We start from the raw sequence: 42438 nt of genomic DNA, 5'->3' as shown, positions 1-42438 counted from the left end.
TTGCAAGGGTCCGACACCCCGGATCAGGTTTCGGGCCAGGAAAAAAAGGAGGGCGGTGTTGAGGGCATGGGCCAGCCAGACCGAGAGATGAAATCCAAACGGCCGATCGCCCCAAAGCCAATGGTCCAAATAATATGAAACTGCAGTCAACGGACGAAAATGCAGATAGGCCGATATCGGGGAATGGGGCGGAGGTTGGGCCGGTAAAAATAAATCGGTCCAACGGTCGGGCGACTTTAGATGCGGTATGATCGATTCATCGTCCCAGCCGAACCCGTTCTGAAGGACGTTAAAGTTGAACGCCAGAGCCAGCAGAACGGGGACCAGCCAAGACCATCGATGGAATTTTTTCCAGGACATTTTTCCCACAAAGGTTCTTTAATGACCCGGAGGCTTCAGAACGTGGGGGGGCATAATTTCGCGGACCGCCGCGCAAACCTCCTCGACCGTAATCCGATTCAAGCAATCCACGTTGTAAGGGCAGGGAGGGATATGACCGAACCGGGAACAGGGACTGCACGGCGGCGGATGATGGAGCGTACGATGACGTTTACCGCGAGGCGCCCACTGAGACGGTGGTGTCGGGCCGAACAAGGCAATGGACGGTGCGCCGAAAGCCGCGGCCAGGTGCAGCGCCACGCTGTCGCCGCCGATCACCAATCCCGCGACTGCGACGAGCCGCGCCGTTTCAGGCAGGGTGGTCCGTCCGGAAAAATTCCGGACCGGCAAGGCGTCGGCGATCGGCGCGGTCGTCTGAACATCCGCGGGTCCCCCGATCAACCCGACTGAATAGCCGTTATTGACGAGCCATTCCGCCAGTTGTCGGAATTTTTCCAACCCCCACCGTTTTTCGGGATAGCTTGCTCCCGGTGCGAGCAACACGCTTTTAGGGGCTCGCTCGCGTTGCTCGCCGGGCGGATGATCCATGGACGCGGTTCCGACCGTCAGAAACGGCTGCTCCGGATCAAAACGAGCGGGCTCTCCGGTGAGGGCCGCCATCAGATTCAGAAAATTCTCCGCTTCATAACGGTTTTGGTCGTACGGGACCGGAACACTGAACAACCTTCGCCGTTCGTTTGTCGCAAAGCCGACGCGTCTTCCGGCGCGAACCAGCCGCGCCGTCACGGCGGAGAGACGGTGCCATTGTTCGGTGTCGATCACCGCGTCGTATCGGCGGCCCAACGCGCGCAAAAAATTCCCGATGCGGTCGTAACAGAGCACTTCCGAAACAAGGTTCGTTGTCAGACCAAAGATTTCGGCGTTCCGCCGTTCGGCCAGGACATGGATGGTCGCGGAAGGAAATCGGGCCTTGAGCGCGCGGAGCATGGGGATCAACAGGATCGCATCTCCCATTCCGCCGGGACGGATCACAAGGATCGTCCGGATCGTCGAGAAAGGTTCCCCGACCGGCCTGCCCGTCACGAGACCGAGCAGCCGGACCAGCGCGCCTCCGGCCAAACGATCGATCGTTTTAAGGACGTTCCGCTGGAGGATCATCGGGGTGAATCGCTTTGTAAAAGGTCCGGTCGCATTTTTATTGCACTGTATTGATAGCTGACCCATCCTTTTCCCGAGTTTTGATTGGATTGAATATCTACAACGTTGGCTCCATGCTCCTTAAGAAAACGGACGACTTCATCCATTCTGATGCCGTGCATCTGCAATCGGGGTTGATTTATACTTATCGAGTGGAGCATCAGCGCTTTCAATCCTCCGGCTCGGAGCGTATCCAAAATGGAGGCCGGTATCATGCGGATGATCAGCCCTTTTAACGTCGTCGCCGGATGACTCGGCAGCTGAAAGATGAGCAACCCTTGCGGCGACAGCACCCTCAAAAACTCGCTTAGATAATTTTTCGTATAATCGGGCCCGATGTGTTGCAACGTGATGTTGGTGTAAATCAAATCAAATTCATTATTCGGGAAACGCTTCAAATCGACCGTGTCGTTAAGGATATAACGGCAACGAACGCCGTGCGTGTTATATTCTCGGGCCCGGTCGATCATCGGCGCGGCGATATCGACTCCCCAAACTTCGTTGAAATATTCGGCCAGCGGCTGGGTCAGCCTTCCGACACCGCAACCGAAGTCCAGAGCCTTGTTCCGCGGAAGCCGGATGCCAAGCGATCCGACATGATTCATGAGGGCATCGATCTCTTTTCGGCCCGTCTCGAAAAATTCATCCGGCGACCACCGATTACCTTTTTTATCGGGCTCGGTCAGGATGGCCCAAAGCGGATCCGTTTTACTCAAGTCATCCCAGTGCTTCTTAAGTTCCTTGATATCCATCGGTCTTCCGCGAGTCCATGGCAAATTCTCAAGACGGGTCCAATCATCTCAGGTGCCGTTGATAAACCTCCGAGAACCGCTCGGCCAAAGACGCCCAGGAATCGGCTTCCGCCATCTTCCGACCGTTGCGCGTCATGGCCTCCATCTCAGACCGGGATAATGACATGAACCGCTCGATCCCCTCGCGAAGCGATTCGACATGGTCCGGCTTGACCAAAATTCCAATCGTGGAGGCTTCAAAGTAAGGCGTCATCGAACGGAGTTCCGTGCCGATCACCGGCTTTCCGAAGGCCAAAGCGGTATTCAAGGTCCCAACCGTCCCCTTGTAATGCGACTTGTACGGATAGATCACCGCATCCGCAGCGGAATAGTAATAGGCAATCCGGTTCTGGGGAATATAGTCGAGATGCGCAACGATCTTGTCTTCGCAACCGCGGGAGCGGATCAGGGCCCGGACGGCCTCTTCGGTGATATCGAAAGGCATGCCAGCGAGAAGGAGTTTGCATGGGCCCTTGACCCGACCCATCGCCTCGATCAGCAACTCCACGCCTTTATCTTTTCTCAGGATGCCGAAATACAACAACACAATCCCGTCGTCGCGCAGCCCCAGCGCACGACGCGCTTCCTCTTTTGGATAAGGTTTTTCGGCCACCATGATCCCGTGAGGAATCGGGTAGAGCGGGGGGATCCCGGTCTCCAGACCCAACTGAGCCTCCAGTTCACCGGGCCGCCAGAGGCCGTCCGCCATGATCGCTCTTGCGTAACGTGCAAGAAGAATTCTGTTCATGCGGTGATGAAGTTTGCCGTACAAGCGATAAAAAGAATTTGTATAGTCTTCCGCCGTATAATTCGCCGCAATCACCACAAAATAGAGCGGCGGCATTCGGATTTGCAAGAGCCGCAGGGCCGTCCACAGCATACCATATGTCGTGACGGGATCATAATCGAAGAATTGGATCGCGTCATACCGCTCCTTGTGAACCATCCCGAGGAGGCGAAATAATACTCTGATATTGTCCCAGATCATTGAGGCTCCTCGAAGGAGCCCTTCCAGCACAGCCCCCCGTTTCCGGAAAGCCAACAACCGGCTCGGCCCCGTGTTCATGACCCTAAATTGCGGTGCGGCCGAAAGATAAGGCCGGGGATCCATCTCGGTCGTGACCAGCGTGATTCGATGACCGGATGAGGCCAAGGCCTGGCAGGCCCGGGTCGTATAACAGGCAAAATGGCCTTCCCGTTGGGCAAAGGGCTCAAAGGCGAGTATGTTCATGAAAGAACCTTTTGATCATCAAAACGCCGGTCATGGAAATTCGGGGCACAGGGTTGTTCGAAATCCGACGGGCCGTCGATGTCGGATACCAGCTCCCATTTTTGTCTTCTTAGGCCAGGGCTTTTCTCAGGATATTTGCGAATCCCTCTGCGAATGCCGCCGCCCTTTTTTCCATCTCGACAATCGCTTTTCTTTCGGTTTCGACATCGGGCCCCGCATCGCGATCCGTCCAAATAGACCACATCTTGTCCGCGAGGTCTTCGGGGTCCCGGGGATCAAAATAGATTCCTCCCGGCGGATTCTGCTCGCGGTGCGCGGGGATCGCCGAAAGCAGGGTCGGTTTCCCGAGCGATCTGGCTTCCTCCACCGAGGTACTCCAACCCTCGAACAGCGACGGGTTTAAAACCGATATGGATTGACGCATGAACAGGTAAAGATGCCGCACCGGAACCAGACCCTTCAAAAAAATCTGATCCGCGACCCCCCGTTTCGAGATTTCCTTTTTGATAAAATCAAAATGATCGGGATGCCGGTAATCCTGTTCCTTTCCCGTGCACACGACACAGACCTTCCGGCCGCGGTCCTTTAATGTTTCCAAGGCCCGGATGACCGCGTAATGGTTTTTGTGCTTCCAGAACTGGTTCGGTAGATGAAAAAATTTTTCCGGGATGTCGTATGGATGCAATTCCTTATACGGAGTTGCTTCGTAGATCTCCAAGGGGATCTGAGCGCAAAACCTCAGTACATCCACGCGGTCGACGTAGGCGGGGAGAAACGCCTCGAAATCCCTTTTCACGGATTCGCTGTTCAGGATCAGCCGTTTTGCGGATTGGGCCAGCATCCGAAAGACGAAGTTTCGCATCAGCCGTTCCCTGGCGGAGAACATTTTCGGCATTCGCGCGTGTTGAAAATCGGCGATCCAATTCACTACGGGGACGGAGAATCGGGCTCCGAAAAATCCGGAAAAGAACACCACGTCCACGCGATGCTTCCTAAACACCTTTTCAGTCCGAGAATCCCTTTGAGCGACCATCGTTAAAAGTTGCCGCGCCGCCCAGCTGGGGGTCCATTTGTCAAAGCACGGGTCCACCACAATCTCGGAAACGTAGGAGCGAAAGGGATCAATTTCTCCTTGTGAAACCTTCTGTCCAACGAACAGGATCGGTTGAAGGAGGTTTCGGCGCGCGGAGGCCATTGTCGAAAAAAGGTGCCTCTGATATTGGCTTCCGCCCGTCCAGCCTTCAAACCCGATGAGCGTAAATGCGACCCTCATTTCAGATTGTGCGTCTCCTTAAACCACGCGACGTATTCTTTCACGCCTTCTCGCCAAGGATGCTGCGGCTTCCATCCGAGGGATTCAGCCCGTTTCGTGTCGGCTTGGTAGTACCTCGGATCTCCTTTTCTGGCGATTCCGTTGAACTGGACGGCGCACGTGCTATGAAAAGCGTTGCGGACCTCTTCGGCAATCTCTCTCACGGTAATGCCCGTTCCGGATCCGCCATTGAAGGAAGGACAGCCGGCGGAAACGGTCTCCGAAGCGGCCAGAATCAAGCGGACGGCATCGTCGATATGCAGCAGGTCTCGAATTTCGTTCCCCGTGCCGTACAAAGCAATTTGTTCCGGGGCTTCCGAAAGCCTGGAACAGAGGTCCCATAAGAGCTGCTTTGTGAGCCCGTTCCCGTAGATGGAGAAAAAACGGATAATGGAACCGTTGATTCCAAAATGAGAACTGTAGGATTTTAAAAGATGTTCCGCGATCATTTTATGCGTTCCGTAGGGCGAGATTGGGTTCAAAGCGGTGTCCTCTGAAATCTTTCCCTTGGGAACCGATCCATAGACGGCGGTGCTTGACGGATAAACGATTTTTGCGCGGATCGATCTGAGCCGTACGAATTCCAGGAGATCCATCGTGCTGGCCACGGTTTTTTGGAAGTCCTCGAATGGCGAATTGAATGAAAAGCCGACGGAACTGCTTCCCGCGCAATGGACGATGAGATCCGGATTTCCGTCGCAGGCGGCCAGAGAGTCGAGGTTTACCGTCCGATGATGCCATTCTTCGATGCCCCAACTTTTCCAAAGGGCCGGGGCCCAATCGCCGTGTCCGATACCGACGACGGTCCACCGCCGTTTGGCATATTCTCGGGCCACATGGCGTCCGAGGAAACCGTGAGCGCCTGTGACCCAGACGAGTTTATTCGGCATCGCGCTTCCTCGCAACGAAGGTATAAAGCCGGCCCGGCAGGCGAAACTGTGAACCCAGAAGAGTCAGCAGGGTTCGGGGAATGAGGTGTGGCCAAGGGAATTTAATTTTTTTCGCGAGGCGTTTTTTGAAGTCGTCCAGTGTTTCTGGAAAAAGATTGATATTGGATTGAAACGGGTTCAGGGTTTTCTGAATTTCAAGGCCCGCCGTTGTGATTGAGCCAAGATATTCCTTGAGCAGATAAGCGTTCTCGCCGCCGTACAACCGATGAAGCGGATGGGCCTTCAGGAAGTCTTCCAGATCCGCGCGCTTTGAGATGACATGCTCCCTCGTTGCGATAAAGATCCCGCCGGGCTTAAGCACGCGGGCGACTTCGCGACAGAGCCTTTGAAGGTCGGCGGCATGATGCAACACCTGCCGGCCGAGGACGAGATCAAACGTGTGATCACCCCAGGGAAGTTTCTCCCCCCTATCTTCTTTGATCTCGATCATGAGCCCCGCTTCTTGGAACAGGGCCCGGATCGCTTCGGTTCCCACGGTCGGGCTGGGGTCGGGTTCAAGCGCCGTGGTGATCCAGCCTTCTTTCGTCAGCGCATAGGAAGATATCCCTCTGCCCGCTCCGAGGTCCAGGGCCTTGCCGGGCGGGCGTGGAAGGACTTCCCGAACCGCCTTCCATTCGGAACAGTGATAATAACGCTCCGCCGCTTCCAGCAAGGGATCATCGTAAAAACAGGCCCGAACAAGGTCGACTTGATCCGGCTGTTGTTTCAGCCATAGAACCGCCTCCTCCCAGGTCATGGTGTTAGCGGTCTTCAACGGGGACTTCTCCTATCTTCTTGGCGGGGTTTCCTGCAACGATCGTGTAGGGTGGAACATCATTCGTTACGACACTCCCCGCCCCCACAACGGCCCCTTCTCCCACGGCCACGCCTTTTAATATGATCGAGTGAGCGCCCACCCAAGCCTTATCCTCAATGCGGACCGGGGATCGTTTGACATGGGTCCAGTCTTTCATTCCGCGAATCCAATCCCGGACATCATTTTTTCGCTCTTCGAATTTCAATGAATGTGAGTCGTGGTCGGCGATCAACACATTGAACCCGACCAAAACATCATCGCCGATTTGGATCGATGTGGCGGCGTCGATAATCGTGCCCCCGCCCACGTGGGTTCGTGATCCGATATGGATGCGGGCATCGTCCTTTTCAAAGATCAGCGAGCAGGAAAGATGACTGAATTGGCCCACAAACAATGAGCACTTGACCGGTACGCGGACGAGGAGCTTTGCGCCGTTCAGTACGGTGTGTTCCCCGATTCGAAGTTCTCCGCGAAGCGATGTTCTCCAGCGGTTCTCAAGCAAGGGGCGCACAAGCTTATGCCCCAGCAGTTTGTTGAGTATAAAAACGAGATCCGAAGCGTCCATATGAAAGTCGAAACCCTTCCCAGCGATCCGAGACGATCGGATCACGCCACGGAGCGATGTTTGCCGCCGTTTTGTATAATGTTCATCAGCGCGGGAACCTTGTTGGAATAGGAGTACGTCTTCGCTTTTTGGAGCGCCTTCTCGACAACCGCAACACGTTCCCCCTCACGGCTCAGATAATAGTTAATTTTTGAAATAAGGTCGTCGGGATCATGAAAATAGGCGATTTCGTCGTCATTGAAATAGTCTTTCATGTTCCTGTGAAACGCGGACAGCTGTAGGGCTCCTCCGCAGGCGGGAATCTCAAAGCATCTGGCGTTGACCCCCTTTTTCACTCTGTCGTACCCATCCAGGGTGAGATTCAGCGCGATCTTGCTGCTGGAGAAGAGCTTTCTCATCGTGTGATGATCGGCCCAGCCCTTGAATCGTTTCCTCAATGCCGAACTTCGTCCGGCCTGTTCGATGCCGTACCCGTAAAACGCGAAGCGTTCGAACCGTTCCGCAACCTTCTCAAGAATCGGGATGCGCCCCGAATGCGGCTTGCCGATTCCGCCGACAAAACAGACGTCGTAAGCGTACTTCTTTTCAAATTCATGGTGGAAGAATTTTTCGTTGAATGACGTTTCGATGTAATGGATATTCGGATTTTCTACCCCGCGTTTCCGGAATTCATCGACGATATCTCCGGGACACCAAATGTGGGAATAATGGTCCAAGGTCCGGAGGATTCTCTTCGGAACCATGTCCGGAAAAACGCCGAACCATTCTGTGACGACGACCCCTTTCTTTTTCATGCGATCAATCGATGCCATGGAAAGAAAATCGTTGATCTCCGTGAAAATGAGATCGATGTTCTCGTTCGAGACCCTGTTTTCAATCGATCGAGACAGGCAATACCGGTCCACGAGAGAAAGTCCCGTCACGAACAAGAGACCGGAAAGCCAGAAATACAGCTTTGGGAACCGATAAGCTACGGACAGGGGAATAAAAAAGCGGCTCCGTCCATCCAGAAGCGTTTGGAGGCCGTGATTCCTAAAACCGCTCCACCATCCCTCGAACGCGTGGTCATTTTGTATATAATCCTCGACGCCTCCGATCGTTCCTCGTAAAAAGGGCCGTTTGCATTTTGTAAGGATTAATACTTTCATTCCGGCTTGTTATTGTAGAAATCCCTGATCTTGCCGCAGACGTATTCGATTTGATCTTCCGTTATCTCCGCGGATATCGGCAGAGAGAGGATTTCTCTCGCCGCGTCATGTGTCATGGGAAGCGAGTCGGGGCGATAATCGAGAGAACGATAGGCCGGCTGCTCGTGCAAGGGGACGGGATAATGGATGCCGGTCTGGATCCCGTTGTCCTTAAGGTGCGTCTGCAGCTTGTCCCTCAAGCCGGTCCGGATCACATAGAGATGATACACATGAGAGGTATTCTCGCGTTCCGATGGAATGGAAACATTCTTAATCGTCGATAAACCAAGAGTGTATGCTCGGGCCGCGCCGCGCCTGGCTTCCGTCCATCGTTCAAGATGCCTTAACTTAACATTTAAAATCGCGGCCTGAAGTCCGTCAAGCCTGGAATTGTAGCCTTCCACGGCGTGGATATATTTTTCGGATCTTCCATGATCCCGGAGTTCCGCAATCTTCCGGTAAATCTCCCGGTTGTTTGTAACCACGGCGCCCGCATCTCCGTAGGCTCCGAGGTTCTTCCCGGGGTAGAAGCTGAAGCACCCCGCGTCGCCCAACGCGCCCGCTTTTCGGCCTTTGTACGTGGCGCCATGGGCCTGCGCCGCGTCCTCAATCACCTTGAGGTTGCGCCGACGCGCGATTTCCAAGATCGGATCCAAGTCGGCCGGGCGGCCGTAGAGATGGACGGGAATGATGGCCTTCGTGCGATCCGTGATCGCCTTTTCGATCAGGGCGGAGTCCATACAGTAATTGTCGTCGATATCCACGAATACGACCTTCGCCCCTGTCCGGGTAACGGCCTCCGCCGTGGCAATGAACGTGTGGGAAACCGTAATAACTTCATCGCCCGGGCCGATCCCGCAGGCCAGGAGGGCCAGCATGAGCGCATCCGTTCCGTTTCCAACTCCGACGCAATACCTTGCATCGCAAAAACGCGCGAACGCCTCTTCAAACAGGTTGACATGCTTTCCGAGAATGAAGGCGGAATCCGAAATAACCGACTGGATGGCCGCATCGATCTCCGGCTTAATGCTGAAATACTGGGTCTTTAAATCGGCCAAGGGAATCCTCATTTCATCACTCCCTTGTTCATGAAATGGGACAGCAAAGACCTTATATCTGGAAATAGATGGTCGGGATGGTACGGAGCGAGCATCTCCTCGGCCCGTATGCCGGATGAGAGGGCCATGGTTTCAAAGCCGACGCTTCTTCCGGCTTTGATGTCCGCCTCGCTGTCTCCGATCACGATTCCGTTTTGGCCTTCCAGGTTCGTCTTGAATAGGTACTCCTTCTTCCGCCATGCCGGTTCAATGCCCTCCGTCGTATCGCAGATTATTTTCTTGAAATAGCGGTTTATACGGAGCCGCTCTAGTTGTTCCGAAAGGGTTTTGGCATTCTTTCGAAGCGTAACCAGCACCGGTTCGGCCGGATGGGCGATCCACTCCAGAAATTCATCCGTCCCCGTCATCAAACGATCCAGGTTTAAATACACGGGGGCTTCGATGCGCTCCGCAAATCGCTCTCTATAGATGTTCCAATCCAGGGAACAGCGGCTTTCGGACAGCATCTTTTTGTTTGGGACGCCATTTCTCTTCATTCCCCAAAAAACGTCCAAGTCGAGAGGAACCGCCCCGTGTTCCTTCACGATACAACTATAAACGGCGTGATATTTATGTTTGACATCCAAAAGCGTTCCGTCCAGATCGATGGCGATCACCATTTATTTCTCCGCGACGGCGATGAGGCTCGAGCAGTCATGAGGCCTGCTCCTTCCGATGCCGTACAGGAGAGGATAGAGCCCGCTGTCGACCCGTTCCATCTGCTTATGGGAGAGGGGTTTGAAAAAGATCCCGTCGATCGATTTCAATTTTAACGGGGTCTCCCTGAACTCCTCTCTCAAACGTTCCGTGTCGTAAATTCTCCTGTGTCCCTTCTTCAGGTCTTCCGCCGTCAACGCGTAGAGATCGTTCACGAGGCCCATTTTCATTCCCAGTTTTTTGTGGAATCCCGTTGCGTTGGGCACGGTGACGATCAATACGCCCTCGTCCGCGAGCCATCCCGCCACCGTTCCTAGAAACTGTTTCGGATCGTCGACATGCTCGAGCACGTTGGCGGCGGTGATGGTGTCAAAATGTCCCTGCGGAATAAAATCATCAAACAAGGAACATACGTATTTGACGTTCTTTGAAGGGTTTTTCGTCATGGCGGCGTGAATTTTCTTCTGCGAACCGTCCACGCCGATGACGTCATGAAAGACTTCCCCGAGTCTTTCCGTCAGCAAACCGATTCCGCAGCCGAGGTCGAGCGCGCGCCGGCCCTGAACGTGCTTCGCGATCTCTTGAAACTTGTAATCGATCAGCACCCTTTCAAATCCGGTTTCCTCGGTGTAGTCCAAATAGATCCTGTCGAGATCAGACTCCATGCTCATGCTTCAACCATTGGGCGGTTTTCTGCAGCCCTTTTTCAAGATCGAACGTTGTTCTAAACCCAAAATCGTTATTCAGCCGGCTCGTATCAAACACGAAGTCGACTTTGTCCTTTTGTCTTGCGAGAAAACGGGGCGGTTCATCGATTGCGAATTGTTTCATGATTTGGGATGCGATTTGAAGAACGCTGAAAGATTGTCCCGTGGCGACGTTAAAGGTGCCGCTCTGTCGGGTTTCCACGAACCGTTTTATCGATGCGACGGCGTCGTCTATAAAAAGCAGATCTCTCAGGTCCGAGCCGTCCCCGTAAATCGTGGGGCGCTTGCCGTCGGCGACGTCCCGCATCATGGCGGTCACAAGTTTCGGGCTGTTGTCGGCCGGGCCGTAAATCTGAGTAAACCGCAAGACGGCCATGGGCATATCCCGTTTTGCGCAATAGTCTGAAAAAAGCAGTTCGCCCGCCAATTTGGTTATTCCGTAATTCGTCACGGGCCGCGTAAGACAATGTTCGTCAACGGGCGATTTCGTTACGGGTCCATAAACATCGACCGAACTGGCAAAACAAATTCCCTCGAGGTGCTGCCCCGCCCGATCGAGCCATTCTAACAGGTAACAGGGCCCGATGATGTTGGTTTTTAGCAAGGAAGTAAGATCATCGCGGGTTTCCGGGGAATAAGGGGTGGCCGCCGCCAGGTAGATCACAAGTTGAACCTCCGGGATCCGGTCGAGAAGCGTTTCCAAGCCTTCACGTTGCGTGACATCGATTTGGAAATACGGACCGGATATTAAACGGGACGAAGGCGGCCTTCGGCCGACCCTGACAAGGTCGTGACCATCCCCGGCCAGGGTTTCGCAGAGCCTTTGGCCTAAGAAGCCGCTGCTTCCTATGATCAAAACCTTGGCCTTATCCATCGTTTTTCAGCGAGCCGAGGGTTTCTTTGAATGCTCTTTTTGCATTCTCGATTTCATCGATTGTGGTTAGCAGCGGTTCTTTGTCCATACCTCGAATCCAAAGCAGTCCTTCCGGAAGGGGGTTCAGAATTCTTGGTATTTCCGGGAGGGGTTCTCCAAAGGCCAGTTTGAGATAAATGTACGGCATGTTCAGGCCCGCCTTTGTAAAAAAATAATGGGTGGTGAAGAATTTCCCGATGTTGATTTCCGTGGGATTGGGGATCCCGTCCGCATCATACGTCAGATCGACACTGAAGATGCCGTTCGGCTTCCCATCAATCGCGAAGACGGCTCTCTGGGCGGTTTCATCCAGCCGCGGGTCGGATACGGTCATTCCCGTTCCCGTGATCCCCGTAACCCCCGACTGGGTCCTGTCGGCAAATTCCCAATAAAGTCGTTTCCGGCCTTGAGCAACAATCAACTCGCCATTCTTGTAGAGGGACATCCAAGTGACGGTTTCTCGGGACAGCTTTTCCGCGGCGGTATATCTTCCCCATCCTTGGCGCAACGTGATCCATTCTCGCGCGAGATCAAAGGTCGGTGAAGCCAGGGACCCCTTGCCCGCCGCTCCCTCGATTTCTCTCAGCCATATCTTGAGCCCGAATTGCTCGAAAGCCATCTTCAAATCTTCGACGGTATTGACGAGAATGGTCTTGGGAACCTTCAATCCCGCTTTTTCCCAGTATCGATAGGACTCCGCCTTGTTTCGGAGGACATCGATCGTTTTCTGGTTCGGCAAGAAGGTCCGTACGCCCAGTTCATCGCGATGCTTCGATACGATTCCCACTTCGATATCCGGTTGGCAGTGGATAAAATCGACGTTTTTTTCCTTCAGGGTCTTTTTAAGGAAAGGGATATAGGATGGATCCGTTGCTTTGGGGATCAGGATCTTTTCATCCGTTTCCGAACGCAAGAGGTTGTACTCGTTGCAGTCGCAGCCGATCATGTACATCGGTTCCGGGGCGTCGCGAAGGGATCGTACGAAACCGAGCGCCGGCGCGCCGCCGGAAGCGGTAACCAAGATTCTTTTCATCTCTTACGGGTCCTCAAAACACGCCCTTTCAAGCACCATGGAGCCGCGTGGACGGATCTGCGCTCAGGATGCGGAGAGATAGTTGACCTCGGCGACCGATCCGCCGTCGGCCAGCGAGTCGCTCAGCGCTTGAAGGACGCAAACCACCTCAAGCCCGTTTTGGCTGTCTGTCCTGGGCCGTGTTCCATTCCGGGTGCACTCCACGAAGTGGGAGATTTCTACGCTCAACGGCTCTGTGAGCCGAATGTTGGGAATGACGAGATCGCCGGCCCGGATCCTCGTACTGAAATCGGCGAAGTCGGATACGTCCGCCGTGAATTTTTTTTCAACCGACTTGTCGTAAATTTGAATATGTTTGTCGGGATCGGTGTCGTCATATACCAGCATCTTCTCCGATCCGACAATGACCAGCTGACGAACCTTTTGCGGGTCGATCCAGGACAGGTGAAGATGGGCGCTGCGGCCGTCGGGGTAATCCATCTTGCAGAAGGCCACATCGGAAATATTCTTTTGTTTTTGGATGAAACTCAATCCTTGGGCCGAAACCTTTTGAGGTCGCGAGGAAAGCAGGTAATTGATGATGGAGATATCATGGGGCGCGAGATTCCACATCACGTCCACGTCCTGTCTCACGTGGCCGAGGTTCAGTCGCCGGGAATACACGTAATACACATCGCCCAGCTCGCGTCCGTCCAGCCGGCGCTTGATTTCATGGACGATGTTGTTATAGAGAAACGTATGGCCGACCATCAGAACGACCGATTTTTCTTGCGCCAGCGCCGCGAGCTCGCGCGCTTCCGCGGGTGTTGCGGCCATGGGTTTTTCAATAAGGACGTGCCGCCCCGCCAGCAACGCCTTCCGGGCGTGTTCGTAATGCCGCCTTGCCGGGGTCGCAATGATGACGGCATCCGGGCCGGCCTCCAGCATCCGTTCATAGGTGTCAAACGCGGGAACATGCGGATAGTGCCCCGAAATTTTTTTTAAGGTCTCCGGATCCGAATCGCAGATCCCCGTAAATTCGATTTCGTCATTGAAGGAGACATTCCGAATCAGGTTCGCTCCCCACTTTCCGGCGCCCAACACGGCCACTTTTCGTTTTGGCTTCATCGAATCCGTTTCGCCTGTCGTTGTGTTACGTCCCCGCCGGGATCATCGGACCCTTTAAAAAGAGCCGGGTCCACAGAGCGAGATTGATAAAAGGCCATAGTCGATAGGCGTCGTCCCACGTCATTCCCTGTTTTGATTTCCGTTGAAACTCGCTCCGTATTTTTGTCCCCTCGAAGAATTCGGAATGAAGAAAATCTTCGCTGCTGATCATGTCCTCGATCCAGGACCGCAAGGGGCCGCGAAAGAGATCGACCATCGGAGCGTTGAACCCGATTTTGCGTTTTCGCCAGCGGATGGATTCCGGCAGAATCCCGCCCATCGCCCATTTCAGGATCAGCTTGGCGTGGCCCCGGCCGATAAGGCTTTCCGAAGGCAGTGAAAAAACATACGTGACCAGTCTCCAGTCCATGAACGGCATTCGTACCTCGACACCGTGGGCCATGCTCATTCGGTCGAAGTTGCGCAGGATCGCCGGGAGAATCGTTTTATGAAAATCGAAATATAAGTTGCGCCGAAGCGTTTCGTGGAACGGCGTTGGGTGTTCGGATTCGCCTTCGCGTCGGCGGCCCGCGACCGTATTGTTCCGAACGTGCTTTGGATATAGCCTTTGTAAGAAGGGGCTCGACCGGTAGATCGAGCCGAGAACCGCGGGGATCACGGGGTTCTGTGAGCCGCGGATCATGCCCAGCTGCATCGAAATGAGTCGAAGATACCGTCGGAGCCTGCGCGTTCGAAACGCGTCGGCCATGGCATAACCGACATAGTGGTTGTAACCCGCCATCATTTCATCGGCGCCGTGACCATCCAAAGTCACTTTCACCGCGTGCTCACGGGCCGCCTTGTAGACGTTATACGCCGGCGTGAGCAGGCCTCCGTAAAGGTCCTCCGAATGGTAGACAACCTTTTCCAGGCTTTGAAGGTACTCTTCCGGTTTCGTCTCAATATAAACGGGTTTGATTCCGGCGTGCCGGGCGATTTCATCGGCATAGGACTTTTCATCGAGGGGGGTTTCCGGAAAAATGTGTACAAACGCCCTCTGCCAATCCCCCGGCGTTCTCTCGAGTCCCACGCTCGATTCCGAAAAAATCTTCGACATGGCGCACGCGACCGAACTGGAGTCTAGTCCCCCGCTGAGGCAGGTGGCAATGGGAACGTCGCTGCGCATTCGCAGTCGCACCGCGTCCAGAAAAAGCGACCGGAACTCCTCGGCCTGTTCTTCCAGCGTGGAGGGCACCGGTCTCAGATGGTCGCGGGTGGACCACCAGTTCAATTTTCGGACGCCCGTCGGCTTGACGATGAGACTGTGGCCGGGCTCGAGGCGCTTGATCCCCTTCCAAAGGGTTTCCTCTCCTCCTTCCAGACTGAAGGGATCCTGGAGCTCCGCACGAATGTTTGGGCCGCTCACCTCGCGGCCCCGATCCGGAAACGCCAGAAGCGCTTTCATTTCGGAGCCGAAAAGAAAGCATTTTCCGTCGAACGCATAATAAAGGGGCTTGATGCCGAATCGGTCTCTTGAAAGAAACAAGACCCGCTCCGTTCGGTCATAGATTGCAAAGGCCCACATCCCATTGAATTTCGTGAGGCAGTCCGCTCCCCACTGCGCGTAGGCGGCGACCAAGACTTCCGTGTCCGTTTCGGAACGAAAGCGATGGCCTTTGGCCGTCAGGTCTCGCCGGATCTCCAGAAAGTTGTAGATCTCTCCGTTGAAGACGATCCAATATTTTCCGTCCCCGTAAGTCAGGGGCTGGACGCCGTTATCGGAAAGATCGAGAATGGAGAGTCTCCGGTGTCCCAGCCCGACGTTTCCGTCCCTATAAATACCGGAGCCGTCCGGACCCCGGTGGCGGATGACCTCCGTCATTTTTCTGATCGCCTCATTCGACACGGGCTTGTTGTCGACGTTGTATATCCCGGCTATGCCGCACATAATCTCTTTATAAACCGCATGGGAAGTGTAAGACTGACGAGGTACATCTTGACACTGCGCCGGATCGGCCTGGAGTAGACGGCTACGAGAAGGTTGGCGCCGTAAGCGGTGATCAGAGAGGCCGACGCGGCCCCGATCGCTCCGTAGGCGGGGATCAAAATCATATTGCATCCGACATTTAAAAGAACAGCCGCGATTTCAAAAAGCATGCCGTCTTTTAAATGACCTTCGGAGGTCAGCCACTGCTGTCTCGCGACACCAAAAAAAACCGCGGCGGCCATCCAGGCTTGCAGTGAAAGAACCGGCGCCGCGCCGCCATATTCGGGACCGAACAGAATCGAGACAACCGGGCGCGATAAAATCGAAACCAACAAAGCCAGCCCAATGGCGATCCAGATCATCAGATCGTACAGTCTTTGAATCCGTGCTTCATAAACGGTCTTGTCCAGCTTCTTGGACTCGACGATCACCGGGAACAGAGACGTGGAGATGATCATGGGAATAAAGTACCAAGCCTCGACCAGTTGAACCGCCGCGGAGAAATTCCCCACATCCCGGTTGGTGGCCAGTTCTCCCAGCATCACTTGATCAATCCGCATGTAGATCAGGATCACGATGCCCGACACGCTGAGCGGCCAACCGTCTCTAAGAAGCTGCCGCGCTCTGGCCGCATTCCAACGCCAATTTTTGAGTGTGCGCCCCCGCCACGCGTTTACCGCGATCAGCCCTGTCGCTCCAATGGCGATCTCGGCAAGACCGACACACGCAAAAGCGATCAACGGCGCCTTTAACATGACCAGAACGATTTTGCCGATATTGGCCAAGAAGAAGGCGGCGCTCTTGGCATAAACCGTATATTTGGACTGAATTTGCGATTGGAACCAAAAATCAATCGAGTCAAAAGCCTGGACGATCAAGCCGGCGGCGATAAGGCCCACCAGCCAGCGGGTCAAGCTGTCCGTCGGCCGCAACCAGGTCATCGTGCAGACCGAAATCAGGAAGGCCGACGTGCCCCCCATCAATTTGAGAAGGAAAGCGGTTCCGAGCGTTTCATCGGTGTGCTCGGGATCACGGAGGATGTCCCGGACAACGATCGGATCCAGCCCCAAGGCGGAAACGGCGGAGAACAGGGCAACGAACGCGACGGCGTAATTATAAATTCCGAATCGGTCCGGACCCAGGTAACGGGCCACCCAGGCCATGACCACCAGACCGACACCCATCCGGAGCACCTTGTCGGCCAGAAGCCAGCCGGTGTTGGACGCCACCTTTTGAAGGGTGTTCCGGCCTTCCAGCCTGGATCGGATTTTTTGGGGGAGATATGAAACCCACATCGGATTCATCCCGCCGCGAGGCCCTATCCGGCCTGAATCCCGATTATGCATATTTGCGAAGGTCCCGATGCATTAGTATAGTGAACAAACCCGGTCCCTTTTTACCCCGTAGACGGCCAGATGGTCCGCAACTTTTTCAGTCGGTTCTTCGGTGGTCACCAGCACACGGTCGAATTTCAGATCGGCCAGCGACTTGACCGGATCGATTCCATATCCTAAAAATGTTGTACCGGCCGTCGCGTCGTCGACGATCGTGAGAAGTTGAATCGAACGGTCCTGCAGCACCAACACCGCGATCTCGGCGATCACGGTGGCCTTGTAAAGCACGATCGAGCGGACGCCGGCTTTTTCCAGGTCGAGAAAAAACACCTCCAGTTTTCGGCGGGCGTCGGTAAAAAATTGATAGGATCGTTTGATGTAACGGTAGGTCAGCGCGCTTTTCTCCGCGATGCCTTTCGGGGTCAGGAGATAGTGAAGGCGTTTTCGTTCGGCTTGAATAATCTGAATGTAGCCTTCCCGCGCCAAACGCTTCAGGTAATTGTTCGTCATTCCCAGGGCGATCCCGAGTTTGTTGCTCAGATCGCGTTGGGTCAGGGGTTTGCCGGTGGCGACCTCATCCAGGATCTGGAGGGTATGCAGGGACTCGCGATTGAGCAAATCCTTGTCCTTATCGGGTATTTCTGTAGATAAAGAAGTTATGTTCATTATATGAACATAATATCGCAAAAAAAATATTTGTCAAGATGTCCCGAAAGAATCAAGACACCAGCGGTCTCGATGGCAGTCACCCGTAGATGTCCCATAACATGAACAGGGTCCACCCCACCACGGTGGCCAGCAGCGGGCGATCGGTCAAGAAAGACTCGGCTGCATGGCCGCCGTGGCCCCGGTGATGAATCAAGTAAAGATAGCGAAACATTCCGTATAAGACAAAGAAGACCGAATAGATTTGGAGCGGGCCGTTGTTAATCGTGTACAACGCATAGGATACGACGGTTGCGGCCAAGACCGCGCCGATCATCTGGTCCAAGAAAGTCACGGAATACTGCCGGAGCACTTTCCGATGGGCAACCGCCTGGTCACCCAAAAGAACCAACTCGTGTCGTCGCTTGGAAAATCCTAAAAATAAGGAGAGCAGCATGGTGCACAGGATGATCCAGGCCGATGGGACGACGGCAACCAGCGCCGCCCCGCCCAAAACCCTCAGGACAAATCCCGCGGCGATGAGAAGGACATCGACGATCACCCAATCTTTGAGACCGAAGGAATAGGCCAGGTGCAGGAGACTGAAAACGGCGGCGATCATCCCGAAGCGGACATCCAGCACAAAGGCCCCGATCAAGCCGGTCAAAATCAGTCCAAAGGCGACCACGCCGGCCAAGGCCGCCGGCAGCTGACCCGCAGCGATAGGGCGAAGCACTTTTCCCGGATGGTATTGATCCTCCTTGCGGTCCATGACGTCATTGAACAGGTAGGCCCCGCTGGAGAGGATACAGAAAAGAATGAAGCCCAACAATGTTTTTGAAACCAACTCGGCGGTAAAAAGGTGACCGGAAAAAAGGAGAGGCGCCAGAACAAAAAGGTTTTTGATCCAGTCCAATGGACGGAGTCCGGTCCACAATGCGACGGTCAACGAAGCCGGCTTTTTGACGGCCGGGATAACCTGTTCGGACGGATGAACGGTCATCGAAGGACTCCGGAATTGTTTTTTCATCTTAAGTAAGAGAGCGAGGTTTGTCAAGAAACGGCCTTGACTCGTTTGTTTCCCGCGCGTAGAATCATAAGGCTTCAGTTAGGAGCCACATGAGTCGAAGTAGCGCCTTCCTCCCGCTTATCTTAATCTGGACCGTCAGCTTCTCCGACATCGCGGGCTGCACCTCTTCGAAACCGGCTGTGTCAACCCACCCCGTTTGGACCAATTACGAGATGAACGTCAGCGTTTTTTCGATGGCGTTTGAAGGAAACGATGTATGGGTCGGCACGGAGCAGGGACTGATCAAATACGATCTTGTTCAGGACCAAATTGTGGGACGATATGACAGCAAGAACGGTCTTGTGTCGGACATTGTCACGACGGTCAAACTGGACTCTCAAGGGAACAAGTGGGTCGGAACGCATGGCGGAGGTCTGGCCGAGTTTGACGGAAAGACCTGGCGCCATTACAACGTTCCGGACCTGGCGGATCCCTATGTATATGACATCCTGTTCGACCAGGGCGGGCGCATGTGGGTGGCGAACTGGAAAGGGGTCAGCCTGTTTGACGGGAGAAAATGGAAGAGTTACACCAAGGCGGACGGGATTGTCGACGACTGGGTCTATGCCCTGGCCATGGATCATGACGGAGTGATCTGGCTGGGGACGGAAGGCGGGGTAACACGATACGACGGCCGGGGGTTTGTAAGTTATACGCATAAGGACGGCGTCGGCGCGGATCTTGAGACGATCGGTTCGTATGAAAAAATCCCCAACCCCAGCTTCCATCATCGCACCACGCCCGGAAAAGAAGCCGAGGGATACAATCCGAATTACATCCTGGCCGCGGCGGTCGATTCTCAAAACAATAAATGGTTTGGAACCTGGGGCGCGGGGCTGAGCCGGTTCGACGGCAAGCATTGGACGACCTACACGACGCGGGACGGATTGTCCGGTAATTTCATCTCGGACATTCTTATCGATAAGGCCGACGATCTTTATGCCGCGACCGAGGGCGGGGTGAGTCTGCTCAGCGGCGGCCGTTGGAGCCGTTTCACGTCTAAAGAAGGATTGGTGGATGACGGCGTATTTGCCGCGGTCATGGACGCGTTCGGATATAAATGGTTTGGAACACTCAAGGGGATCAGTAAACTGGAAGGTTATTCTCCGCAGTAATATTCCCATCCGGGCCTTTGCGGGTCATCACTCCGATCGTATTCATTTATTTATATAAACAAAGGACATACGACAGAATTGTGCCAGTTTTTTGCTTGACAGTTCCGGCCAAATTTTGTAGCCTAGGACACTCGTAGGGTCAGAACATTGTCATAACCTGTTAACACATTGGTAAATCAATGAGCAAACCCTTGACCGAATCATCCCTCAAACACGTTCTTTAATTAAGTAAAGAGGGCAGAAGAAGCGCTTCGTTGGCTCATCATCAAGAGGGGACATGAAGACCTCTCGGTACCTTATTGCGGTTGTCGTCGTCGGTGGAGGCCTGATCATCCTGGCCATGTCTGCTTTGGGAGGCACCATCATCGGATCGCGACATGACCTTTCCGCGTTGAACCGAAGGGGCTACGGCAGTCCGACCGGCCCGATGACCGGCGGATCGTTCAACGATTATGAGGAGACCTGCATCTATTGCCACACGCCCCATAACGCCGGCACCGTGTCGCCCCTCTGGAACCGTCACCTTCCGAATCCACAGGGTTACGAAATGTACTCCAGCCCCAATTTCGATTCGAGCGCGTCCGCTCCGGACGGCATCTCCCTCGGTTGCCTCTCGTGTCACGACGGATCCGTGGCGGTGGACGCCGTGCTGAATAAACCGAAGTTTCATGATTGGTATGATTCCGGAGTGCATTACCGCATGAGTCCGGAAGGGAGCGTGGGGTCGGATGCTTGCGGGAAGTGTCATAACAGGCAACGCGGGGCCTACGCCGCGTTGAGCGGCGCCCATGACGCGACCATCCGGTATCTGACCCGGAACCTTCGAGACGACCACCCGATTTCGATCCCGTATCCGACCTTCGGCAAAGACTCCGCCTTCAATCAACCGCTCATTGCGAAGGAAGACGGAGGCCGGACCTTTCCGAACGGCGTTCAGACGTTTGACGACGACAAGGTTCAATGCGCGTCGTGTCACGATCCGCATAATCCGGACGAGAAGAATATCGAGGGACGAGACCCGTTTCTGAGGACATCAAACCGATACAGCGCCTTATGCCTGACCTGTCATCAAAAGTAGCCGATGGACCGATGAAGAGGACGAGGATCAAGCGAAAACAGTTTCTTGGGCTGATGACCGTTTTATTGATAACGACCGCTTGCGCCACGCCCCCAAAACCCGTCGATATTATCTGGCCCTTGCCTCCGGAGGAGCCCCGGATCAAGTACGTCAAGAGCATCAGCAGTTCGGAGGACGTTCAGCCGAAAGGGGTATGGGAAACAATCGAAGAGTTCATCACCGGTTCCAAGTCGGTTGCGCGCATCGCCAAACCCTACGCCGTTCACATGGATCGCGAGGGGCGGTTGTTTGTGACCGACAGCGGGTGGCCGACCGTTCTGGTCTTTGACACCAAAAATCATCAATTCACCGTGATCGGTTTGGAAGGACCGGGGGTGCTGGCCAAACCGATGGGGGTGACGACCGACGCGGCCGGCCGGGTTTATGTGACGGACACGCTCGAGAACCGGGGCGTGGTGTACGATCATGATGGGAACTTCCTGTTCGGAATCGGTGAAAAGGGCCGTTTTGATCAGCCGGTCGGCATCGTCGTCAACGATGCCTTGAACCGCGTCTACATCGTCGATACGAAAAAGCACAACGTTTCCGTCTTCGATTCGAAGGAAGGGAAGTTTCTTTTTGATTTTGGCGGCCGCGGCGTCGAGGACGGCCAGTTCAACTGGCCCACGAATATCGCGATCGATAAAGACGGCAAGTTGTTCGTGATGGACACGTTTAATTTCCGGGTCCAGATCTTTGATCCGGATGGGAAGTTTCTGTCCAAGTTCGGAAGCGTCGGCACGGGGCTGGGCCAGTTTGCAAAGCCCAAAGGGATTGCGGTCGATTCGGAAGGGCATATCTATGTGGTGGACGCCGCCTTCAATAACGTCCAGATCTTCGATCCGCAGGGACAACTGCTTCTTTTTTTCGGCGGATTCGGGAGCCAGCCGGGTCGGTTCTGGCTGCCGGCCGGGATGAATATCGATCGGGACGACCTGATTTATGTGGCGGATCAGTACAACCACCGGATTGATATCTATCAATACCTGAGCGAGAAATACAAGGCCGCCCAGACGGCCGCCATGAAGAAGTGACCCGAAGGTCGGAGGCAAGTCCCGAGGTTATTGCCGTACCGCGATCGGTCAGGAGGCAAACGGGTTGTGCGCCGTTTAACTGTACGCAGTATCCGCGCGGCTCAGGTTCTGATCGGCATGCTCCTGATGGTGTCGATGGAACCGAAGGTTTGGGCCACGCATGATGTGAGGCTGTCGGAAGACGTGAGCCGGACAAAACACAATCTTTCCTCCAATCCCGATATCAATGAAACCGGCACGACCGAGATCTGCGTTTTCTGCCACACCCCGCACGGGGCCAATTTGGCCGCCTCGGGGCAGGCCCCTCTCTGGAACCGTCTGCTGCCGGATGATACCAGCTACACTGTTTACAGCTCTCCGAATTTCGATGCGCAGGACGTCACCGGGACGCGTCGGCCCAAGGGCGTCTCCCTGGCCTGTCTGTCCTGCCATGATGGAAGCATCGCATTCGACGCGATGATCAACGCGCCGGGTTCGGGCGGGTTTATTCCGGCCAATCTCGGTACGGGGCGGGGTCCGGGCACCAGCACGACGACGATTAATTTTTCCGGGGGCGGGATCGTGGGTCCCGACAAAACCTTCAATGAGGGGCTGCGGGATTCAAACGACGTGGAAACGACTGCTGAAAGTCCGTTCTCAGGAGGCCTGCACGACCTGGTGCACGGGGGCGGCGGCGGCGAGGGTGCCCAGCCCTTCCCGAATCTGGGCCTGGATCTTCGTGACGACCATCCCGTCGGGATTGAAATCCCGTGCCTGACCGACGCCCAGTTCAACCAGATCTGTCGGGATCTGACCACGGCCAAATTGGACGGCGGGACGGACGGAACCAGCGTGGCCTATATCAGCCGGACCGATCCCCATCAGCCCGTGATCTGGCCGCTCGAAAAGCGGGACCGGCTCCGGGCGTACCCTTCGACCGATCAGCCGGGGCGTTATTTTATCGAATGCGCCTCCTGTCACAACCCTCATGCCCCGCGTGTTTCCTTCCTGAGACTGCCGAGCGGGGTGCCGGGCTTGGTCGAGAAGGATCTGTCTCCGTCGGATACCTTCGGGAACCCCAACGGGAAAATGTGGGGACAGCGGCCCAATGCGGGGAGCGCCATCTGTTTGTCCTGTCATGGAAAATAATTATATGCCGAACCAGAATACATGCGAAACCGGATTCGCAACATACGAGAGGAGGAAAAGTCAATGCGGTTGAAATTGAAACGGAACGTCTTCATGCTCATGATCGGGGCGCTGATGGTCGCCTTCCCCTTGCCCGGCCGGGCGATGCATTTGGGGGGCGCAACGGGTCATTCGCCGGGCTATACAAGCGTGCCGGCCGAAGACATCTTGCACACGCTCCATAATCTCAGTTCCAGCAAGCAGGGAGACTTCAACCCGAACCTCCCGAATGCCGGAAGCAATTCAGCCGAGGTCTGCGTTTTCTGCCATACGCCGCACGGGGCGAATCTGAACGCGCCGGGTTCCGCGCCGCTCTGGAACCGGACGGTGGGCACGTCCGGATCGTACACGATTTACAACAGCCCCAATTTTGACGCTCAGAACTCCGGTCAGCCTCAGGGTGTTTCCCTGGCCTGCCTGTCCTGCCACGATGGAACGGTCGCGCTTGATTCCTTGATCAACATGAGCGGCTCCGGCGGATACCGGCCCGCCAACCTGACTCCGCCGGGAAGTACAACGGGGATCATCACGGCCAACACCGCTTTTTTGGATGTAGACAAGTCCATGTCCGATGCCGGCGACCGGACGGACACCGGGCCGAACTACGAGCTGATCACGGGCGGGGCGAGGCCGTTCCCGAACCTCACGACCAACCTGTCGGACGATCACCCGATCAGCATGGAAATCCCGACGACCGATCCGCAGTTTGATTCGGTGCTTGCGCTCTCCCAGCCTGATCCATCCGGAAGCGGCATGACCTTTTTGACCCGAACGGGGGTATTGAATGCGGATAAGCGGGACCGGATTCGGGCCTATCCGGGAGCGACCCGGACGCCGGGCACCGGAAAATATATCGAGTGCGCCTCCTGCCACAACCCGCACGCGCCCCGGCCGCTGTTCCTTCGTCTGCCGAGCCGTTATGACTCGGCCGTGGCCCTTGTCAGCGGAGGCGGAACGACGACCGTGAACGACCTGCTCGGGAACGGCGATGCCACCTTAATTGCGGATAATCCGAACGCGGGGAGTCTGGTCTGTCTGTCTTGCCACCAGAAATAGAAGGTGAAGAACCTCGCTTGGGCCGGTAAAGGCGGGGCGACCCTGCTTCGACCGATGGAAATTAAAAGACTTATTTCGCGGATGCTTCTCGCGATTGGGGTGTGAGGCATCCTGTTTTTATGCATGATGGAAGATAAAAAGTCAACTTGGAGGATCTGCGCGACAATAAAGGAGCGACGCGTCCCCGCGATTTTTTTACTGGCCATGCTCTGCTTTGCGGAGACCGGGGTTCAAGCGGGAGGGCCCGACGGTCCGCCGGCCGATCAGGGCGGACGGATGGATCTGTCGAAGCCCGTGGCTTCGGTGAACGGGGTCCAAATCCGGGCGCTTGATTTGAAAAAGGCCGTGGAGGAGCGGATTCCGGAGACCGGCCATCGGAATATCTCCGAGAAGCGGATGACGGAGATACGAAGCGAAGAGCTGGACCGGCTCATCGGCCAAGAAGTCCTGTTTCAGGAGGCCCGGCGCCTCAAGGTTAAAGTGACGCCGGAAACCGTCGTGGCCGAAATTCAGAAAATCGAGAGCCGTTTCCCGTCGCAGGAGCAATACCGGGAGGCGTTAAAGGTCCAGGGGCTGACTCCGGAGGATGTCCGGACCGGGGTCGAACGTTTCCTGGCCATCCAACAGCTGACCGACCAGGAAGTCCGTTCGAAGATCAGCGTGAGTGACGATCAGATGAAAACGTATTATGACGGCCATCGGGAACAGTTCAGACTTCCGCCCCAAATCCGGTTGCGGATTTTATTGGTCCGTGTGGATCCCGCCGGCCTTGCGGGTGATTGGGAAACCGGCCGTCGGAAGGCGCAGGAGTTGGCCGACCGCGCCCGAAAGGGGGAAGCGTTTGAAACATTGGTTCGGGAGTTTTCGGACGACGCGGAATTGAAACCGAAGGGGGGCGATACCGGTCTTCTTCATCAAGGGCGCTTGCCTTATGCCGAGCTTGAACGGGTGGCGTACGATCGTGCGGTGGGTTCCGTCGGCGATCCGATTCGGACCCTGTACGGATATGTCGTCTTCAAAGTCGAAGAGAAAAGGCCGGAGCAGCAGCTGGCCTATGAAGATCTCAACAAGGCGTTGCTGCGAAAGGAAATGCAGGAGTCCGCTACAGACGCAAAATTGAAAGCGTGGATGGACGGCCTCCGTGCAAAGGCCGAGATTAAAATCTACTGATCCGAATTTCGTCGGTTCATCCTGAATCCGTGTGGCGAGCGCAATCCCCGCCTGGGAGGGCGGTGTTGGCGAGTGAATCAAAATAGGGTCCTCTCCACTCGGATCGAAGAATACTCGGCTTAAAAGCCGGGATTCTTCAAGGGCACCTGTTCAGGAACCATCCTTCATCGGGGCGCGGGGCCATTGATGCAAAGGGGAATCGCGGGGCATGTCCACCGGTGTGTCCGGTCCGCTGTTTCGGGAAGGGGTTGTCCATGGGAAGAGTGCGGGAGCGTCGCGTCGCGGGTCCCGAAGCCGAACCGCCGCTGGTTGTGGATCCTGGCGGCCCTGTGGGTCGTTATGGAAGCTTCCACAGTCCATGCGCGCTTTCTCAATATCGGCGGCTCCCTGAACATCGATTACGACCGATCCACGACCTTTTCGGATACGGACGTGGGTAAAACGACCAGCAAAATGAGTTCGCTCAACCAACAATACGGCCTGGACTTTTTTGGAGACGCCTATCGTCTGGGCAGCTATCGCTTCGACTTTTCATGGCTGGATCAAAACATCCGTCTCGACCAGCCGGATCAGAAGAACCGTTTTAACGTGACGGAATACCGTCTTGCTATGAATCTGTTGCCGTTGTGGTCGCCCCTGGACCTCAACGCTCAACGCGTGGAGCGGCGGAGCGACCTGGATATCGGCGGTTCGGGTCTGACCACCAAAGACCATATCGACTCTTTGGGCGCAAACTGGGTCATGAACCTTCGCCAGATCCCCCGCCTGACGTTCAACTTCCAGCAATCCGATCTGAAATCGGATGCGGGAGACGAATTTCTAACCCGAACCTTCACCGCGTTGACGGACACGACCCTGGGAGCAACCCACCTGTCGGGCGGGTACCAATTCAGCGAAGCGGACACCAACACCTCGTCTCCCTCCACCTCGCACGGCCTCGACCTCGACACCAACACCCAATTGACGACCAGCCTAACCCTCACGGCGTACGGGCATTACGCCCAACGGCATATTCCGGAAAATGTGACCGCCATTCCGCTGGTGCCGGGCGGGCCGACCCCGGGTGTCGCTTTTTTTCAGGAGCGGAGTTACGGCGCCGCGATGATTTATCGGCCCCCGCTGTATTGGTGGGATGGAATGGCCAGTTATAATTATACCGAAACGCCGTATTTCAATGATTTTAAGAGCCAGGCCGTCCAAGGCGTGGCCAACCTGCGATACAACGAAAAGACGGATTCAAACTTTGACGGCCGATATCTGCACATTTCGGTCACCGATTCGACCATTAATTCCGAATCGGCCGACGCCACCTTGAACTACCGTCCGATCTTCGGACTGACCACCGGCCTGGCCGGAAGCGCGGGGCTGACGTCCACCGGCGCCACCGGCGCGGAGGATACCAACAATCTGTTTCAGCAATACCAGTATAACATGACGTACACACGGCCCTGGCAACTTCTGCAGTACCGGACTTCCTATCAGATCACCTACGGCCTTTCAAACACGCAACCGACCGGCGTCGATTCGCGAGATCTCGGCAACAACATCTCGCTGGGGGTGGACAACACCAACACCCAGATCATCCACGTCGGTTTCAACACGACCTACAGCAACATCCAACGCACGACCGAATCCGTCCGGAACAATCAAACCACCTATCTCCTCCAGCTCTTGGCCGACAGTTCGTATTTTAGGAATCTGATTTTGAACGGGGATAATCTGCTGCTCCGAGGCACGGCCAACTACTCCGACAGCACGGGCTTCGGAATCGCCGGAAAGGTTACCTCGGCCGACGCGCAGGCCAACTACTCGACCGCGATCGGCCTTCTGGTAAACACAACCTACCGGATTGAAAAATATCCGGCCGTGCTTCTTCTGGACCGACAGATTGTGACCGGCCAGGTTCAATATACAACGTATTTGATCTTCAACACCAACCTGCTTGTCTCGGTCAAGGATATGGAAGAGGACAACCGCTTCCTGGCGGATGTCAATGTGTTGGAGGAGAATCTGACTTTAAATTACCAGATCGGCAAATTGATGATGGGCGTGCAGTATCAGGAGATAGAAACCCGGACGGCCGGAAATCGATACGGAACCCGCTCCATCATGGGGCGGGCCAGCAGGTCATTTTGATGAAGGGGAGACGATGGATCGGGCTTTTATGGGCGGGGTTGATGTTGACGGCCTGCGCCACCCCTGAAGCAGCCAAAACCAAGGTCGAACGGTATTGGCCATTGCCGCCCGATCCGCCTGTCATTTCGTATCTGAACAGTTTTTCCGAACCCAAGGATCTGGGCGCGAAACGGAGTTGGTTCAGGATGACCGTTGAATTTCTGTTCGGCCCGGAGGCGGCCCCCCACATGATTCGTCCGTATGCCGTGGCCACCGATGGGAAGGGGCGCGTCTACGTCACGGACACCGGCCTCCAGGCGGTCCATATCTACGATTTTGCGGACAAGACTTATCGGCAGATTTTTTGGATCGAGCGGAGCCGATCCCGCTTGATGTCGCCTGTCGGCGTCGCCCTGGACGATCGCGGCCTGATCTATGTGTCCGATTCGGAGCTCAACCGGATCTTCGTGTATGAACCCCGAAAATTACGATGGGTCCGGACGATCGGAGACGCGGGACAGTTTCAGCGCCTGACCGGCATTGCCTATCATCCCAAGCTGCAGCGCCTTTACGCGGTGGACACGGCGGCCCATCAGGTTTCGGCCTTTGATCTTTCCGGCAAGCGGCTGATGACCTTCGGCCGGCGCGGAAAAGAGGACGGCGAGCTGAATTTTCCAACCCATATCACGATCGATTCGGAAGGCGCGTTATACGTCACGGATTCGATGAACTTCCGGGTGCAGATCTTCGATGCGGACGGAAAATTTCTTGGCAAGCTGGGCCATGTCGGAAATACCCTGGGCAGTTTTTCAAAACCCAAAGGGGTCGCGGTGGACGCTTCCGGACATATCTATGTGGTGGACGGCCTCTACGACACGATCCAGATTTTCGACCGGAAGGGGGAATTGCTTTTGAACTTCGGTCGAACCGGCGAGAAAGCCGGGGACTTCTACTTGCCGGCCGGCATCGCCGTCGACAATAAGAACCGGATTTATGTGGCGGACACCTACAACCAGCGCGTGGAGGTTTTCCAGTTTTTGGGAGAGCCTCGACCGTGACGAGGCCGTCCCTCCATCCTCACGGATGCCGGGTCCAAGAAAGAAAGGGTGCGAGATGGGTTTAAGAGGGATTGTAAGTCGGGATCTTATGAAAAATCGGCGAATGACCTTCATGCGGTTTCCTGAGCGACACGGCCACCGGGGCCGTTTTTGGCCATGGGCCGCGCTCGGTGCTGTGGTGATGTTCCAACTCGTCCGCATGGTCGGTCCGGTGTTGGCCCAGCCCGTGCCGCCGGGGACCGTCACGATCGAAGAGAACATCAAGATCACGAAACACAACCTTTCGAGCTCGGGGCTCGGAACCGTCAAGTCCACCGAGACGTCCGAGATCTGCGTCTTCTGCCACACGCCCCATGGCGCCAACGCCACGGCCTCGACCATCAAAGCGCCGATCTGGAACCGCAACATCGACTATCAGAATACCCAATCCTATACCTTGTATGACAATACCTGGAGCTTTTCGTTTGAAGGGCAGCTGAACGATACCAACAAACCCACCGGGTATTCCCGGCTCTGCCTGTCCTGCCACGACGGCACGCTCGCGATCGGGACGGTGGTGAACAAACCCGGATCGGGAGGCTACCTGGGCGCGACCCTCGGGATGAGCGGCGTGCAATCGGGAGGTCAAATGCCGCTGGGAACGGGACCCGGACCGAATCCGGAGTTAACCGGGGATACCCGCTACCTGGGGACAAACCTTCAAAATGACCATCCGATCTCGTTTCGATTCGATTCTGATTTGGCCACGAAAACCGACACGGAGCTGGTCGACCCTGGAAATGCGCCGGCGGGTATCAACGACGTCACCCCTCTGGCGCCCGCGGGGGGATATAAAACCGGCGTGAAGCGATTCGGAAGCACGGACGCGCCGATGGTATTCGAAAACGTTCAATGCACCTCCTGCCACAACCCCCACGCCGTGACCTATCCCAAGTTTCTTCGTGCGCCGCGTCTCCAGAATGCGAGCGAGTCCGGTTTCCTTCCCGGCGGGGCCGGCGGCCCGACCCCGGCGACGGGACAGATCATCTGTTTGTATTGCCACAACAAACCGGGTTGGAGTCCCAGCACGCATGCGGTGAGCACGGCGGTGCATGCGCCGTATCCCGATTCGACAAACCCGTATGATTTTGACGGCAACGTCACCCATACGGTGGGGGCCTATGCCTGCCGCAACTGTCATGATCCGCACACGGCCCAGGGGGCCAAGAGGATTCATCGGGAAGGGGTGACCACCTTCGGGGGAAGCGATGCGATCGAAAACACCTGCTTCCTTTGCCATGCGCCCAACACCACGAGCGTGAATTCGATTGTTGCGAATCTATTGCCCGCCGGGGATCCGACCACCGGGGCCAACCCGAGGTTTCTCGCCGGCGCGGCGCGCATCGCTCCGGATATTTTTTCCGAGTTCAATAAGGACAGTTCGACCTGCGCGGGCGGGAGCGGCACGGGGAGCGCGATGTGTCTTCAATTGGCGAGCGGCCATGAACCGGTCTTTATTTCCCGATCGCAGGAGGGGGTGCAGCTCAAGAGCGAGGGTCTCGCCCTGGTTCCTGTCCTCAATGAGGAAACGCCCGGTAGGAACACGCCCGACGTGGCGCATATCGAATGCGTGGACTGTCATAATCCCCATCAGTTGAACAGTCCCAACCTGGCCGCCTTGTCCTATAACGGCGCGCCGAATGCCAATCCGCCCGGTGCGAATGGAGAGGGAGGCCGGCTCAAGGGAATGAAGGGCATCGGGATCGATATCACGGGGAGTCGTCCCATCGTGGTGGGTCGATGCTCAAGTCCTAATTTCGAGATCTGCGGGAACGAGACGACGATCAACGGCACATCGGCCAATCGGGATCCCTACGTGTATGAGGTCTGTTTGCGCTGCCACGGCAACAGCTATACCAATCTCTTCGGCCCGATTTCGGCAAGGTACTACCGGAACCCGGACGACATCACCGTTTTGGCCGTGCCCCCCAATTACGCGAGCTATGTTTCCATCCCCTTTTCGCCCCGCACGGATCCGACCAACGGCACGACGGGCGATCAGTTCAGTTATAAAGGCTTCAGCAACAAATGGCGGGAGTTCAATCCGCTGTCCCATGATCTGGATACCCCCGCGATGATCAGCGTGGACCTGGCCCGGTTCGGGACCGCGGTCTTCTCGCACACCCAACAAATGAAGAACGCGGCCTACCATCCCGTTGTCATGCCGGGCCGGAACGGCTCGCCGCAGTTGTGCAAGCAATTGTCGGCGGCCTTTGAAATCACGGGCTGCCAGACGCCGGCCGATACGCTTCCTTCCGCGGGGACGGCGAGCAGCGCGCTTTCCAATTTGACGATCCAATGCACGGACTGCCACAACAACGATAAATACGACGCCTACAATAATACCCCGAACGATTCGCCGGTGACTCCGGGGTTCCTGGGTCCCTTGACGGAATCGAACCTGAGACCGACCGATATCTGGCCCGCGTTAAATAACGACGTGCCGTATATTACCGGAAGGCCGAGCCAACCCATCGGCCCCCACGGCTCGATCCATCGGCGCCTCTTGCGGGCTAATTACGATACCGACATCCTCGCCCCGGGGCGGTGTTTTGAGCAGAAAGACCCCGCCACTTGTACCGATGGAGACGGATACAATCCGGGGGGGGCCGGCGCCGGGCACGGCATCGCCGGAGGCGGACACGGTTCCAACAACAGCCATTTTCAAAAATTCCTGCTCTGCTTCCAGTGCCACGATCGCGCGGCCTTCGATCCGGACGTAACGACCACTTATTTTGGACAGACTACTTTGGGGGACAAGGACCGCAGTTTGACCCGGTTTTTCGGCCTGGCCCCTTCTTCCGCCGGCGTCGACTCGTGGTGGAACGGGAACCTTCATATGTATCATCTGCGATGGAGCGGCGCGATGTGCCATGAATGCCACTATAATGTTCATTCGAACATCGAGGCGCTCAATACCATCTATGGTGACGGCCGCGGCGGGATGCTGGCGGAAGACAGCGTGGACGGCATGGTGGACGGCGTGAGAGGAACGCACTTGATCAATTTCGGGCCGCTCGTGGAAGGGACCACGGCTCAGAAGCCGATGTGGTTCTATGACGGGTCCGCCTTTCGATGTTATTTACGCTGTCATAACGAGGTGATGGACTCCTGCGCTTATCAGGCCACGAGCACGGGCACGCCGAACGCCCGGTGGTGCGCCGGAGGGAGAAACCCGGGGACGAGCGGATAAGGTTTGAGGGTGCAAAGGTGCAGAGGCGTAAAAGGTTCAGAGGGTCGTTCGCCTTTTTAGCCTTTATATCCTTGCAACAGTTCAACCTTGCGACGCCGTGGGCGTCCCCGCCGCAGGACATGGCGTTGATCCCGGCGGGCGGATTTTTGATGGGCAGCCTGCCCAAAGACGGGCGGGTCGGTTTTACCGTTGGCGTGGATGAGCTGCCGCAGCATAGCGTGAAGCTCAAAGCGTATTATATCGACCGCTATGAGGTGACGGCGAAGCAGTATCGCGCGTTCATCGAGGCGACGGGACGCAAACCGCCCGGCGATCCGCGGTTTCCGGAGATTTACCCGTGGGCGCGGGAAGGGGGTGTTCCGAAAGAGTTTGAAAACCACCCCGTCATTTATGTATCATGGGACGACGCCGAGTCGTATTGCGAATGGGCCGGGAAACGGCTGCCGACGGAGGCGGAGTGGGAATAGGCCGCGCGGGGGACGGACGGGCGGATCTGGCCCTGGGGAAACATCTTTGATCCCCTGAAAGCCAATGTTCAGGAGTATAAAGCCGGTGGAACGTTGCCCGTCGGGAGCTTCCCGAAGGGTGTGAGCCCCTACGGTGTGTACGACATGGCCGGAAATGTCGCTGAATGGACCGCCGATTGGTATCAGGCTTATCCGGGGAGCAAGCTCGTTCGGGGCGCGTTCGGGAAAGACAAAGTCGTCAAAGGCGGCGCCTATACCTTGCCCGGCGAGCCCTATGCCCGATCGGCCAGCCGCACCATGGCCCGTGATCCCGGAAAGCGGCATCGGTCGATCGGTTTCCGGTGCGCGAAAGATTTGCAATGAGTTTGAGAGTGAGATCGCTGATGTTCCTTTCAGTCCTTCTGACCGTTCAACCTTTTCCCCTTTCGATGCCGGAAGCGGCGGCACCGGACGACATGGTGCTGATCCCCGGCGGCGGGTTCATCATGGGCAGCGACGCCAAGGACGGCAAGATCGGGTTCGAAGTGGGCGTGGATTCCATTCCCAGGCATACCGTCTCCGTGCCGGCGTTCTGGATCGATCGGTATGAAGTGACCATCGGCCCCTATCGGCGGTTTGTGGCCGCGACCGGACACGAAACGCCGTCCATCTGGAAGGATTATAAAGAATTCGGCTATCCGGCGCCGGAGGACAATCATCCCGTGATCGACGTGAACTTTTACGATGCCGAGGCGTACTGTCATTGGGTCGGTAAACGCCTTCCGACCGAAGAAGAATGGGAAAAAGCCGCGCGGGGGACGGACGGGCGGATCTGGCCCTGGGGAAACCAGTTGGATCTCAATCGACTCAATACGGAAGACTCAAAGCGAAACTGGACGACGCCAGTCGGGAGTTTTCCGGACGGCGCAAGCCCGTACGGCGTGCAAGACATGGCCGGAAACGCGATGGAATGGACCTCTTCCATTCTTCAATCTTATCCCGGAGCGATCAAGACCATTGCGCCGGACAAGAAATTTCGCATCCTGCGGGGAGGGTCGTGGGGCATGCCGGCCAATCCCTTTGCCCGTCCGGCCCATCGGCATTTCCGCCTGGCCGAATTGGCCCAGCCGGATTTTGGTTTCCGATGCGCGAAGGATGCGAACTGAACGTGACGCTGGACGACGGAAGAGGGCCTTGAGATTTTCAAATAGATCAGGACTTCATGGACGCAGGCGAACCGGTTTTGCCGCCGGCCTTCTCGGCCTCCTTGTTTTAGGGCTTCCGTGGGGCTGCGCATCGCTGTCACCCGGGGGCCGGCACCCGGTGCCGGAGAGCCCGATGGCCTACGTGCCGGCCGGGTGGTTTCAGATGGGGAGCGCGGAGCGGGACGGCAGAATCGGATTTGATATCGGGGTGGACGAGCTTCCGCAGCGGAAGGTCTACATCCGGGCGTTCTACATCGACCGTTATGAAGTCACGGAGGCCCAGTACCTTCAATTTTTGAAGGCGACGGGCTCAAAAAAATATCCGGGTTACTGGAAAGAAGCCGGTCGTGCGGATCGTTTCCCGGAAGGATATGACAACTACCCCGTTTCGGACGTCGACTGGTTTGACGCGGTCGGCTACTGCCGATGGGCCGGGCGGCGTCTGCCGACGGAGGCGGAGTGGGAAAAGGCCGCGCGGGGGACGGACGGGCGTCTCTGGCCCTGGGGTGATCGGTTTGAGCCCGGACGCGCGAATACGGTGGAGAGCAGCGCGGTTTGGAGGGCGCCCGCGGGGCAGGAACATTATCCCGTTCGGGGTTGGAAAGCCCCGATCGGCAGTCACCCGGAAGATGTCAGTCCCTACGGCGTGTACGACTTGGCCGGCAATGTGAGGGAATGGACCTCCACGGCTTATCGGTCCTATCCCGGCAATCCGCTGAGGACGGTCAAGGAGTCCGGAGATTTTAAGATCATCCGGGGAGGGTCCTATCTGACCGGGGCCGCCTTTTCGAGAACGGCGGCGCGGTTGGCGGTCCTTCCGACGGTCGGTCCACGGGAGAAGGACGGATGGCACTCGGATTATACATACGGGCTTCGATGCGCCAAAGATTAGAGAAAGCGGAGCAAGGGTGAGCCGAAGCGTTGAGCCGTGACTCGATGGCCGCTCGTTTTTACGGTTTTTGCAATGGGGATCCCGGCGGGTTGTGCGGATATGCCGTCCCGTTCGCCGCATTTCGCGGATCACGGTCGGCTTGTTTATAGCTCCAACCGGGACGGGAATTGGGAAGTCTATCGCATGGACCTGACGACCGGAAAGGAAGACCGACTCACGCGAAGCCGTGGCGACGATATCTGGCCGGTCTGGTCGCCGGACGGGACGCGGATCGCGTTTGTTTCGACCCGGGACGGAAATAAGGAAGTTTACGTGATGAAGGCCGACGGCACGGGACAGACCCGGCTGACTTACACGCCGGCTGATGAAGAAGATCCGGACTGGTCGCCGGACGGGACGCGGATCGCGTTTACGTCGGTCCGCGATGGAAACGAAGAAATTTATACGGTGGATGTCGGGACCGATGTTCCGCCCGCTTCATCCCGGGAACGGCGCCTGACCGACAGCACGGCGATGGATGCCATCCCGGTCTGGTCGCCGGATGGAACGAAGATCTTGTTTGTCTCGACGCGGGACGGCAACCCCGAGATTTATGTCATGGAGGAGGACGGGACCCGTCCGACCCGGCTGACGTACAGTCCGGCGAACGACGGTCTGGATACCCATCTCTGGTCGCCGGACGGGAAACGGATCGCGTTCGTCTCCCAACGGGATTCGAACATCGAGGTCTATGTGATGGCTTCGGACGGGTCCGGCCTGCGCAACCTGACGAACAATCCGGCCGCGGATGACGGACCGGTCTGGTCGCCGGACGGCGCGTCGCTTCTGTTTGTGTCCGACCGGGGCGGTCGTGAACAGATTTACCGAATGCGGTCGGACGGCTCGGAGCTCGCACCGTTGACGGCCGACGCGGAAGATCATTTCTGGCCGGTGTGGTCGCCGGACGGCGGGCGGATCGCGTTCACGACGGGCAGCCGGGACGGCGTCTCGGAGATCGAAGTCCTGGATCGGGACGGATCTCATCCGCGCCGTTTGACACACGGCCATGCGGAGGAGAAATGGGTCTCGTGGGCACGCTGATGGCGAGAGGATGCAAGATGCGGGATGCGGGTGAAAGAGATCCGGTGAAAAAATGGGCTAGATATTTAATCCTCGCAACGGTTATTCTGCATCCGGAAGCTTCTTTCGCCAAACATACGGCAAGCCGGATCATCTACGGTCCGACCCAACTTTACGTCACGTTGAAAGGCCAGCGCCAATTCTACATCATCGATCGGAACGACCCGACGCAGGTCCGCAAGGTGCCGGTGGACTCTCCCCCCTGCGGCGGTTTTATCACCCAGAATGGGCAGGATTTCTATGTGGCCCTGGGCGAGGCGGATGCGATCGCGGTGGTGGACACCCGGTCCAATGCCGTCCGCGCCAAAATTTCATTGAAGGATGAAGAGGGTCGTTATATGGATCCGGGAGGGATGGCCGTCTCGCCGGACGGCAAGACGATTTTCGTGGCGAACGAGTCCGGCGACAGCCTGTCCATCGTGGACCTGGCCAGCCGCAGCGTCAAAAAGCGGATCCCGATGGGCACGGGGCCTCAGGGCGTGGCGGTCACCCCGGATGGGAAAGCCCTCTATGTGACCGACTTCTATTCGATCCGCGTCGTCGACGCAACAACCGGCGAGGTCGTGGCCCGGTTGAACGTGGAAGATCCGGGTTCCGATGCGGCCCGGACCGTCGTCCTTCCGGACGGTGAAGAGATTTTTCGGGGACCGAGGGACATCGTGATGGCGCCGGATGGGAAAGCGGCGTATGCGGCGATCGAGAACAGCGGAGCGGTCGCGATCCTGGATACGCAGACGAAGCGGATTCGGAGGATGGTCAAGGTCGGAAGCTATCCCGGCGGATTGGCCCTGTCCCCGGACGGCCGCTCTCTTTATATCGCGCACCGCGACGCCCGGGAGATCTCGGTGCTCGATACCGCGGATGAAAAGATCGTCCGGAAGATTTCGGTGGGGAAAAATCCTTGGGACATCACCGTTTCTCCCGATGGCCGGACGGTTTATGTCGTCAATCAAGGGTCCTCGGACGTTTCGATCATCGACGCCTCCGACTACGAGGTGGTATCGACCGTGGCGCTGGGCGGGACGGTCGCGCAAGCCTCGCCCCCCCCTCCGTCCCAACCCGACCGGGATCATAAGATCGCCTTTGAATCCCGGCGGTCCGGGAATTGGGAGATTTATTTGATGGATGCCGACGGGACGCATCAGGTCCGTCTGACCCATACCACGGCCGAGAATCGGGCCCCCTTCTGGTCGCCGGACGGCCGAGAAATTCTTTTCGTTTCGGACCGCGACGGCAACAAAGAGGTCTACCGGATGAATGCCGATGGATCGGATCAACGCAACCTCACCCGCAGCGCGGGGGATGATTTCAGCCCCTCCTGGTCGCCGAACGGCGAATGGATCACCTATGTCTCGAATCGGGACGGCCGCCGCGAGATCTACCGAATGGACATGGAGGGACGGCGTCAGACACGTTTGACCGCGGCCGGCGACAATTGGAACCCCAACTGGTCCTCCGACAGCCGGAGGGTGGCCTTTGTTTCAAACCGCGACCGCAACAACGAGATCTACCTTATGAACGCGGATGGAACCGATCAAAAAAACCTGACGAATAACCCGGCCGAGGACGGTCGGGGAAGTCACTCCTGGTCGCCGGACGGCTCCAAGATCGCGTGGGTCACGAACCGGGACGGGAATTGGGAGATCTATGTCATGAATGCCGACGGGTCCAAACCGGTGAACGTCACCCACAGTCCGGCCGAGGAAGGGGTCGGGATGTTTGTCTGGTCCCCGGACAGCCGGCAGATCGCCTTCATCTCGACGCGGGATGGAAACGAAGAGGTTTATATCGTTAATTCGGACGGGACCGGCTCGTTGAACCTGTCGAGAAATCCGGCGATGGACGATGTTCCGCTTTGGTCTCCGGACGGGAAAAAAGTGGCGTTTGTCTCGAATCGGACCGGCCATGACGAAATCTACGTCATGGATACCGATGGTCGGTATCAAGAGCAATTGACGTTCACGCAGACGAGGGAAGATTATCCCCGTTGGCAGCCGTGAGACTTATATATATTGGATAGACTCTCAGCGAGCACAGCGAGCGAGAGTGGGAGTCTCCATCCGGCTTGGCCGGTGGAGGGGGCGACGTGAGCCCCTTAACAAAAGGAGTCCAGGCGATGAAGGCGTTTTTTAAAACCGGTCGCGCGACATGGGTCGCCGGCGCCGTTCTGCTGCTTTTTTCGCCCCCGGCGATGGCCGGGGCGAAAAAGATCGTTTACGAGTCGAATGAAAACGGCCATTGGGAAATCTATACGATGAACACCGACGGCACGGGCGCGACGCGCCTGACCCATGGCCGGGCCGACAACCGCGCCCCCGCATGGTCGCCGGACGGAACAAAGATTGTTTTCGTGTCGGAACGGGACGGCAACAAAGAGATCTACGGAATGGATGCCGACGGTTCCCGCCAGACCAACCTGACACGGAACCTCGGTCAGGATTACAATCCGGCCTGGTCTCCGGACGGGAAACAGGTGGCGTTTGTATCGGATCGGGACGGCAATCAAGAAATCTATTCGATGACCATGGACGGCGGCCCGGTTCGCCGACTGACGCGGAACGAAGCGCGGGATTACAGTCCCGACTGGTCGCCGGACGGGACCAAAATCGCCTTTGTGTCCCGACGGGACGACAACTATGAGATCTATGCCATGGATGCCGACGGAGGGCATCCGATCAATCTGACTCAGAACCCCGCGGAGGACGGGCGGGGATTCCATTCCTGGTCTCCGGACGGGGCCCTGATCGCGTGGGGAACGGACCGCGATATGAATCGGGACGGGAACTGGGAGATCTACGTGATGAACGCCGACGGCTCGAACCCGAGCAATGTCACGCGGACGAAGTCCGATGAACAGATGGGGATGCAGGTCTGGTCTCCGGACGGCCGACAGATCGTCTTCACGACGACCCGGGACGGCAACAACGAGATTTATGTGATGAACCGGGACGGGTCCGGCGTGAAGAATCTCTCGCGGAATCCGGCCGTGGACGCCCAGCCGATATGGTCTCCGGATGGAAAACAGATCGCTTTTGTCTCCAATCGGGACGGCGAGGAAGCGGTTTATATCATGGATCCCAACGGGGACCACCTGAAGCGGTTGACCTTCAACCGCGGCGGGGTCAGCGCGCCCCGGTGGCAGCCGTAAAAGTGGACGGGGGTTTGGAGAAGAATACGATGAAGGTTTTTGAGATTGGAAGGTCCAAGGGTTTAGTTAAAAGGACGGAAATCCGTTCGACTTTTTTTACCGTTTTAATTTTTCAACTTTTAGTCGCCGGTTGCGCCTTGGACAATGTGACCGTGAGGTCCATCCGCGCGTTGCCGGCCAACGCGGTCCATCCGGTCTGGAGTCCGGATGGAAAGTCGTTGGCGTTCGAAAGCGACATGGCCGGAAATTGGGATATCTGGACCATCAACCGGGACGGAACCGGACTGAAACAAATCACGCATGATTCGAGCAATGAACGCTTTCCATCGTGGAGCCCGGACGGAACCCGGCTGGCCTACGCGTCCGATCAGGGCGGCAATTGGGATATCTGGAGCCTGAAACTCGACGGGACCGACACCCGGCAGCTGACCCACTATAACGGTCTGGATATTGCGCCGGTCTGGAGTCCGGATGGGAAACGCATCGCCTTTGTATCATCTCGATCGATGGATGTGCTCGTCTGGGTCATGGATGCGGACGGCGGGAATGTCCAGGGGATGCCGAACATCCGCTGCGGCGATTGGGTGTCGGCCTGGAGCCCGGACGCGCGATCGGTGGCCGCCGTCTCCTCGATGCGCGGCAAGAGCGATATCTGGCTGATCGATACCCAGGAGCGGACCATCAAACAACTCACCCAAAAGACCGAAACGCGGCGGGACTTTCTTCCGGCCTGGAGCCCGGACGGCTCCCAAATCGCCTTTGTCTCGGAGCGCAACGGGCAACGGGATATCTGGATCATGGACGGGAACGGAAACAACGAGCGGCGCATCGGGAGAGGGCTGCTGGGAACGCACGAAGTCAAATACAACGTGGACAAACAAGTGTTCGAGGGCTTGAGCTTTCTGTATCTCTCCTTTAGCCCGGACGGCCGGGACCTGGCGTTCACCCGCGTGAATGACGAGGGGCGCGGGGAAATTGCGGTGTTGCAGGTGGCTCAGCGGACGAAATGAGGATAAACGTTTTGGCCCCCGTCGGAACCTCCGGCGGTGTCCGGTTGGCCGTGTTCTTTGTCAGCATGATCTGTTTCGGGATGCTCGTCTCGGCGTGCAGCTTGCGGCGTGAGGCCGCGGCGCCTTCGCTCTGGCCGCAGGAAGATCTGGACCGGGTCTTTTTTCTCGATCCCCGCCGGGGCTGGATCGTCGGAAAAGGCGGATTGATTCTTCACACCGACGACGGGGGGGAGCACTGGACGGCGCAGGCGAGCGGCAGTCGGAGCGGTTTGGGCGGCGTGCAGTTTCTGGATCCCTTACAGGGATGGGCGATCGGAGACGACGGGACCATCCTACGGACGCTCGACGGGGGAAACCGCTGGAGGCGGCAACGCGCCGGAACATCCTCCCATCTGTTCAGCCTCCATTTTATCGATTCCAACCGGGGCTGGATCGTCGGGCGGGACGGAACGATTCTTCACACCGACGACGGGGGGGAGCACTGGCGTCCCCAGGCGAGCGGAACGCAAAGCTACCTCTATAGCGTGAGTTTTGTAAACGCAAATCGGGGCTGGATCGTCGGGCGGGACGGGCTGATCCTTCACACCCGGGATGGAGGGGAGACCTGGGAGAATCAAGTCCTTCCCGAAGGCTACTGGCTCTACGAGGTTTTCTTTATCGACGAGCGGCAGGGATGGGCCGTCGGCAAGGACGGGGTCGTTCTGTCGACGATCGACGGGGGGCGCGAATGGAGACGCCAGAACAGCGGAACCGCCCGATCTCTGTATTGCGTCCATTTTTTGGACGCGCGCAACGGCTGGGCCGTCGGCGTGGCGGGAACGGTGCTCCATACTGCGGACGGCGGGGAACGATGGGAATCCCAGTCCGGCGGCCGGGCGAATTGGCTCGGCGTGTTTTTTGCCGATCCGCGGAACGGTTGGATCGTCGGCCGCGGCGGGGCCATCCGGCATACCGCGAACGGCGGCGACACCTGGATCGCGCAGAGTCGGGAGGTCAAAACCTGGTTGTGCGGGGTGCATTTTGCAGATGCCCTGAACGGCTGGGCGGTCGGGGACAGCGGAGTGATCCTGCATACGACCGACGGCGGGATACGATGGACGGCGCAGCCGATCGATACGATGCGGTGGTTGTGCGGAATCGATTTCACCGATTCGAAGAACGGCTGGGTGGTGGGCGGATTCGGTGCGATCTGGCACACGACGGACGGCGGACGGCACTGGCTTTCCCAAACCAGCGGGACGTCTGAAAATTGGATTTACGATGTTCAATTTGCGGGTTCATCCGATGATCTTCCCGCGCAGGGTTGGGCGGTGGGACGGAACGGACTGATCCTCCGCACGCGCGACGGTGGGGAGAACTGGGAACGGCAGGAAAGCGGGACGACGGATTGGCTGGACGGACTTTTCGTCCAGGACCGGCTTCGGAGCTGGGCGGTCGGCCGCGGAGGGGTTATCCTCACGACCGAGGACGGCGGGAAGCACTGGCGGACGCAACGGGCTCCTGATGGAAAATGGCTCGGCGATATCCATTTTGTGGATCCGTTGAACGGCTGGGCGGTGGGGAGCGATGGCGTCGTCCTGCATACGGTGGACGGCGGGGCCGCCTGGAAGCGGGAGGCCGTGGGCACGACGGAGAAGTTGGGCGACGTCTATTTCCCGGACGCGCAACACGGCTGGATCGTGGGAGATCGGGGCGTCATCCTGGCGACGGAGGACGGCGGAACGCGGTGGCGGGCTCAGGCGTCCGATACGACGAACGATTTTTACAGCGTTCATTTCTCGGATGCCGAACATGGCGCGGCGGTTGGAACCGGCGGGCTGATCCGCTACACCCGGGACGGCGGAAAACATTGGCTGGCGCCCGGGGCCGCCGGATTGTGACGGTGAGATGAACGATCGGGAAAACAGATTCATCGGGTTCTGGATTCTCGCCGTCACCGTTCTCGGCGGTTGCTGGGGTTGGACCGCGGGCGAACCGATGGCGGGCCGCCAAGCTCTGGACCGGCCCCCGTCTCAGGGGCACTGGGAACTTTTTTGGACGTCGGTCGATGATTCGAAACCGTATCGCCTGACGTCGCCTCCCCTGGAGGGGCGAAGCCTGGCGTGGTCGCCGGACGGGACCAAGCTGGCGTTTATCTCGAATCGAGACGGAAGAGACGAGGTGTATGTCATGGACCGGGACGGGTCCAACGGACTTCGATTGACCTATAATCAGTCCGATGAAGACGATCCGGAATGGACGCCGGACGGCTCCCGGATCGTCTTTACCTCCCAACAGACCGGCCACTGGGAACTGTACTCGATGGCGTCGGATGGATCGCAACAGCGCCGGCTGACCCGGACGCTCAAGGGGGACAGCATTGATCCGGCCTGGTCGCCCGATGGACAAGCGCTTTCCTACGTCAGCAATAAAGATGGAAACTGGGAGGTTTATGTCATGGCGGCGGACGGCAGCCGGGAGCAACGCCTCACGCACAACCCGGCGATGGACGGCTTCTGCTGGAACGAATGGTCTCCCGACGGCCGGTCGATCCTCTTCGATTCCAATCGCGACGGGCCGTATCAGGTGTACCGAATGAATGCGGACGGCAGCCATCAGCAGAACATCAGCCGTACCGAAGCCCCGGCGGAAGGTCCGGCCTGGTCCCCGGACGGACGG

36 protein-coding genes and 1 pseudogene (1 of these 37 cut by a window edge) are annotated in these 42438 nt (G+C 57.1%); 18 read left to right on the top strand and 19 right to left on the bottom strand.

Features of this window, described 5'->3' with window-relative positions:
• From VLY20_07245 to VLY20_07155, 19 genes are all read right to left on the bottom strand, one after another.
• Positions 1-360: hypothetical protein (locus VLY20_07245; protein HUK56436.1), on the bottom strand; the 360-nt coding region annotated here is incomplete at its 3' end.
• Between the two features lie 18 nt (positions 361-378).
• Complete coding sequence (locus VLY20_07240) at positions 379-1497, bottom strand: glycosyltransferase family 9 protein (GenBank protein HUK56435.1); 1119 nt, start codon at positions 1495-1497, stop codon at positions 379-381.
• On the bottom strand, positions 1494-2288 hold the full coding sequence (locus tag VLY20_07235) for a methyltransferase domain-containing protein (protein ID HUK56434.1): 795 nt from the start codon (positions 2286-2288) through the stop codon (positions 1494-1496). The genes VLY20_07240 and VLY20_07235 overlap by 4 nt, the downstream gene beginning before the upstream one ends.
• 43 nt (positions 2289-2331) lie before the next feature.
• On the bottom strand, positions 2332-3558 hold the full coding sequence (locus VLY20_07230) for a glycosyltransferase (protein HUK56433.1): 1227 nt from the start codon (positions 3556-3558) through the stop codon (positions 2332-2334).
• A gap of 109 nt (positions 3559-3667) precedes the next feature.
• The gene (locus VLY20_07225; GenBank protein ID HUK56432.1) at positions 3668-4831 is read right to left on the bottom strand and encodes a glycosyltransferase family 1 protein; all 1164 of its coding nucleotides are present in this window, start codon (positions 4829-4831) and stop codon (positions 3668-3670) included.
• Positions 4828-5760, bottom strand: coding sequence for an NAD(P)-dependent oxidoreductase (locus tag VLY20_07220; GenBank protein HUK56431.1), 933 nt, complete (start codon positions 5758-5760; stop codon positions 4828-4830). The genes VLY20_07225 and VLY20_07220 overlap by 4 nt, the downstream gene beginning before the upstream one ends.
• Complete coding sequence (locus tag VLY20_07215) at positions 5750-6574, bottom strand: class I SAM-dependent methyltransferase (protein ID HUK56430.1); 825 nt, start codon at positions 6572-6574, stop codon at positions 5750-5752. Before VLY20_07215 ends, VLY20_07220 begins: the two co-directional genes overlap by 11 nt.
• Positions 6561-7181 (bottom strand): acyltransferase, encoded by a 621-nt coding sequence (locus VLY20_07210; protein ID HUK56429.1) that lies wholly within the window; start codon positions 7179-7181, stop codon positions 6561-6563. The genes VLY20_07215 and VLY20_07210 overlap by 14 nt, the downstream gene beginning before the upstream one ends.
• Before the next feature lie 41 nt (positions 7182-7222).
• Positions 7223-8329, bottom strand: a complete 1107-nt coding sequence (locus VLY20_07205; GenBank protein HUK56428.1) for a glycosyltransferase — start codon at positions 8327-8329, stop codon at positions 7223-7225.
• On the bottom strand, positions 8326-9438 hold the full coding sequence (locus VLY20_07200) for a DegT/DnrJ/EryC1/StrS family aminotransferase (protein ID HUK56427.1): 1113 nt from the start codon (positions 9436-9438) through the stop codon (positions 8326-8328). The genes VLY20_07205 and VLY20_07200 overlap by 4 nt, the downstream gene beginning before the upstream one ends.
• Positions 9435-10085: an HAD family hydrolase gene (locus VLY20_07195; GenBank protein HUK56426.1), complete on the bottom strand. Its 651-nt coding sequence runs from the start codon at positions 10083-10085 to the stop codon at positions 9435-9437. Before VLY20_07195 ends, VLY20_07200 begins: the two co-directional genes overlap by 4 nt.
• Positions 10086-10787 carry a methyltransferase domain-containing protein gene (locus VLY20_07190; GenBank protein HUK56425.1) on the bottom strand — a complete coding sequence of 234 codons (702 nt, stop codon included), beginning with the start codon at positions 10785-10787 and terminating at the stop codon, positions 10086-10088.
• Positions 10777-11703, bottom strand: a complete 927-nt coding sequence (locus VLY20_07185) for an NAD(P)-dependent oxidoreductase (protein HUK56424.1) — start codon at positions 11701-11703, stop codon at positions 10777-10779. The genes VLY20_07190 and VLY20_07185 overlap by 11 nt, the downstream gene beginning before the upstream one ends.
• Positions 11696-12775, bottom strand: a complete 1080-nt coding sequence (locus VLY20_07180; GenBank protein ID HUK56423.1) for a carboxylate--amine ligase — start codon at positions 12773-12775, stop codon at positions 11696-11698. The genes VLY20_07185 and VLY20_07180 overlap by 8 nt, the downstream gene beginning before the upstream one ends.
• Positions 12776-12838: 63 nt before the next feature.
• Positions 12839-13882, bottom strand: coding sequence for a Gfo/Idh/MocA family oxidoreductase (locus VLY20_07175; protein ID HUK56422.1), 1044 nt, complete (start codon positions 13880-13882; stop codon positions 12839-12841).
• A 25-nt stretch (positions 13883-13907) separates the two neighbouring features.
• On the bottom strand, positions 13908-15809 hold the full coding sequence (gene asnB / locus VLY20_07170; protein HUK56421.1) for an asparagine synthase (glutamine-hydrolyzing): 1902 nt from the start codon (positions 15807-15809) through the stop codon (positions 13908-13910).
• The gene (locus VLY20_07165; protein ID HUK56420.1) at positions 15797-17143 is read right to left on the bottom strand and encodes a flippase; all 1347 of its coding nucleotides are present in this window, start codon (positions 17141-17143) and stop codon (positions 15797-15799) included. The genes asnB and VLY20_07165 overlap by 13 nt, the downstream gene beginning before the upstream one ends.
• 72 nt (positions 17144-17215) lie before the next feature.
• A complete protein-coding gene (locus tag VLY20_07160) occupies positions 17216-17800 on the bottom strand; it encodes a winged helix-turn-helix transcriptional regulator (protein HUK56419.1) in 585 nt (194 codons plus the stop codon).
• Positions 17801-17927: 127 nt separating this feature from the next.
• Complete coding sequence (locus VLY20_07155; GenBank protein ID HUK56418.1) at positions 17928-18830, bottom strand: decaprenyl-phosphate phosphoribosyltransferase; 903 nt, start codon at positions 18828-18830, stop codon at positions 17928-17930.
• A gap of 116 nt (positions 18831-18946) precedes the next feature.
• Here VLY20_07155 and VLY20_07150 point away from each other — a divergent pair, with 116 nt between their 5' ends.
• The 18 genes and pseudogenes from VLY20_07150 to VLY20_07065 form a co-directional block, all read left to right on the top strand.
• A complete protein-coding gene (locus VLY20_07150) occupies positions 18947-20011 on the top strand; it encodes a two-component regulator propeller domain-containing protein (GenBank protein ID HUK56417.1) in 1065 nt (354 codons plus the stop codon).
• A 277-nt stretch (positions 20012-20288) separates the two neighbouring features.
• Entirely contained in the window at positions 20289-21089 is an 801-nt protein-coding gene (locus tag VLY20_07145; protein ID HUK56416.1) for a cytochrome c3 family protein, read from the top strand.
• 11 nt (positions 21090-21100) lie between these two features.
• Positions 21101-22162, top strand: coding sequence for a 6-bladed beta-propeller (locus VLY20_07140; GenBank protein HUK56415.1), 1062 nt, complete (start codon positions 21101-21103; stop codon positions 22160-22162).
• 66 nt (positions 22163-22228) lie between these two features.
• Positions 22229-23290, top strand: coding sequence for a hypothetical protein (locus VLY20_07135; GenBank protein HUK56414.1), 1062 nt, complete (start codon positions 22229-22231; stop codon positions 23288-23290).
• 63 nt (positions 23291-23353) lie between these two features.
• Positions 23354-24385, top strand: coding sequence for a hypothetical protein (locus tag VLY20_07130; GenBank protein HUK56413.1), 1032 nt, complete (start codon positions 23354-23356; stop codon positions 24383-24385).
• A gap of 123 nt (positions 24386-24508) precedes the next feature.
• Positions 24509-25555 carry a SurA N-terminal domain-containing protein gene (locus VLY20_07125; GenBank protein HUK56412.1) on the top strand — a complete coding sequence of 349 codons (1047 nt, stop codon included), beginning with the start codon at positions 24509-24511 and terminating at the stop codon, positions 25553-25555.
• 339 nt (positions 25556-25894) lie between these two features.
• The gene (locus tag VLY20_07120) at positions 25895-27691 is read left to right on the top strand and encodes a hypothetical protein (protein HUK56411.1); all 1797 of its coding nucleotides are present in this window, start codon (positions 25895-25897) and stop codon (positions 27689-27691) included.
• A complete protein-coding gene (locus tag VLY20_07115; protein HUK56410.1) occupies positions 27691-28728 on the top strand; it encodes a 6-bladed beta-propeller in 1038 nt (345 codons plus the stop codon). Before VLY20_07120 ends, VLY20_07115 begins: the two co-directional genes overlap by 1 nt.
• Positions 28729-28816: 88 nt before the next feature.
• Positions 28817-31960, top strand: coding sequence for a cytochrome c3 family protein (locus tag VLY20_07110; protein ID HUK56409.1), 3144 nt, complete (start codon positions 28817-28819; stop codon positions 31958-31960).
• 119 nt (positions 31961-32079) lie between these two features.
• Positions 32080-32790 (top strand): annotated as a pseudogene (locus tag VLY20_07105) (formylglycine-generating enzyme family protein).
• Between the two features lie 20 nt (positions 32791-32810).
• Complete coding sequence (locus tag VLY20_07100) at positions 32811-33572, top strand: SUMF1/EgtB/PvdO family nonheme iron enzyme (GenBank protein HUK56408.1); 762 nt, start codon at positions 32811-32813, stop codon at positions 33570-33572.
• Positions 33573-33744: 172 nt separating this feature from the next.
• Positions 33745-34503 carry an SUMF1/EgtB/PvdO family nonheme iron enzyme gene (locus tag VLY20_07095; GenBank protein HUK56407.1) on the top strand — a complete coding sequence of 253 codons (759 nt, stop codon included), beginning with the start codon at positions 33745-33747 and terminating at the stop codon, positions 34501-34503.
• Positions 34504-34602: 99 nt separating this feature from the next.
• On the top strand, positions 34603-35583 hold the full coding sequence (locus tag VLY20_07090) for an LpqB family beta-propeller domain-containing protein (protein ID HUK56406.1): 981 nt from the start codon (positions 34603-34605) through the stop codon (positions 35581-35583).
• Positions 35562-37622 carry a beta-propeller fold lactonase family protein gene (locus tag VLY20_07085; protein HUK56405.1) on the top strand — a complete coding sequence of 687 codons (2061 nt, stop codon included), beginning with the start codon at positions 35562-35564 and terminating at the stop codon, positions 37620-37622. The genes VLY20_07090 and VLY20_07085 overlap by 22 nt, the downstream gene beginning before the upstream one ends.
• A gap of 86 nt (positions 37623-37708) precedes the next feature.
• A complete protein-coding gene (locus VLY20_07080) occupies positions 37709-38770 on the top strand; it encodes a DUF5050 domain-containing protein (GenBank protein HUK56404.1) in 1062 nt (353 codons plus the stop codon).
• Positions 38771-38799: 29 nt separating this feature from the next.
• The gene (locus VLY20_07075) at positions 38800-39780 is read left to right on the top strand and encodes a DPP IV N-terminal domain-containing protein (GenBank protein HUK56403.1); all 981 of its coding nucleotides are present in this window, start codon (positions 38800-38802) and stop codon (positions 39778-39780) included.
• Positions 39777-41660 carry a YCF48-related protein gene (locus VLY20_07070; GenBank protein HUK56402.1) on the top strand — a complete coding sequence of 628 codons (1884 nt, stop codon included), beginning with the start codon at positions 39777-39779 and terminating at the stop codon, positions 41658-41660. The genes VLY20_07075 and VLY20_07070 overlap by 4 nt, the downstream gene beginning before the upstream one ends.
• 7 nt (positions 41661-41667) lie before the next feature.
• Positions 41668-42438: the 5' portion of a DUF5050 domain-containing protein gene (locus tag VLY20_07065; protein HUK56401.1), read on the top strand. Its footprint extends 369 nt past the window's final position; 771 of the gene's 1140 nt are visible here — the first part of the coding sequence; the start codon lies at positions 41668-41670; its stop codon lies off the right edge, out of view.

The organism is Nitrospiria bacterium, assembly GCA_035517655.1.
Classification (GTDB): Bacteria; Nitrospirota; Nitrospiria; order JACQBZ01; family JACQBZ01; genus JACQBZ01.
This window is presented reverse-complemented; position numbering and strand designations above follow the sequence as displayed.

Coding starts and splice junctions, on each gene's coding strand:
- VLY20_07150 (HUK56417.1), top strand. CDS start 18,947: ATGAGTCGAAGTAGCGCCTTCCTCCCGCTTATCTTAATCTGGACCGTC.
- VLY20_07120 (HUK56411.1), top strand. CDS start 25,895: ATGGAAGCTTCCACAGTCCATGCGCGCTTTCTCAATATCGGCGGCTCC.
- VLY20_07185 (HUK56424.1), bottom strand. CDS start 11,703: ATGGATAAGGCCAAGGTTTTGATCATAGGAAGCAGCGGCTTCTTAGGC.
- VLY20_07220 (HUK56431.1), bottom strand. CDS start 5,760: ATGCCGAATAAACTCGTCTGGGTCACAGGCGCTCACGGTTTCCTCGGA.
- VLY20_07240 (HUK56435.1), bottom strand. CDS start 1,497: ATGATCCTCCAGCGGAACGTCCTTAAAACGATCGATCGTTTGGCCGGA.
- VLY20_07085 (HUK56405.1), top strand. CDS start 35,562: ATGGGTCTCGTGGGCACGCTGATGGCGAGAGGATGCAAGATGCGGGAT.
- VLY20_07230 (HUK56433.1), bottom strand. CDS start 3,558: ATGAACATACTCGCCTTTGAGCCCTTTGCCCAACGGGAAGGCCATTTT.
- VLY20_07155 (HUK56418.1), bottom strand. CDS start 18,830: ATGACCGTTCATCCGTCCGAACAGGTTATCCCGGCCGTCAAAAAGCCG.
- VLY20_07095 (HUK56407.1), top strand. CDS start 33,745: ATGGCCTACGTGCCGGCCGGGTGGTTTCAGATGGGGAGCGCGGAGCGG.
- VLY20_07190 (HUK56425.1), bottom strand. CDS start 10,787: ATGGAGTCTGATCTCGACAGGATCTATTTGGACTACACCGAGGAAACC.
- VLY20_07210 (HUK56429.1), bottom strand. CDS start 7,181: ATGGACGCTTCGGATCTCGTTTTTATACTCAACAAACTGCTGGGGCAT.
- VLY20_07225 (HUK56432.1), bottom strand. CDS start 4,831: ATGAGGGTCGCATTTACGCTCATCGGGTTTGAAGGCTGGACGGGCGGA.
- asnB (HUK56421.1), bottom strand. CDS start 15,809: ATGTGCGGCATAGCCGGGATATACAACGTCGACAACAAGCCCGTGTCG.
- VLY20_07195 (HUK56426.1), bottom strand. CDS start 10,085: ATGGTGATCGCCATCGATCTGGACGGAACGCTTTTGGATGTCAAACAT.
- VLY20_07100 (HUK56408.1), top strand. CDS start 32,811: ATGTTCCTTTCAGTCCTTCTGACCGTTCAACCTTTTCCCCTTTCGATG.
- VLY20_07235 (HUK56434.1), bottom strand. CDS start 2,288: ATGGATATCAAGGAACTTAAGAAGCACTGGGATGACTTGAGTAAAACG.
- VLY20_07115 (HUK56410.1), top strand. CDS start 27,691: ATGAAGGGGAGACGATGGATCGGGCTTTTATGGGCGGGGTTGATGTTG.
- VLY20_07180 (HUK56423.1), bottom strand. CDS start 12,775: ATGAAAAGAATCTTGGTTACCGCTTCCGGCGGCGCGCCGGCGCTCGGT.
- VLY20_07125 (HUK56412.1), top strand. CDS start 24,509: ATGATGGAAGATAAAAAGTCAACTTGGAGGATCTGCGCGACAATAAAG.
- VLY20_07165 (HUK56420.1), bottom strand. CDS start 17,143: ATGTGGGTTTCATATCTCCCCCAAAAAATCCGATCCAGGCTGGAAGGC.
- VLY20_07110 (HUK56409.1), top strand. CDS start 28,817: ATGAAAAATCGGCGAATGACCTTCATGCGGTTTCCTGAGCGACACGGC.
- VLY20_07145 (HUK56416.1), top strand. CDS start 20,289: ATGAAGACCTCTCGGTACCTTATTGCGGTTGTCGTCGTCGGTGGAGGC.
- VLY20_07090 (HUK56406.1), top strand. CDS start 34,603: ATGCCGTCCCGTTCGCCGCATTTCGCGGATCACGGTCGGCTTGTTTAT.
- VLY20_07130 (HUK56413.1), top strand. CDS start 23,354: ATGCGGTTGAAATTGAAACGGAACGTCTTCATGCTCATGATCGGGGCG.
- VLY20_07140 (HUK56415.1), top strand. CDS start 21,101: ATGAAGAGGACGAGGATCAAGCGAAAACAGTTTCTTGGGCTGATGACC.
- VLY20_07175 (HUK56422.1), bottom strand. CDS start 13,882: ATGAAGCCAAAACGAAAAGTGGCCGTGTTGGGCGCCGGAAAGTGGGGA.
- VLY20_07200 (HUK56427.1), bottom strand. CDS start 9,438: ATGAGGATTCCCTTGGCCGATTTAAAGACCCAGTATTTCAGCATTAAG.
- VLY20_07205 (HUK56428.1), bottom strand. CDS start 8,329: ATGAAAGTATTAATCCTTACAAAATGCAAACGGCCCTTTTTACGAGGA.
- VLY20_07075 (HUK56403.1), top strand. CDS start 38,800: ATGAAGGTTTTTGAGATTGGAAGGTCCAAGGGTTTAGTTAAAAGGACG.
- VLY20_07070 (HUK56402.1), top strand. CDS start 39,777: ATGAGGATAAACGTTTTGGCCCCCGTCGGAACCTCCGGCGGTGTCCGG.